At 48.0% G+C, this 57,671-nt stretch carries 44 protein-coding genes (2 of these 44 only partly in view); 19 read left to right on the top strand and 25 right to left on the bottom strand.

Going from position 1 to position 57,671, the window contains the following annotated elements; translation table 11 throughout:
• A protein-coding gene (locus A8709_RS29615; protein WP_065858025.1) for a DUF1003 domain-containing protein crosses the window boundary here: on the bottom strand, positions 1-269 show its 5' portion. Its footprint begins 244 nt before the window's first position; the window shows 269 of its 513 coding nt (coding positions 1-269); the start codon lies at positions 267-269; its stop codon lies beyond the left edge, outside the window.
• 61 nt (positions 270-330) lie between these two features.
• Positions 331-1,728, bottom strand: a complete 1,398-nt coding sequence (locus tag A8709_RS29620) for an MATE family efflux transporter (RefSeq protein WP_065858027.1) — start codon at positions 1,726-1,728, stop codon at positions 331-333.
• Between the two features lie 158 nt (positions 1,729-1,886).
• Between A8709_RS29620 and A8709_RS29625 the strand changes: the two genes are divergently transcribed.
• The 3 genes from A8709_RS29625 to A8709_RS29635 all read left to right on the top strand — a co-directional run bounded on the left by A8709_RS29625 (position 1,887) and on the right by A8709_RS29635 (position 4,883).
• A complete protein-coding gene (locus A8709_RS29625) occupies positions 1,887-2,777 on the top strand; it encodes a helix-turn-helix transcriptional regulator (protein WP_065858029.1) in 891 nt (296 codons plus the stop codon).
• Between the two features lie 181 nt (positions 2,778-2,958).
• On the top strand, positions 2,959-4,158 hold the full coding sequence (locus tag A8709_RS29630) for an MFS transporter (RefSeq protein WP_065858031.1): 1,200 nt from the start codon (positions 2,959-2,961) through the stop codon (positions 4,156-4,158).
• Positions 4,159-4,205: 47 nt separating this feature from the next.
• A complete protein-coding gene (locus A8709_RS29635) occupies positions 4,206-4,883 on the top strand; it encodes a TIGR00266 family protein (RefSeq protein ID WP_065858033.1) in 678 nt (225 codons plus the stop codon).
• A 355-nt stretch (positions 4,884-5,238) separates the two neighbouring features.
• On the opposite strand, the gene gcvPB is transcribed toward A8709_RS29635, so the two are convergent.
• The 12 genes from gcvPB to A8709_RS29695 all read right to left on the bottom strand — a co-directional run bounded on the left by gcvPB (position 5,239) and on the right by A8709_RS29695 (position 23,099).
• The gene (gene gcvPB / locus A8709_RS29640) at positions 5,239-6,798 is read right to left on the bottom strand and encodes an aminomethyl-transferring glycine dehydrogenase subunit GcvPB (protein ID WP_065858035.1); all 1,560 of its coding nucleotides are present in this window, start codon (positions 6,796-6,798) and stop codon (positions 5,239-5,241) included.
• A gap of 30 nt (positions 6,799-6,828) precedes the next feature.
• Positions 6,829-8,229, bottom strand: a complete 1,401-nt coding sequence (gcvPA, locus tag A8709_RS29645) for an aminomethyl-transferring glycine dehydrogenase subunit GcvPA (RefSeq protein ID WP_065858037.1) — start codon at positions 8,227-8,229, stop codon at positions 6,829-6,831.
• An 89-nt stretch (positions 8,230-8,318) separates the two neighbouring features.
• Positions 8,319-9,104 carry an SDR family NAD(P)-dependent oxidoreductase gene (locus A8709_RS29650; RefSeq protein ID WP_065858039.1) on the bottom strand — a complete coding sequence of 262 codons (786 nt, stop codon included), beginning with the start codon at positions 9,102-9,104 and terminating at the stop codon, positions 8,319-8,321.
• Positions 9,097-12,243, bottom strand: coding sequence for a beta-galactosidase, LacZ type (gene lacZ, locus A8709_RS29655; RefSeq protein ID WP_065858041.1), 3,147 nt, complete (start codon positions 12,241-12,243; stop codon positions 9,097-9,099). The genes A8709_RS29650 and lacZ overlap by 8 nt, the downstream gene beginning before the upstream one ends.
• Before the next feature lie 54 nt (positions 12,244-12,297).
• The gene (locus A8709_RS29660; protein WP_065858043.1) at positions 12,298-13,110 is read right to left on the bottom strand and encodes a carbohydrate ABC transporter permease; all 813 of its coding nucleotides are present in this window, start codon (positions 13,108-13,110) and stop codon (positions 12,298-12,300) included.
• The gene (locus tag A8709_RS29665; protein WP_065858745.1) at positions 13,107-14,060 is read right to left on the bottom strand and encodes a carbohydrate ABC transporter permease; all 954 of its coding nucleotides are present in this window, start codon (positions 14,058-14,060) and stop codon (positions 13,107-13,109) included. Before A8709_RS29665 ends, A8709_RS29660 begins: the two co-directional genes overlap by 4 nt.
• Before the next feature lie 73 nt (positions 14,061-14,133).
• Positions 14,134-15,411, bottom strand: coding sequence for an ABC transporter substrate-binding protein (locus A8709_RS29670; protein WP_065858045.1), 1,278 nt, complete (start codon positions 15,409-15,411; stop codon positions 14,134-14,136).
• 138 nt (positions 15,412-15,549) lie between these two features.
• Positions 15,550-16,755 (bottom strand): response regulator transcription factor, encoded by a 1,206-nt coding sequence (locus tag A8709_RS29675; protein ID WP_065858047.1) that lies wholly within the window; start codon positions 16,753-16,755, stop codon positions 15,550-15,552.
• Positions 16,733-18,481, bottom strand: a complete 1,749-nt coding sequence (locus A8709_RS29680) for a cache domain-containing sensor histidine kinase (protein ID WP_065858049.1) — start codon at positions 18,479-18,481, stop codon at positions 16,733-16,735. Before A8709_RS29680 ends, A8709_RS29675 begins: the two co-directional genes overlap by 23 nt.
• 128 nt (positions 18,482-18,609) lie before the next feature.
• Entirely contained in the window at positions 18,610-20,328 is a 1,719-nt protein-coding gene (locus tag A8709_RS29685) for an amylo-alpha-1,6-glucosidase (RefSeq protein ID WP_065858051.1), read from the bottom strand.
• 586 nt (positions 20,329-20,914) lie between these two features.
• Complete coding sequence (locus A8709_RS29690) at positions 20,915-22,201, bottom strand: ABC transporter permease (protein ID WP_065858053.1); 1,287 nt, start codon at positions 22,199-22,201, stop codon at positions 20,915-20,917.
• Entirely contained in the window at positions 22,194-23,099 is a 906-nt protein-coding gene (locus A8709_RS29695; RefSeq protein ID WP_065858055.1) for an ABC transporter ATP-binding protein, read from the bottom strand. Before A8709_RS29695 ends, A8709_RS29690 begins: the two co-directional genes overlap by 8 nt.
• 200 nt (positions 23,100-23,299) lie before the next feature.
• On the opposite strand from A8709_RS29695, the gene A8709_RS29700 reads away from it, so the two are divergent.
• Both A8709_RS29700 and A8709_RS29705 read left to right on the top strand, forming a co-directional pair.
• Positions 23,300-24,466 carry a sensor histidine kinase gene (locus A8709_RS29700; protein WP_065858057.1) on the top strand — a complete coding sequence of 389 codons (1,167 nt, stop codon included), beginning with the start codon at positions 23,300-23,302 and terminating at the stop codon, positions 24,464-24,466.
• Positions 24,456-25,127, top strand: coding sequence for a response regulator (locus tag A8709_RS29705; protein ID WP_065858059.1), 672 nt, complete (start codon positions 24,456-24,458; stop codon positions 25,125-25,127). Before A8709_RS29700 ends, A8709_RS29705 begins: the two co-directional genes overlap by 11 nt.
• Before the next feature lie 75 nt (positions 25,128-25,202).
• Here A8709_RS29705 and A8709_RS29710 read toward each other — a convergent pair whose 3' ends face one another.
• The 6 genes from A8709_RS29710 to coxB all read right to left on the bottom strand — a co-directional run bounded on the left by A8709_RS29710 (position 25,203) and on the right by coxB (position 30,579).
• The gene (locus A8709_RS29710; protein ID WP_065858060.1) at positions 25,203-25,658 is read right to left on the bottom strand and encodes a DUF420 domain-containing protein; all 456 of its coding nucleotides are present in this window, start codon (positions 25,656-25,658) and stop codon (positions 25,203-25,205) included.
• A 16-nt stretch (positions 25,659-25,674) separates the two neighbouring features.
• Entirely contained in the window at positions 25,675-26,532 is an 858-nt protein-coding gene (locus A8709_RS29715; protein WP_065858062.1) for a cytochrome c oxidase assembly protein, read from the bottom strand.
• Positions 26,533-26,730: 198 nt separating this feature from the next.
• Positions 26,731-27,048, bottom strand: a complete 318-nt coding sequence (locus A8709_RS29720) for a cytochrome C oxidase subunit IV family protein (RefSeq protein WP_065858064.1) — start codon at positions 27,046-27,048, stop codon at positions 26,731-26,733.
• Position 27,049: 1 nt separating this feature from the next.
• Positions 27,050-27,664 (bottom strand): cytochrome (ubi)quinol oxidase subunit III, encoded by a 615-nt coding sequence (locus A8709_RS29725; RefSeq protein ID WP_065858066.1) that lies wholly within the window; start codon positions 27,662-27,664, stop codon positions 27,050-27,052.
• Positions 27,661-29,496: a cytochrome c oxidase subunit I gene (gene ctaD / locus A8709_RS29730; protein ID WP_208607777.1), complete on the bottom strand. Its 1,836-nt coding sequence runs from the start codon at positions 29,494-29,496 to the stop codon at positions 27,661-27,663. Before ctaD ends, A8709_RS29725 begins: the two co-directional genes overlap by 4 nt.
• Before the next feature lie 66 nt (positions 29,497-29,562).
• Positions 29,563-30,579: a cytochrome c oxidase subunit II gene (coxB, locus tag A8709_RS29735; protein WP_065858070.1), complete on the bottom strand. Its 1,017-nt coding sequence runs from the start codon at positions 30,577-30,579 to the stop codon at positions 29,563-29,565.
• 278 nt (positions 30,580-30,857) lie between these two features.
• Between coxB and A8709_RS29740 the strand changes: the two genes are divergently transcribed.
• The 4 genes from A8709_RS29740 to A8709_RS29755 all read left to right on the top strand — a co-directional run bounded on the left by A8709_RS29740 (position 30,858) and on the right by A8709_RS29755 (position 35,844).
• A complete protein-coding gene (locus A8709_RS29740) occupies positions 30,858-31,547 on the top strand; it encodes a hypothetical protein (protein ID WP_065858071.1) in 690 nt (229 codons plus the stop codon).
• A gap of 195 nt (positions 31,548-31,742) precedes the next feature.
• Positions 31,743-33,836 (top strand): DEAD/DEAH box helicase, encoded by a 2,094-nt coding sequence (locus tag A8709_RS29745; RefSeq protein ID WP_065858073.1) that lies wholly within the window; start codon positions 31,743-31,745, stop codon positions 33,834-33,836.
• Between the two features lie 152 nt (positions 33,837-33,988).
• Positions 33,989-34,576, top strand: a complete 588-nt coding sequence (locus tag A8709_RS29750) for a guanylate kinase (protein WP_065858075.1) — start codon at positions 33,989-33,991, stop codon at positions 34,574-34,576.
• Positions 34,577-34,701: 125 nt separating this feature from the next.
• A complete protein-coding gene (locus tag A8709_RS29755) occupies positions 34,702-35,844 on the top strand; it encodes a virulence factor (RefSeq protein ID WP_065858077.1) in 1,143 nt (380 codons plus the stop codon).
• A 5-nt stretch (positions 35,845-35,849) separates the two neighbouring features.
• On the opposite strand, the gene A8709_RS29760 is transcribed toward A8709_RS29755, so the two are convergent.
• On the bottom strand, positions 35,850-37,100 hold the full coding sequence (locus A8709_RS29760; protein WP_065858079.1) for a M48 family metallopeptidase: 1,251 nt from the start codon (positions 37,098-37,100) through the stop codon (positions 35,850-35,852).
• Between the two features lie 197 nt (positions 37,101-37,297).
• Here A8709_RS29760 and A8709_RS29765 point away from each other — a divergent pair, with 197 nt between their 5' ends.
• Complete coding sequence (locus tag A8709_RS29765; RefSeq protein ID WP_065858080.1) at positions 37,298-38,158, top strand: C39 family peptidase; 861 nt, start codon at positions 37,298-37,300, stop codon at positions 38,156-38,158.
• A gap of 194 nt (positions 38,159-38,352) precedes the next feature.
• On the opposite strand, the gene infC is transcribed toward A8709_RS29765, so the two are convergent.
• Positions 38,353-38,838: a translation initiation factor IF-3 gene (gene infC, locus A8709_RS29770; RefSeq protein WP_065858082.1), complete on the bottom strand. Its 486-nt coding sequence runs from the start codon at positions 38,836-38,838 to the stop codon at positions 38,353-38,355.
• 112 nt (positions 38,839-38,950) lie between these two features.
• On the opposite strand from infC, the gene A8709_RS29775 reads away from it, so the two are divergent.
• Positions 38,951-39,259, top strand: coding sequence for a hypothetical protein (locus A8709_RS29775; protein ID WP_065858084.1), 309 nt, complete (start codon positions 38,951-38,953; stop codon positions 39,257-39,259).
• Between the two features lie 15 nt (positions 39,260-39,274).
• Here A8709_RS29775 and A8709_RS29780 read toward each other — a convergent pair whose 3' ends face one another.
• Positions 39,275-40,306, bottom strand: a complete 1,032-nt coding sequence (locus tag A8709_RS29780; protein WP_065858086.1) for an LLM class flavin-dependent oxidoreductase — start codon at positions 40,304-40,306, stop codon at positions 39,275-39,277.
• A 217-nt stretch (positions 40,307-40,523) separates the two neighbouring features.
• Entirely contained in the window at positions 40,524-41,189 is a 666-nt protein-coding gene (locus A8709_RS29785; RefSeq protein ID WP_065858088.1) for a TVP38/TMEM64 family protein, read from the bottom strand.
• Between the two features lie 254 nt (positions 41,190-41,443).
• Between A8709_RS29785 and A8709_RS29790 the strand changes: the two genes are divergently transcribed.
• The 6 genes from A8709_RS29790 to A8709_RS29815 all read left to right on the top strand — a co-directional run bounded on the left by A8709_RS29790 (position 41,444) and on the right by A8709_RS29815 (position 49,658).
• Positions 41,444-43,756: a helix-turn-helix domain-containing protein gene (locus A8709_RS29790; protein WP_065858090.1), complete on the top strand. Its 2,313-nt coding sequence runs from the start codon at positions 41,444-41,446 to the stop codon at positions 43,754-43,756.
• 147 nt (positions 43,757-43,903) lie between these two features.
• The gene (locus A8709_RS29795) at positions 43,904-45,562 is read left to right on the top strand and encodes an extracellular solute-binding protein (protein ID WP_065858092.1); all 1,659 of its coding nucleotides are present in this window, start codon (positions 43,904-43,906) and stop codon (positions 45,560-45,562) included.
• A 110-nt stretch (positions 45,563-45,672) separates the two neighbouring features.
• The gene (locus A8709_RS29800) at positions 45,673-46,641 is read left to right on the top strand and encodes an ABC transporter permease (RefSeq protein WP_065858747.1); all 969 of its coding nucleotides are present in this window, start codon (positions 45,673-45,675) and stop codon (positions 46,639-46,641) included.
• A gap of 18 nt (positions 46,642-46,659) precedes the next feature.
• On the top strand, positions 46,660-47,535 hold the full coding sequence (locus A8709_RS29805) for a carbohydrate ABC transporter permease (protein WP_065858094.1): 876 nt from the start codon (positions 46,660-46,662) through the stop codon (positions 47,533-47,535).
• A gap of 208 nt (positions 47,536-47,743) precedes the next feature.
• On the top strand, positions 47,744-49,120 hold the full coding sequence (locus tag A8709_RS29810; RefSeq protein ID WP_425262363.1) for an FAD-binding oxidoreductase: 1,377 nt from the start codon (positions 47,744-47,746) through the stop codon (positions 49,118-49,120).
• 1 nt (position 49,121) lies between these two features.
• On the top strand, positions 49,122-49,658 hold the full coding sequence (locus tag A8709_RS29815) for an MFS transporter (protein ID WP_065858098.1): 537 nt from the start codon (positions 49,122-49,124) through the stop codon (positions 49,656-49,658).
• 103 nt (positions 49,659-49,761) lie between these two features.
• Here A8709_RS29815 and A8709_RS29820 read toward each other — a convergent pair whose 3' ends face one another.
• Positions 49,762-55,374, bottom strand: a complete 5,613-nt coding sequence (locus A8709_RS29820; RefSeq protein WP_065858100.1) for an Ig-like domain-containing protein — start codon at positions 55,372-55,374, stop codon at positions 49,762-49,764.
• Between the two features lie 840 nt (positions 55,375-56,214).
• On the opposite strand from A8709_RS29820, the gene A8709_RS29825 reads away from it, so the two are divergent.
• Positions 56,215-57,249, top strand: coding sequence for a BMP family protein (locus A8709_RS29825; RefSeq protein ID WP_065858102.1), 1,035 nt, complete (start codon positions 56,215-56,217; stop codon positions 57,247-57,249).
• A gap of 93 nt (positions 57,250-57,342) precedes the next feature.
• A protein-coding gene (locus tag A8709_RS29830) for an ABC transporter ATP-binding protein (protein ID WP_065858104.1) crosses the window boundary here: on the top strand, positions 57,343-57,671 show its start. 1,174 nt of this gene lie beyond the right edge of the window; the window shows 329 of its 1,503 coding nt (coding positions 1-329); its start codon is at positions 57,343-57,345; its stop codon lies beyond the right edge, outside the window.

Consider the following 57,671-nt stretch of genomic DNA (forward strand, 5'->3'; position numbering starts at 1 on the left):
AAAATGAATGGAGGCTCGTCAAAATGGATTATTTTCGTAAACGACAAAGCATTGATAAGGATCCATGCTGCCAAAAACACCACAAACAAATTAATGAATTTCCAACTTCCCACGAAGCTGGCAACGCTGTCAGCCAAACGATCTGACCATTTGGTCGACCGCTTATAATCCTCATTTAAATGCTCGTGAATATTACTCTCGAACTCGTCTACTAATTTTTGAATTCTCGTTGCATAGCTTTTGACTGCGGTTGCTTTGTCATGATCCATGGGTCCACCCATCCTACTCTATCGATATGGCATCTATCTTCTTACACCATTGTAGTCGATCTTAGGCACTGTGGACACTCCATTCGCCGCTCTCTTGAGTTCCAACCACTTCGACACCCTTCGTGCGCCCCTCCGCCATTCGCAAATATTTCTTCTTCCGCCAACGTATCGCCACTAAGATCCCTCGTAAATACTCATCACATAGCATCGCCACATAAATACCTGCGAGCCCCCAGCCATAATGAAGCCCAAGTACATAAGAAAGTCCCGCAGCTACGCCCCACATGGAAATGAGCGAGATCACCATGTTGTACCGGGTATCACCAATCGCATTCAGCGCATTGCCGAAGCCCATATTGATCATCCGGCCTGGCTGTAGTATCGCCGTGAGCACTAAACAGGAGAGTGCGAGCTGAATGATGGCCGTGTCCGAGGTGAAAAGACCGAGAAAGCTATGGCCGATGAGCAGAAGAACAATGCTATTGCAACCGACTAAGCCGAGTCCAATCCAAGTGGCGCGATAGCCCGCTTTGTACGCAAGCTGGAATTGACCCGATCCGAATAGATGAGCAATCTGAATCTGTGCGGACAAAGCGATGGAATAACCCAGCATGAAACAGATCGATTCCAGTGTGTTCATATAAGTTCTAGCCGCCAGAGCTGTCGCGCCCATCGTTGCCAGAAAGCTATAAATCGCAAGCTGCGACAACACCCATGACGACATATTCACGCCGAGCGGCCAACCGATTTTGATAATCTCCCGAAAGAGGTTCCGGTTGAACACCCAGAGATCCCGCCATCTGATCCTGCGCTCGAAAGCTGTTACGAACATATATATCAAGAGACAGGTCGCAAGCAACCGACTGATCAATGTTGAAATCGCAACCCCTGTTAATCCTAACTGCGGGAAACCGAATGCGCCATTAATCCAGCCATAGTTCATCACCACATGGACGATATTCATCCCAATTGCAGTGATCATGGGTCCCTTCGTGTTCCCTGTATTCCGAATCGTCGTGCTCATTGTGGCCGTCAAGGCCGTCAATACCATCCCGCTGCCGACAATGGAAATGTACGTATGCGCTAAGGGAAGTAAGCGTTCTTCTAAATGGAATAACCTTGCCAGTGGAACGGCTTCAACATATAGGATCACACTGAGTACGGCGCCAATCAACCCGCTAATCGTGACAGCCATAATACCTACCGTACGTGCGGATTCCGGTTGTTTTGCACCAAGCTTCTGAGCAATCAGAATGCCCGCGCCGCTGGCTACCGTTGTGAATAAGATCATGACCGCTTGGAAAATTTGATTGGCTAAACCAACAACAGCCACGGCGTCATCCGAAACACGGCTTACCATCAACGTATCCACAGCACCCAGCAGCAGCTGCAACAGCAATTCTACGAAGATCGGCCATGCCAAAAACCATAAGGAATACTTATTTTTCTCTGCCACCATTGCACGCCACCATCCAGTATATTTCTCTATTTATTATGAAAATGAAACTTTGTAGTCAGTTCAAATTATAACTGTTATAGTTGATTTCATGTATCAACATTGCAACTGAAACTTACAGAATTCCAACTTATCATTTCAAAATAAAGAAGGTGTGACATATGGCTTTTCTTGAGATTACCGTACCGCCTTTGCCCCACTATATAGCGAGTGGATTAAACTCCATTCCCCAAGACGGGCAACACCCGAGTCGCAGCAATATCCAAGTCTTCGATCTCCTTATTACCAAATCCGGCTGCTTCTATATCGGTGAGGAAGATGCCCGATTTGAAGTGAACGTAGGGCAAGCCGTCATTCTGCGTCCTGATCGTTATCACTTCGCAACCAAAGCTTGTTCCGAGTTAACCTACACCTACTGGCTTCATTTCCATGTCGGTGGAGAATGGGAGTTAATCAAGCCTGTTTCTGGAGCGGCTGTCTCTTTGGAGGATCCTGCATCTGCTCATATGCCGACAGAGACTTTCGTTGTGGAACCCTTCAAGATGCGGATTCCTCAATTTACAACCTTGCTGCATCCCGAGAAAATGTATGAATTGTTCGATCAATTGCATCAACTTCAGGCTAATGCGCATATCAGCTCGGTTCGTTTTGCCCAGCAGCAGCTGTTTCAAGAAATGCTGCACCAGCTTGCTGCGTCCGCCGAAACGGATCATGCGTCTGCTTCCAGAGCATGCGCAGAGAAAGCTGCCTCCTATTTGCGGCAGCACTACCGGGAGGCAGTCACCGCGAAACAGCTCGGCGATGAATTGAATTTCCACCCTGTGTACATCGCACGGTGTATGCAGAAAGAGTATGGCTGCTCGCCCATTACGTACTTATTGCGGTTACGCATTGGACAAGCCAAGCTGCTCCTTTTACAAACCGAACTGCCGATCGCTCATATCGCCCAAGAGGTGGGCCTCGAGCAGGCGGCCTATTTCGCAGCGAGCTTCACGAAGTTTGAGGGGATGTCGCCGCGAACCTATCGGCAGCAATTCTCTCACAGGCTGTAATGCTGGTGCGTGCCCGATCAGCTTCAGATGCGGTATTCAAGCTTTTGGTGCCCTGTTCGCCGCTCTGGTGCCAAAATTGCCGTTCTTTGGCGATTTTCCTCGACTATCCGCCTACGTTCCTCGGCTTGGGGATTGTTTCATTTATGATATACTGTGAAAAAAAGGATAAGGAGTCCTTGTCATGGCAACCCCTTTACACTGGAAAAAGTCATTATGGATACTATGGGGTGCGAACTTCGCCATCACGTGCGGCATGAATTTGGTTCTACCCTTTTTACCTCTCTACATCGGAGAGCTAGGCGTTCACGATCTGGGAGCTGTTGTCCGTTGGACAGGCTGGATCGTCGCCGCCCAATTCATTACCTCTTTCCTCACGCAGCCCCTCTGGGGAGCAATAGCCGATCGACGCGGGCGCAAAATTATGCTGCTGCGTGCCGGTTTCGGTATGGCGATCGTGACCGCACTTATGGGCATCGTAACGTCGCCTTGGCAGCTCTTGTCGTTGCGGCTGTTGAACGGATTTTTCTCCGGCTTCATCTCGATGGCGGTATCTCTGCAAGCATCCTTAACCCCGCGAGAGCACTCGGGTAAGTCACTTGGAACCTTACAAACAGGAGCCATCGCGGGTTCACTCATCGGCCCTTTGATTGGCGGATTGCTGGCCAGCTTTCTAGGCTACAACCATGTGTTCTTCTTCACAGGAGCGCTTATGCTATGTGCCAGCATTATCGTCATGGTGTTTATTAAGGAAGAGCGCAAGCCTGCCTCTGACAAAAAGGTGAAACAGAAAACACAATGGCGCCTGTTCCGCCCCTTGTTGCCTGTCTTTGGCGCTTCGCTGATCACGCAAATCGGCATGATGAGTATCGAGCCGATCGTGACTGTGTATGCTAAAACCTTATACATGGGCAAGCACTTGGCCTTTTTTGCTGGTCTTATCGTCGCGATCACGGGGATCGCTAATTTGTTCGGTGCGCCGACACTCGGCAGGCTCGGTGATCGAATCGGACAGCGGATGACGCTGGTCATCGCTTTGACGATGGCGGCTGTCGCCTTCTTGCCGCAGGCTTTTGCCACCAACATCACGACGCTGTTAGTCGGTAGATTCCTGCTCGGCCTGTTCATCGGCGGCATGATTCCTTCCTTGAATGCACTCGTCATGAAGCTGGCTCCGTCGGAAATTCAAGGAACAGCATATGGATTCAATACGTCATCCTTATTCCTGGGCAATCTCATCGGCCCTCTGCTCGGCAGTCATCTGGCCGCCGCTTACGGCTTCACGTCCGTTTTCTATGTCACGATGAGCATTCTGCTCGTCTGTGCAGGATTCGTTTACTCGAATCGGAGTTTGGATGCAACCACACGACCGAAGGCAGCGTAGTTTATACAAGCATGTTTATTTTTTAAAATGAGATCTGGAGGCTTACGATGAAACACGAAATTTTATATAAAGGCGCATTCCCTATGCTGCGCGTTCAGCTGGAAGCTGGTGAGAACATTAAGGCTGAATCCGGTGCCATGGTATCCATGTCGCCCAACATTGAACTTAAAGGAACTGTCGATGGCGGGATCATGCGAGGGCTCGGCCGGATGTTAAGCGGGGAAAAATTCTTCTTCCAAGAATTGACCCCTACGCGCGGGTCAGGTGAGGTACTACTCGCGCCCGCAGTAATAGGTGATATTGAGGCTGTCGAGCTAGACGGATCGTACAAGCTCTATGTGCAAAAAGACGGCTTCCTTGCCGGTACCTCCGGCATTCAAGTCAACACCAAGATGCAAAACCTCATGAGCGGCTTCATGTCCGGCGAAGGCTTCTTCATCGTTGAAATCAGCGGCCGCGGCACGGTCTTCTTGTCCTCATACGGCGCGATTCACGCGATTAATTTAGGGCCAGGCGAGGAAGTCCTCGTCGATAATGGTCATCTGGTCGCTTGGCCGGACTACACGCAGTATACGATTGAAAAAGCCGCCAAAGGCTGGATTTCCAGCCTTACGAGTGGCGAGGGCGTCGTCTGTCGCTTCCGCGGCGAAGGCGTCGTGCTCATACAATCGCGGAATCCGAAGAGCTTCGGCGGTTGGATCAAGCAGTTGCTGCCGGGCAGGTAGGCTTGGCGAGGCATTAAAACATACTCGCTGCGCCTGCGGCAGCGAGGTTGGATTCGATAAGCACCCGCAGGGTGCTTATTTTGTTTAAAACCCGGGAGACCGCCTCTTAGGACCTCGGCGTGGGCTTACTCCTCGCCACACTGCTCTGGCGTGGCGAATTCGCGATCGATAAGCACCCGCAGGGTGCTTATTTTGTTTAAAACCCGGGAGAGCCGCCTCTTAGGACCTCGGCGTGCGCTTATTTCTCGCCACGCTGCGCTGGCGGGGGGCGGCGGCACCCCATCAACAAACAAGCAGGCAGGGACGCTATTGTCCCTGCCTGCTTGTTTGTATCGAGCCGCGTTAAACATGCGGCTTATTCCGGCTGCGTTTTTTTCAAATACGCACGCCAAGTGATGCACCATTGCTTCGGATCATCCAGCGACGATTCATCGTTCCGATGAACGGTGCTGTTATGCGGAGCAGAGCGGACAATGTCCGGCTGCGTGTAGGCTTCGTGCGAGATATGCTCGAGCGCCTGAATGTATTCGTCCAGATCCTCTTTGGAATATGACTCCGTCGGCTCCAAGGTAAACGGCTGCTTCACGATATATGGATGATGCGATGTCCAGTAGTGCAGGCCGAAATCACACATGCGGCGCGTGATATCCTCTGTGGTGACACCTGTTTCATCGGTAAGCTGCTTCCAGCTGTATCGAACTTGCTCAAGGCGGCGCCCCTTGATGTAAGGTGCGCTCGCACCGCGGATTTGCAGGATTTTATGATAGAGATAATTATTGTTCAGAACGGCAATTTGGGCAACATCCTTCAAGCCATCTGGGCCAAGGCTCATAATCCAAGCGTACGAACGCAATACCGTCTGTGCCACCCCATGGAAGCTGCGGACTTTGCCGATGCTGTCCCCTGACTGATTCGTCAATACATAACGGCTTCCGTCGTAATCTACGAGTGGACCAGGTAAGAAACGCTTCAACTCTTCGCTCACACCTAGCGCACCTGTAGCAGGCCCGCCGCACATATGAGGCGCTGCAAAAGTCTTGTGAAGGTTGAAGAAGCACATATCGAAGCCCGCTTCTTTCGCTCGCGTGATGCCCAGCAACCCATTGGCGTTAGCCTGATCGTAGAAACATACGCCGCCCGCTTCGTGAACAAGATCCGTAAACTCACGAATTCGGTGGTTATAAATGCCCGTATCCTCTGGATTCGCAACGACGAATCCTGCTGTGCGCTCGGAGATGACCCCCTTCAGCTTCTCGATGTCGGGAAAACCGTCTTCGTCTGGGTGCAAGGTGATGATTTTGTAGCCCTTAACCGCTGCCGTCGCCGCTTGGGAAGGGTGGGAGAAAATCGTCGTTATAATCTCATCTCGCTGATCTCCCTCACCACGCGAATCATGATATGCACGCACGATCGACGCCATCGCAAGCAAGGCCTGTGTACCGCTGCTTGGTTGGAAGGAGAAAGCATCCATCCCGCTGATCTCGCGCATCGCAAGGTCTAGCTTATAGAAGATTTCCAGCATGCCCTGAACGGAATCCGGATCTTGTAAGGGATGCAGCTCCATCATATGAGGCGTACGGATCAACATTTCATTGATGCGTGGAATGTATTTCATCGTACATGTCCCTTGACCAATTTCAACATTCAGATCCGAACCCAGCGTCTCTTGGGAAAGGCGTAAATAATGCCGAAGCACCTTGGCTTGACCGATTTCCGGTAATGCCGGAGCTAATCTCCGCTTCATGGATTGAGGAATACGTCCGACACCATCTCCCACCTCAGCTGCAATACCTGCCTCCGTTCCTGGTGGAATAACACCTCGCTCACCCTGGCGGTGAAGCTCAAATATAACGGGTTCATCCCACTTGGCTTGATGAAATTGACGAACTTTATGGTCTCTGCGAATTCGTTTCATGGTGTTTCCTCTCCTCTCTATGTCAGTCGATCACGGTTTGCGAATGATGGTTTGAATGGCGTCAGCTAGACGATCTAGATCACCCTGCGAATGAATTTCGGTCACACAATAAAGAGCGCATTGTCCCCATTCTGGAAATGCAACAGACAAATCTTTTCCCCCGAAAATACCAGTTTCAGATAGGCCTGCATTAATTTGAGCTACAGTCAGACCTGTCTCATTGAAATCAATAATGAACTCTTTGAAAAAAGCCGTCTCCCCAAACCGTAGTGAGAGACCCGGAATAGCGGAAAGCTTCTTAGCTGCATATTGCGACTTCTGCATGATGGTCTCTCCGACCTCTTGCATACCGGCCGGCCCCATCAAGGATAGGTAAACACCTGCCGTGATCCCCCATAATGCGGTTTGTGTCCCGACGGACTCTTTCCCTTTCTCGCGAAGGGCGAAGGATGTGCGTTCATACGCGACATCGCCGAAGCCATATTCGCCTTCCACTTCCGTCGGCACGATACCGAACAACCGTGAAGGATATTCCATTACGTAAGCCTCTTCATCACGCGTTGCGATAAATCCAGCTTGACCGCCGCCATAGTTCATATGCATACCCAGCGGCTGCAAATCGCCACAGACGATATCGGCGCCGTATTGGCTAGGCGGTTGAAGAACACCAAGCGAGATCGGATCCACACCAACGATAACGATAGCACCTACCGTGTGGGCAAGCTCCGAAATTGCCTGTCCTTGATCTTCAATAATGCCTAGATACCCAGGATTCTCGAAGTAGACTGCCGCAATGTCGCTGGATAGTTTACTGCGCAAATCTTGCAGGTCCATTTTGCCAGTAGACGCATCGATCTCAACAAAACGCAGCTCCATCACAGGTGTGCAGTAATTGTTAATGATCATGACTTTGTCGGGATCGACTGACTTGGGAAGCAGTGCGACACGACGTTCTGTCATGCGGCCGGCCATCCGAATCGCAGTTGATGCCGCTTGCGCCCAGTCGAACGTAGGGACATTCACGACGTCCATATCGACTAATTCAGCCATTAGGCTTTGATATTCGAAAAGGGTTTGGAAGCGTCCGTGATCCTCATATGGTTCACCAGCATAAGCCGTCACGAACTCCGAACGCTGATTGATTTCATCGCAGACAGCGGGAATAAAATGCTGCCAGCAGCCCGCTCCGAGGAAATTCAGATAGGCCGCACCATGCTTATTCTTAGCGAGCAGGCCATCAATATGACGACGCAACTCATATTCGGTCATAGCTGGCGGAAGGTTCATTTCGCGTTTCAGCTTCAAACTATCAGGAATGGCATCATGCAGCTGATCCATCGAGGTTAAGCCAATTTCCTTCAGCATCGCATCACGAACCTCAGGCACGGTATTCGGTATATAAGGATGGGCATAAGTTCTGTTAGTAGACAAAGGTAACGCCTCCATTCATCGTTGTTGGTAGATAGCTGCTCTATGTGCCACGGACTAGACATGCGAAAAGGTGATGTGGAAGGAGTGGGTCAGGCAATGCCCCCGCCGTCTACAACAAGCACGCTTCCCGTTACCCAAGAAGACATGTCACTGGCCAGAAACAGCACGGCATTCGCGATATCACGCGGTGTTCCAAGTCGCTCCAACGGGCGGCCGCTGGCAGAGGAGACCAGGAATTCGGCTTCGTTCCGTTGCAGCTGCCTTGCTTCGTCCCGAAGCAGCGGTGTATCCGTATCGCCTGGCGATACGCAGTTCACGCGGATGTTGGCGATACCATGATCGATCGCCATTGCGCGTGTTAAGTTCACGACGCCAGCTTTGGCTGCGCAGTAGGCTGCAGCGCGATCTCCGCCTTTTAACCCCCAGCCGGAACCGGAATTAATAATGCTGCCTCCTCCTTCGCGCTCCATGATGGGGATGATATATTTGGACAGCAGATATACGCCCTTCAAGGAAACATCGATCACGAGATCCCAATCGCGTTCATCCAGTTCAACAACTGTTTTACGACGAATGATCCCCGCATTGTTGAACAAAATATCTACTCTTCCGTGTGCGGCATCAATCTCATTGGCAACACGCTGACAGTCTGCGGAGGAAGAAACATCACAGCGGTAGAAGCTGGCTTGCCCGCCTTGCTGCTTAATTCCAGCCACCGCCTGCTCACCTTGCGCTTCGTTTATATCAAGAAGGATGGAAGTCGCTCCAAAGCTGGCCAACAACTCAGCTGTCGCAAGGCCAATCCCTGAGGCACCGCCAGTCACAACGGCTATTTTGCCAGATAAGTTCAATACGTCTTGTGTGTTGTTAAGCATGGTTGGTTCCCTCCTGTTGGTGATGGTTCATTTGCACTTCAGATCTCATTTGATGACTTAATCGTTCAGGTGAAGCATCCTCGGATAGGTAAGGTTTGAGCATGATTCGGAAGCGGAATGCTTCTGAAGTAACGGTGTTCTCCGGTGATTGAGCAGGTCCACAGCTGTTGCTGCCCAGCCCATTCTGCCTATAATCCAGGTTGAGCGTAACAAAATCGCGTGGCACAAGATCACTCGCATGCTTAGCTGCTTCTATGTCAGCATCTGTATAGCGACGTGCACTGAATTCAAGTGTCGGTGCACCTACGGCAAGCAGGCCGATTCCGGCTCCATCAGTTACGGATACCCATCGGACATCGGTACGATTGCCATTTTCCTGCGGATAAATATAAGGCGTTAATAATTCATCCACTGATTGGCTATACACGCCGAATCGTCCTGCTTCCTTACTATCGGAGTAGTTCTCCCCAGGACCACGCCCGTACCACCTTACAGCGTCCATGTCTCCTGGTATCTCCATTTGGAGGCCAATCTTAGGCAGCATCGCCGGCGTCTTACCTTCTGGAACACCGTGCACATCCATCACGATAAGGCCAGAACCCGTTATGGTGTAAGTTGTCTCACAGCGGAAGCCCCAATCGAATACGGGAGGAGCAATCCGAGACGTATACGTGATCCGAACTGTACCTTCACTCAGCTGTTCCCAGCGGCAACTGTCGATTCGCTCACTGAGTCTATTGAGATGTGCTTTATACCAATCAGGCAGCACATACATATCGTTATCAATCGGCGCACGCCAGAAGTTGAGACGCGGCCCTGTATTCACAAGCTCATGCCCATTCATCCGCAGGGAGCTGATTCCAGCCTGACGGGTATCAAAAGCGATGCGGAACGCATCATTCGCTAGGACAAGCTGACGCCCTTCCTCTGTGCATGCTAAGCTCTGAATAGGCGGACGAGCTGCGATAGCTGCAAAAGACGAATTATTAGCGCGAGCCTCCATGGTCATCTGCGCCCATGCTACCTCATGTCCTTGCTCGCCCCAGAGGCAATCTACTGCAAGGGTGAAGCCGACATTCAGCCATCGCTCAGCCTCTTGTGCCAATACCGCTAGCTGCATATCCTCTCCTAGAGGAACATGCACCTCTGCGCTTTCCCCTGGACGAATCTGCGGAAGTTCCAGCACGCCGCTTTGGACAGTTCGCCCATCTACTGTCACACTCCAATGCGCCTGAAGGTGCTCTAACGTTACAAAATCATAGCGATTCATAATGCGAATGCGCCCTTCTTCTATATAGGAGACCCGGACGGGTTCAATAATTTTCTTATATTCAATAAGGCCTGGTGAAGGTGTCCGATCCGGTTGAACAAGACCATCAATCACGAAATTACTATTGTTCGGTACATCGCCGTAGTCGCCGCCGTAAGCGTAATCGTCTTTACCGTCAGCGGTCTTCCTGCGGATACCGTGGTCGATCCATTCCCAGACGAATCCACCCTGCAGCCTTCTATAGGCATCGAAAGTATCGAAATATGGCTTGAGCCCGCCTGGGCCATTGCCCATCGCATGGGCGAATTCGCAGAGGATATGCGGTTTCGGATGATCAACCAATTGACCGAAGCCGACCATTTTCTCCACGGAGGAGTACATGGTGCTGACAATATCACACACTTCCGCTTCGCGATCTTCCTCGTAATGAATGAGGCGCGTTGGATCTGCCCCTTTACACCAAGCCGACATCGCCCGGAAGTTGCAGCCGAAGCCAGATTCATTGCCAAGTGACCAGAACAGCACAGAAGGATGATTCTTATCACGGTCCACCATGCGGCGTACACGGTCGACATAGGCTTCCTGCCAAGCAGGATCATCGCTCAGTCGGGAAATATTGCCCAAAGGCTCGAAGCCGTGCGTTTCTAGATCCGTTTCTTCCATGACGTATAAGCCATATTCATCACAAATATCGTAGAACCGCGGATCATTCGGATAATGAGCCGTTCTGACTGCATTGATGTTATGCTGCTTCATCATCTTCACATCTTGGATCATGGTAGACACCGTTACGGTGCGGCCTGAATCTGGATGGTGATCGTGACGGTTGACACCTTTCAGCAAGATCGCTTTGCCATTCACCAAAAACTGGCCATCCTTGACTTCAATCTTGCGGAATCCCACCCGTTGAGCAACTGTCTCAACCACGGTTACGTTCTGATCCACAATGCCTATCGTCAAATGATAGAGGGTCGGCGCTTCTGCACTCCAAAGCGAAGGCTTGGAGACCGGTATTGTAAATGCCACAATAGCCTCATCAGTACCAGCAAGTGTAATTTGTCTTTTAGCCGAAATAACAGAATGACCTTTATAATCCAAAAGCTGAAGCTGGACTTCACCGCCCCCTGCATCTCCTTGCAGTTCGATTTCAACGTGTAAGGTTGCATCGCGATAAGCCGCATCCAATTCCGTTACAATCCGGTAATCCACCATTCGTAGGGAGGATGGTTCCGAAATCAGGTACACATCGCGGAAAATCCCGCTCATATACCACATATCCTGGTCTTCCAAGTAGCTCCCGTCTGACCATTGGTAGACACGAACAGCCATGCGATTAATGCCCTCTTTCACGTACGGTGTCAGATCAAATTCTGACGTTAATCGGCTTCCCTGGCTGTAACCAACGAAGTTTCCATTCACCCACACATGAAAAGCGCTGTCTACGCCATCGAATTTCACGCACAATTTCCTGCCGTCCCAAAGCTTGGGAAGCTCAAACTCTCGCACATAGCTGCCTGTCGGATTATCGTTAGGCACATGCGGCGGATCAACCGGGAACGGATAATAGAGATCCGTATAATGCGGATGTCCATACCCTTTTAACTGCCAGTGGCTCGGCACCTGTATCTCATCCCAACCCGATAGGTCATAATCCGCTGTATAAAAATCATCCTGTGCCCATTCTGGCCCCTTCGCATAATGAAATTTCCAATTGCCATTTAAGGATTTGAACCAAGGCGAACTCCCTCGGTCGTAACTTAAAGCTCCGGCTATATCCCAATGAGGGATGAAATAGGCTCGACTCTTCGTACGGTTGCGCTCCAGCACCGCGAGATTATCCCAATCTCTGGCGACATTATTGTTAGACATGGCTGCTTCTCCCCTCGCATCTCTATCTATTTATTTCATGTACTAAGCTAACATTTACCCCTTAATTCCCGTACCTGCGATGCCCCCGACAATGTAGCGTTGTGCGAAGAAGAACACGGCTAGCGGCGGAATTGAGATTAGACAAGTAATGGCCATAATGGACTGCATATCGACACCGAACATTCCTTTGAATTGGGACAAGCCTAGTGTCAATGTATATTTGGACTGATCATTTAGGAAAATGAGCGGGCCCAGATAGTCGTTCCAACAGCTCATCATTTGAAATACGCCGACTAAAATCAACGAGGGTCCCATAAGCGGTACAATGATCCGCACCAGTATGGCGATTTGGTTAGCTCCATCAATCGTGGCCGCCTCATCGAGTTCACGAGGAAGCGTTAGAATAAACTGCCGCAGCAAGAAGATGAAATAGGCTGAACCGAACCACGACGGAACAATTAACGGTTTGAGCGTATTAATCCAGCCCAGGTAATTAAACTCCATATACTGTGGAATCATGGTCACTTCCCAAGGAATCATCATCGTGGCAAGTACAACTAGGAATAAGAAATCACGGCCTTTAAATTCGAATCTAGCAAATCCGTAGGCGACGAGCGTACAAGATATTAATTGACCAAGTGTAGATAAAAACGTCACGAGGACGGTATTTTTCAGGAATAAGGTAAATGGCTGTATCGTCCACGCGTCAGCGAAGTTGCTGAATTTCCATTGGGATGGGATCCATTTTGGAGGAAAAAGGTACAGCTCCGATTGCGATTTCAATGCCGTCGTTAGTGCCCAAAATAATGGAGCAACGAATAGCAGTGAACAGATGATCAAAAGCGAATACACGATAATCCGTTTCATTCGGAGCGCCCCTTTCTGACCGCTTTCACTTTCTTCTTCGGATTACGCTTCATTTCACCCTCATAGAACACCCATGCTTCCGATGACTTAAAGACTAAGAACGTCAGACTGAGTACGATCAGGAACATGAACCAGGCGTTGGCTGCCGAATAACCCATTTTGAAAAACTTAAAAGCATTCTCGTACATATACATCGCATAGAAATACGTCGATTTCAGTGGACCGCCTCCTGTGAGCAGGAGCGCAAGGGTCAACTGCTGGAACGCCGCGATAATGGAGGTAATGAGGTTGAATATGATCGTTGGGCTAAGCATCGGAATCGTAACACTGAAAAATTGCCTGATCTTACCCGCACCGTCGATGGAAGCGGATTCGTATAAGTCTTTCGGAATGCCTTTGAGGCCTGCGAGAAAAACGAGCATCATGGAACCTTGTCCCCATAGGCTGGCAACCACCATCGCAACCAGTGACCAATGCGTACTATTCAGCCAATCCGGCCCCTGCACGCCGACAAGCGATAGGAAGTAGTTCAGAATACCGTAATCTCCGCTGTATACCCACGCCCAGATCATGGCTAACGCAACACCAGAGAGCACAGAGGGCAAGTAGAATGCTGTTCGAAAAATAGCGCTGCCGCGCACTTTCTGATTAAGCAGTATCGCGAGTCCGAGCGCAACCGCAATATTCAGCGGAACAAATAGCGCCGCGAACTTAATTGTTACACCGAACGACTTCCAGAACAGCGGATCATCGGTGAACATATCTACATAATTGCCTAAACCGATAAACCGAACTTTACCTACAATCGGCCAGTCGAAAAATGAAATAATGAGTGAGAATAACAACGGCCCTAAAGTAAAGACTAGGAATCCGAAGATCCATGGAAAAATGAAGAGGTAGGGAATGACCCCACCCCATCTACGTTTCCTGCTAGGCTTGAGGCTGGCCATTTGTGTCGCTGCGTTAGCTTGCTGCGGGTAGGTTTGAGCCATCTCCTAACCTTCTTTCTGTCGTACTGTAGTGTTATTTCAAATAACGCTCGCTGTCTTTCATGGCTTGATCCAGTGCTTCCTGTGCATTACTTCCATGCACGACAGCTTCCACGGCCGATGATAACTGACGGTTCATCTCATTCCATTTCGCATTCAGCAAGAAAGCCGGCGAGTTATCGGAACGTTGCAGCATCGTGTAAAACGGCTTGAACAGTGGATCCTGGTCCTTTTTAAGCTCGTTTACTACACTGACTCTAACGGGTAAATCGGCTACACGCAGTTTGATCGCTTCGTTGGAAACATAATATTTGATGAACTCCCAAGCCAAATCCTTCTGCTTCGAATCTTTCGCAATCGATAGGGCAGATTCAGCAACGACACCTTTGACGGGCTTACCAGGAAAGGCTGGCATCTCTACCGTTCCAACATCAATCCCTGCTTCCTTGAAGGATTCCAACGGCCAAATCCCGCTCTCCCACATAGCGATTTTGCCAGCTTTAAAGATGTCCTCTCCGCTTTGCTGTCCCTTACCTCCGGCTAGTACAGCCGAACCGTTCTTAACCATATCCCCGAACATTTGAATGGCTCCAGCTGTTGCTTTGCTGTTCATGAAGCCGTTGATCGTTTTTCCATCATCCGAGATATAGGAACCACCGTTACTCCAAACAAATCCTTGCAAATCGTATGTGTCGTTCTCTGCTCGTACACCGAAGCCGTATTGTTTCTTCGCTTTATCTGTTAACTTATTCGAAATCGTTTGGAAATCATCCCATGTCCAGCCATCCTTTGGATAAGGAATCTTCGCATCGTCGAACATTTTTTTGTTGTAATAAACCACGCGTGTTGTGAATCCAGCAGGAATGCCGTAGAGCGTGTTGTCGATTGTTGCATAGTTGAACAACCCTTTATAGAAGTCATCCTTCTTCAGATCTTTATCCCCGTCAGCATAGCTGCCCAGTGGTTCAAGCGACTGATGATACGTTGGAAAATCCCACATATACATCACGTCTGGAGGGTTCGTAGCACCGAAGCCCGCTGCCAGCTTCTGGTCAAAACCGTCCGCATACGCTTCCACTTGAATACTCGTTCCCGGATGGTTCGCCTCAAACTTCTTCGCGATATCCTGCTCGATCTTGAGGGCATCTCCGGTATCCCATGTTGCAAAACGGAGCGTCTTCACTTTGGCTGCATTTGCAGCATCAGCCGTTTGTGTGGCTTTACCGCTCGTGCCTTCGTTATTACCAGCGCATGCCGTAAGCGCTGTCATCGTTATTGCAGTCGTAAGAATGAGTGTAAGCTTCTTGTTCATTCTGTCAGCCCCCTTATTGTGAGTGAGGTATATATAATAATTGAACCGCTTTCATCATAACTCTAATGAAAGCGGTTCAAAACCGTTAACTATTCGAATGTTTGCGTATTTTTGTTCGATTCACGGCACTGAGTGTCCTTATGTTCGGAGGGTGCCGTCTTTTTGTTGGGAGCGGTACTGGCTAGGTGTTTGACCTGTGCAGCGCTTGAACCATTTGCTGAAATATTTGCTGTCGCCAAGCCCTGTACGTTCCGCAATTTCCTGCATCGTCAGCGCCGTATCCTTTAATAGACCATACGCCAGTTTGAGCTTTCTTTTATACTGAAATGCAACATAACTGTCGCCCACCGCTTTCTTGAAGAGGATGGAGAAGTGGCTGCGACTGAGGCCAACCTGTCCAGCCACATCGCTGACAGACCACTCTGCCGCTGGATTGTCGTGCAGCAGCTTAACTGCTTTCCAAATCGGCTCGGGCCAATCTGTCGCCGTTACGCCATAGAGTTTCTCCATTTCTGCCGCTTTATGCAAGGCTGTTAATGCTTCTAGACGTTCCTCCGTGCTTGTCAACGGTCCTCTTCTAGACCACTGCAGCTTCGCACTATCGCTCTTTCTTTCCACCAGCATGCTCTCCGCAGCGGTTAGGCAGGATTGCGGCACAATATAATAGCAGCGTTCATTGCCATAAGGCAGGATGGCACCTGCGCAGAGTTGACGGTCTTCCTGAGCGGCATCCTGTAAGAGCTCCAACCATGAAGCCTGACAACCGGATGTCTTGATGAGAAAGATATAGACAGGCTCTCCCTGGAAAGACCACGCCTCGCGCGTACGTTTCTCCATCTCCCCCATGAATTTGTCATTGTGGCCGTTTAACCAAGCATAAAGCAGGGTACCTAGCCGCTCATCCTCGGCATCGCTAGTTGCTGGCTCGGGTGTAGCGTTTACCGGATGCGTGATCCCAAGCTCATGTTGAAACTTCGCAAGCATACCTTCCAGTTCTTCATCCTCAAATGCGGTTTTGAGCAGATATCCAGCTGCACCCAGCTTCATCCCCTGCTGTGCATACTCGAAATCCCGGTGGCAGCTCAGCAAGATGATTTTGGTATCCGGAGCGGCTTCCTTCACTCGCCGCGATAATTCAATGCCATCCATTTCAGGCATGACGATATCCGTAATGAGTACTTGCGGCCGATGCTCAAGGAAAGCTTCCCAGGCTTTACGGCCATTTGAAGCATCTGCTACCACTTCCATCCCATATTTGTCCCACGGCACGGTCGAACGGAGCCCTTTCCGGACAATCCCCTCGTCATCTGCGATAATTACCTTAATAAGCTTGATGGTTTCCATTTGGACGCTCCTCCTTTTTGGGCCATGCCACAATGATCGTCGTTCCTTCACCTTGAACGGATTGCACTTGTAACCCATACTGCATTCCAAAATGTAGCTTAAATTTCTGATCGGCATTCTGTACGCCTAATCCGCCTCTTCCTTTACGTTCTGTCTCGTTTGGCAAAAGCAATCGCTTCAGCTTATCCGCCGGAATACCAGCACCGTTATCCGATAACGTAAGCTGCAACAGGTTTCCTTTTTCCCGAACGGTTAACCGAATTTCCCCCTTACCATCCTCGAAACCATGGAAAAATATATTCTCAAACAGCGGCTGCAGCGTCATCCGAGGAATGAGATACTGCTTCAGCGACTCATCGCACGTCAGTTCATAATTGAATTCAGGACCGTAGCGAACCTCTTGTATTTTCAGAAAATGCTCAATCATCCGCAGCTCTCTGCCTATTGGAATCAACTCTTGCGAAATATCCAAATTTCCCTCCAGCACCATCGTTAAATGATAGAGCATTTGGCGGATATCCTCTGCTCCTTGCAGTCTCGCTTTCCATTGAATGGAATTGAGTGTGTTAAAAAGCAAATGCGGATTGATCTGATAATGGAAAGCCTTCAGCTCCGCTTCTTTCTTGAGCCGCTCACTCTGTTCAACTTCCCCTATCAGCGACTGAATGCCGCCAACCATATTATTAAAGCTCGTATCCAAGCTCCCAAGCTCATCCTTAGCTTCTACCTGTGTCCGCGTATGCAGCTTACCAAAGCTCACTTTCTGCATGGCATCCTTAAGACGTCGAATCCGCGCCGTGAACCGTGAGGAGAACAGATAGGCAAGCCCAAAAGCCAGCAGACAGGACGCAACAGCGACCACAAGGGTATTCATTCGGATCGTCTCTGAAGAGCGATAAAAAGAGCGTGCTGGCAGTCTCGCCTCCATGCGCCATTGATTAGCAGCAAGTGTTTTGTTCCAGACAATATCGCTGGATTGTGAAGTGAAGTCCGATTGCGTCTCATATATCATTCGCCCTTGCGGATCTACTATGCTTAAGTGCGCCTTCGTATCATTCTCGAACAGCTGGAACATATGAAGCAGATCTGCTGCATTCTCCTCCACAAGAATCTTACTACCCTGCAGGGCACCATAAGGATTATTAATAGGTACAGCCAAACCCAGCACGGGTATTCCGGAGCCTACCGTTTCCTGCATCCCATGATTCTGTGGGTAGAAGCCCAACCAATACTTCCCCTGATACGCATCCGACATGGCTTGCCAAGCTGGTATGCGGGCGAGCTTCGTGACATCGAGATTATTTTCACCGTAGTAGTATCCAGAGTTTGTGATAATATAAATGCCCGTTGTTTGATCGGTTTTAAGCGCTTTCAGGAGGACCTCAAAATCATCCTTATTCATAATCTCTTCGTATGTCGTCGGCACTTGGTTACCTAGATCTGCCCTTGCAGGATCCAGTAAATACGAATACACCGTCTCCGTCGTCTGATTCATCCGATTCAAATAAGAACTCGTCTGCTGCTCCAGCTGTGCCACTGCGTTCTCTCCGTATTTGCCAAACTGTGAATTAATCACCTTTGCGGATTGATAATAGGACAGCGCGCCTAAGGAAAGTAATGGAATGATCGTCACGATGAGAAAGCAGAACAACAGCTTCGTACGAATGCTCCGATACGAGCCGCGCAACAGGCGGGTATTGAGCTGCTTGAGCAAAAATCCCTTCATGATGCCTCCCCCTCCTGCATGCTTTGTCGAATCCTATTCTAAAGTGTAGCATGGCTGCCACACCAATTGAAACTTGAAAAGCACTTCCCCTCTGCCATTTTTGTCGCAGGGAGAAGTGCAGGTACTCGTTAGGTTGTTGTGTTCGTGTACTCATGACCTAATATCAAAAACACACTTGATGTCCATGTAAACGCACGATCACGTAAGCCTTGTCCAGTCAACGCATCAAAATTCTCGGCCATTCCGCTGCGATCCAGCATTGTACAGAAACGCTGCGCAACCAGTTCCGCCAGTTCGCGATCCCCTGCTGCGACTACCCCTTCTAGGAGCAGCATTGTTGAGGGTGCCCATATCGGGCCTCGCCAATAGCCATCAGGGAGATAGTAAGGGCTGTTCACACTTTCCGTAGCCCAGCCATTACGGGTCAAGAACCGATCTTCGTCTCGGAGCCCCGCAAGCAAAGCTGTGCGAACAGGCTCAGGCAGACGTTTCCCAAGTAAAATGGGAACAAATAAGAGCAGGCTATCTCCATCCGATTGCTCATGTGTGCCAGATCGGCAGGCCGTGAAACGGTCTTCCTTCCAGAAATGATGAATCATCTTTTCCAGTGTGCCCTCCGCCAGCCATCGCCATTCGGTCGCTTCCTCCGCATATCCGAGCAGTCCTGCAATTTCTGCTAGCAGTTCGGCCTGTAATATGAGGAAAGCAGCTAAATCCGGACTTTCCACCGGAATGCCATTATTGAATGCCGTGCTGTTATCCCAACCGGAATCATTGCCGTGATTGTATTGTGGAATACCATCTCCATCCCCATCCCGATAGCGAAACCACCATTTCGTCCATTTGGAAAGGGGGCCATAGACTTCACGCAGCTGTGCCTCTTTAATATAGTCCGTTCTGGCCATCATCCAAGAAAGCGTCCATCCGTGGATCGGCGGCTTATTGCAGTTCCAAAGCTCATATTTATCATTGATGAAATCTGGAATCAAGCCGCTTTCATCTTGCCGATCAAAGAATATCATGAATTGATCCCAGGCCAGCTTGGGGTCGTTGCGAACGAGTGCCATTGCGTTGAAGCAGTGGTCCCAGCTCCAAATATTCGTCATCCAGTTCTTGGACATATACATCGCGGGCCGCGTTAGGCAGCCTTCTGCTGGAACAAGACACGACCATGTGATATAAGCAGCGAGCGCTCTACTTGCCTGCCAGCGTTCTGGAAGTGTTAATGTACGATCCAGCCACTGTTCGAACTCATCCTTCACTTGCTTCACCACATCGTCGAAGGACTCCCAGATCTCACGGGGTTCCCATACCGTGCGAAATTCCTCTATGGCAAACTCGCATATTCCCGATTCGCCATCTGGCAGGAAGTCTGCGATCACATAGGTGCTTTTGATTTTGTCCCAGGGAACCTCCATTTGGATATCGCCGACCAACGCTGTCAGCATAAATCGGCATTCATGTGTGAAGCTGTTGACTTCCCAGCTTCGGGAAGCAGCTTGATAGGCATAATCGTAAGCCGCCGTTCGAAAGGTTAAGCGTATGCTACAGCCTTGTGTACGAATCCGAAAAGTATGTGAGTCGGAAATACAAATCTCAGCCATTAATCCTGATTCGGATACCAGCCTGATCTTCTCCGGACAAGCGATTGTCTGAAAAGCTACGGAGTGACCGTCGTTATCGCGCATATCAATATGAAAAGCCTCGCCAAATTTGTCATCACCACCGCGCACGGTGCGCAGATACAAGCCTTCTTGTCGACCCTGCGCTTGCGGCAAAATCGAGACCGCTAGAAACGATTCTCTTCGGCTAAAAGGCACGATGTTCAGGTCAAAGTTGAAGTTCATAGGGTAGTCTCCTTTATGAAAACAGTATGCGCTTTCATTGTATCGAAAGAAACGACTAGGAAGAACTGACGGCTGTTTGTGAAGATGAGCTAATTTGTCGTATGGCATCGCGCGCGACGTGCGAAAGGGGCATTTTGTTCGATGGGTTTCGTTATTTTGTTTGAAAATAGTGGTAGCGCTGCTCGGGGGACGGCAAACCTCCGCTGTAACGACCTTTTGGGGCGTTACAGCTCGGCTTCGAACACGTGCTAGACCTGTAAGGCCCTTTTAGGGCGTTACGCTGCGCTGTTGCCACTCGAAAGACGGCAAACCGCTGCTGTAACGGCCCTTTTGGGCGTTACAGTTCGGCTTCGAACACGTGCTAGACCTGTAAGGCCCTTTTAGGGCGTTACGCTGCGCTGTTGCCACTCGAAAGACGGCAAACCGCTGCTGTAACGGCCCTTTTGGGCGTTACAGCTCGGCTTCGAGTACGCCCGATAACCAAAAGAAAACGGCTGTCCCTGAGTAGATACATCTACCCAAAAACAGCCATGTAGTTAACTTTTCCATTTGCCTTGACCTTGATGACGGCTCGTCTCTTTTACCACTAAGTCCGATACGCCTTCATCGCCTTACGAAGCTCCTTCCATGAAGGCCGTTTGCCATACATGAGCACGCCAGTGCGATAAATCTTAGCGGCAAGCCATGCCATAGCGCCGATCGAAATCAGTTGAATCGCGATCGAAATCGCGATTTGCCAGAAGGGCGGACTGCTCATCCCGATCCGCAGGAACATAATGAGCGGCGAGAAGAAGGGCACGAATGACATCGTGACTACGAAAGGAGCATTCGGTTGATTTAACCCGAAGACCGCGATCATGAAGGCCGCTACAATGACGATCGTGATTGGCATAATCGCTTGCCCAACATCCTCTGTTCGGCTCACTAACGAGCCCACAGCTGCGAAGATCGTGGCATAGATGAAGAAGCCCAACAGATAGAAGATTAAGAAATACACAATCAGCGAGAGCTGCAGATCATGCCAACTGAGGTGCAGATCCTTGATCGCCGATGGGCTGCTCAACTTCAAATTGATAGCTCCGACAGCGATTAATGAAGCAATTTGCGTTAAGGCTAGCAAGCAGATTCCAATGATTTTGCCAAACATCTGCTTGAGCGGTGACACGCTTGTAATCAGGAGTTCCATCACGCGCGAGCTTTTCTCCGACGTAATTTCTGTGGCGACCATGTTGCCAAAGCCAATGACACCCATGTACAACAGGAATAACATCACATAGACAAGGGCATAGGACATCACCATTTGCGCTTCTGTTTTACCTGTTGCTGCTTTATCCGTCGTCGAAATCTGAACCGTTTCCAGTGAGACTGGCGTTTGAAGGTCGGCTTTAAGCGCGTCCGGTAAGCCTGCCCCCTGCAGAACGATGTCCGTTTTGATCAGCTGCAGCGTCGTTTGAAGCTTGCTTTTCAAGGAGAATTCCATGGTTCCCGTGGATTTGTACACCATTTTCGGAAAAACGCCTTGCTTACTACCTTCAGTGATCTCTAAGTACCCTTTAATCTTCTTATCAGCAATCTGCTGCTTGCCAAGCGCCTCATTCGCTTCAGCGCTGCCGCCTTCAGGAAGCGGAACAATGCGAATATCTGCGTTCGGCTGGTTATTGTAAAAGGCTGTCAGCTTAGCAGCTAACTCCGCTTGTTGCGTGCTGAATACACCGATTTTCGTTGGCTCATTCGATGATAATTTATTTATAAGTGTAGGAAGATGAATCATAACGGACATTAGGATGATTAGAATAAGACTCATAATCCGAAAAGATTTCATTCGGAAACGGGTCATATACGTAAATTTGATAACGGTAACAATCCTATTCATGGTTATTCCCCACCTTTTGGATAAAGATTTCGTTCAAGGTTGGCTCCATGATTTGAAACCGCTGAACAACCGATTGCTCCATCGCCAACTGAAGGATTTGCTGTGCCGTTTCTGGAGAAGTGATCCGAATTTCATACCCTTTTAATCCTTTGTTTACCGATGTCACGCCTGAAAGTCGATCTAATCCCTCGATATCCTCCTCCGTTTCAAGAATGACGCGTTCTTTCGGAAAGCTCGCTTTAATCTCCTTCAAACTGCCTTGCAGAATCGTATTCGACCGATGCAAAATACAAATATGCTCGCAAAGCTCCTCCACATGGTCCATCCGATGACTGGAAAATAGGATCGTTTTGCCCTCGTCACGTAAGCTTTTCACTGTTTTTTTCAATAGTTCTACGTTCACGGGATCGAGTCCGCTGAAAGCTTCGTCGAGAATCAAAATCTCCGGATTATGAATAACAGCCGCGATGAATTGAATTTTCTGTTGGTTTCCCTTGGACAATTCCTCGACCCTGCGGTTATAGTAATCAGGTACCTCAAACCTCTCCAGCCACTCCTTCAAGCTGCGATCTGCCTGATTTTTTTTCACTCCGCGAAGTTCAGCTAAGTATATGATTTGCTCACTTATTTTTACTTTGGGATACAAGCCGCGCTCTTCCGGTAAATACCCCATCAAGCTTCGTAATTCTTCCCTGTAGCCCTGCCCGTTCCACTGTATACTCCCTTGATCTGGATAAATAAGACCCAGTACCATGCGCATCGTCGTGGTTTTCCCTGCTCCATTGGCGCCTAGTAAGCCATAAATCTCTCCTTGCTTTACGCGCAGATGGATACGGTTCACGGCAGTTTTATCTCCATATTGCTTAGATACATCTTCTATTACTAAAGGGTATGTCATCGTCAAGCCTGCCTTCCATATCGAAGTTGCTTACGCATCTTATTTTACATGAAATTGGAAAATAAATGAATTGAAATTCATCATTCCCCATCGATACTCGCAAATCGCGCACTAGGAATTCTTTGATTTTACGGAGAGAAACACATACAATGTGTGTACACTTATAAATTCAAAGTCAATTTCACTGGAGGGTATACGACATGTTACGGGGCGAAAACAATACGATTGCTAAGCTGCTCATCGGGGCCGCTGTTCTCTTACTGCTACTTCGCGGTAACCCCTTCATGCACGGCAGTCCCCTCCAGATTGCTCTACTGCTGATCACCTATCTTTCCTTCATTTCCACTTTTTTCTTTCCTGTATCCTGGTGGTCACGAAGTAAAATTGTTCTGGTGTCCGCTATCTTATTAGTAGAAACAGCTCTAGGGCTTCTATGGCTTCATGAGACAAAGTTTATATATATGCTAGCTATCGTCTTCTTCTCGATTTCTATTCGCCTCTCTAAGACCAGATCGGCTGTCCCAGCCGTTCTTACGATGATGGTGATCGCATTCCTCTATACCCGATTCGGCCGCGAAGACGTCTTCACCTTTTTAACATTCGCTCTCCTCGCCATTGCACTCTATTTAAACATTCGGAGCCGCATGCAGCGCAATTCGATGTACGCCTTGAATAAACAGCATTTGCATGAGCTGCAGGATGCTTACGATGACTTACAAAAAGCATCCGTAAAAGATATGCACTATGCGGTTCTTGAAGAACGGACGCGCATTGCCAGAGACATCCACGATGCTGTAGGACACAGCCTAACCTCACTGATTGTCCAAATGCAGGCTATGCGCTATATGCTGGATCGAGATACAGCTCAGGCCGCGCAATCTTTAGAAGGCATGTTAGTGGTCGCACGGCAAGGCCTTCATGATATTCGCACTTCTGTTCACGCTTTGGCCGATGATCAATCACGTTCAGGCATTCTCCCTCTAAAAGCCTTACTTGCGCGTATGGAGGCCTCCTCTTCCATTCAATATGTGTTCCATTCCTCCGTATCGGACGAAGACTTAGATCCTCAGTTGAATGGGCTATGGTTTAGTGTGTTGCAGGAAGCTATCACGAATGTGATTCGGCATGCGAATGCGACAGAGATCGAAGTAAGCTTAGTTGCTGACGATGAGAAATGGGTCATGCGTATCTTAGATAATGGTCATTCTGAAGCTGAACAGCGGGTGAACGAAGGTTTTGGCTTGAAGGTTATGCGGGCAAGGTTGGAAGAAAAAGGCGGGAGCCTTCTCGTTACTAATCGCGAGCCAAACGGGTTCGAGTTGGTAGCGGAAATTCCAAAGGTTAGGATGGATGAACATGCTCACTGAAAATAAAATCAAAGTGCTCCTTGTGGATGATCAGACGCTGATCCGTCAAGGATTCGGGTATGTGATCGGGGTCCAAGATGATATGGAACTCGTAGGGGAAGCGGCTGATGGGCAGGAAGCCCTAGAAATGGCCATTCTATATAAGCCAAATGTCATTCTCATGGATGTTCAAATGCCCCGTATGACAGGCATTGAAGCCACTCAGGCAATTCTGAGTCGTTTGCCGCAAACGAAAATCGTTATTTTAACAACCTTTAATGATAAAGAATACATTTACCAAGGCATTCGCGCAGGTGCTGTCGGCTATTTATTAAAAGATGCTGAAGTGGAGGACATGCTGGGGACGATACGCGCAGTCTTTCGAGGTGAAGCTGTTTTCCGAACTGGTTTGGCGGCGGATGTGCTGTCGCGTGTAGCGGCTTCTGGCTTAACCGCTGCTGATTCTAATCAGGAATCGCTTCTAGCCGAACCGCTCACAGCAAGGGAAAAAGATATTTTACAGGAGATGGCCTATGGGCTTCGCAATGACCAGATTGCTCAGAAGCTGATGATTTCCGAGGGGACTGTCAAAACACATGTCCATCATATTCTTCAGAAATTTGAAGTTGAAGATCGCACACAAGTCGTGGTTCTAGCTCTCCGCAATGGTTTGGTGAAATAGACCCCACACATCACTCCGATAAAAAAATAGCACGCCATGATGCTTATTCCCGCATCATGGCGTGCTATTTATCTTTTACAATCCAAAAATCGCATCAATCACTGGCTTGGTCGTTCCACCTGGATACATCACGTAAAGCAACACGTATACAAGAACCCCAGTAGGAGCAGTCAGCAGCCATACAATAGCGGCAACTTTCCCGATTTTCTTATGTTTGAGAAACTTCTTCTTATACGCAAACCACAATGTGATGAGGCCAAGAACGCCTCCAACTGTGGCCAAAGTAATATGAAAGAACAAGAACAGATGATAGGGTAGCTTCAGGCTGTCTGGTCCACCGAATGCTGTATTTCCTTCAAACAACGTACGAGACATGTAGATGATGAAAAAGGCCAGTGCGAAAATCGCGCCAAGAACCATCAGCTTTTCATGTGTATCGCGGTTTCCTTTGACAATATGATACCATCCGAAACCAACAAAAATGGCACTAATCACGATAAACATCGTGGAAATCGTAGGCAAAATGTGCATCTTTCTAATCCTTTCTCTAAGCGCGATTCCAGCTCCCGCCTTGATTAGTCAAGCTTTCTTGAGAAGGAATTGGGTCCAATTCATCCTCATCTTTGCGCTCTCTTCGATACCAGCGGAAGAAGATATAAGCTAATGTAGAGGCGTATATGATCTCTTGCAATACTTTCATAATGACACCACCGAGCTGTTGATCATCCAAAGGAGATAAATGAGCAAAAGGTACGGTGACGCTGCCATACATATCATAAATAATCGAATCTGCGAAAATGATAAGGGCACACGCCGGTGTCAGCAAGACCCCATTCCCGAAAATATATGCCATTTTCTTCAGATCATTCAAGCCATTTAGCTCAGGCATTGGCGAGAACACGGGGAACCACATGAAGAAAGCTGTGATCAATAGCACGCTATGATAAACCAATAACCATACATCATTCACCATCAAGTAATCCATAATAAAAGGCATATGGTAAATGGAGAAAAGCATATTGAACATGAACAACGCAATTAGAGGTCTGGTGAAAAATGAAAATAAGCTACGAAACACGAGATTTTTCATGCATACACGTACCAACCATCCTGGTGTTCCTAACCAAATCAGGATAGGTACAATTAAATATAGAATCGTTTGTGACAGCATGTGCATACTGAACAAATAGTGATGACCAATATAGCTAATTGGACTTCCTTGCCCGACATAGAATAAGAAAAGCCCTGCGTAAAAGGAAAGCTGCTGTGTGATCGACAGTGGCTCTGATTTTGTGGAACTCCCATTCCCTTTCACGACAAATCGATTATAGCAATATCCGATCACAACAACGATCAACAGTAAAACAGGATTCCACAAATCGAAAAATCCACCAATCTGACTCATACCTGCATCTATTCTCCTTTCGAGAGGAACATAATTTCAATGAGAAAACCTCTATCGAGGCCATTTACAGATGTGCGACCGCGTTTAGAGGTAAGTTTTATCGCCAATAAGCAAGACGTTTTCGGAAACCGAAAACTTATACTTTCTTAAAAAAAGAGGAGGCACTTTGTCTAAACAAAGTTGCCTCTTCTTGCTTTCTTACCACCAGCACCAATATACAGCCATGAGCACGCCAGTTACAGCTACAAGTGCGCCGCCGCCGATAAAGATCAAAGGAAACAAATGACCTCTTTCTTTGGCATGCATCCAGAAAAGCAACTGAACAAGTGCTTGCACGATCCCTAAGGATACGATGAAAATTAAGATAAACGAACGATCCAAATCCCCGTAAAGTACGACAGCGAATGCCAACATGGTGAGAAGAATCGAAATAATGTAAGTCAAATAGTGATTTGTTGGTGAATCATGCTTTACTCGCTTGCTAGGTGCGGAAGTACCGTGAGAATTGCTACTCATCTTAGTGACCCACCTTCCCCATCAGATAGACAACTGTAAAGATAAATACCCAGACTAAGTCAATAAAGTGCCAGTACAGCGAAGCTACATAAAACTTAGGAGCTGTAACAACTGTAAGACCTTTCTTAAGTCCTTGTAAAATCAACAGTGTAATCCAAGTAACACCGAATGCTACGTGAGCACCGTGGAAACCAACAAGCGTGTAGAACGAAGTTGAGAATGCACTTGTCGTAAATTTGTGACCTTCATGCACGTACTCTCTAAACTCGTAAATCTCCATTCCTAAGAACGCAAGACCGAACAATACAGTTACTGCTAACCAAAATAACAATTGGCCTAGCTTTTGACGGTGCATCGCCATAATCGCGAATACGCTCGTTAAACTACTAGTTAAAAGGATGAAAGTTGACCAACCAACTGTTTTGAGTTTGAACAGTTCATCGGCTGTTGGGCCATCCGGAACAGAGTTCCGAAGGGCAATATACGTTGCGAATAAGCAACCGAACAATACAACCTCTGCGCCAAGGAAAAGCCAAAAGCCAAGAACTTTATTTTTCCCTTCGAGGGTAGCCGTTTCCGGATTAGCAGGCAGTGCGCCCGTGTGATGACTACTCATGCCTTTACCCCCTTATGATCGTCTTCAAGTTCTTCCGGTTCAATATGCCAACCGTGGTCGTCGAATACCGAACGGCAGAACATAGCAATGAATGTAACGATGATCCCTGCGGCTGCAACATAGTAGTTTCTGTACATGAAGCCGAAACCAGCGATGAACAAACCAACAGACATAACAAGTGGCAAGATCGATGCCGATGGCATGTGGATCGAACCGATTGGTTCAGCTGGTGTCATTTCTTTGTTACCAGCCATTTTTTCTTTCCAGAAAGCATCTAAGCCGCGAACAAGCGGAGTTTGTTTGAAGTTATACTCAGGTGCAGGTGAAGGAATTGTCCACTCCAAGGAACGGCCATCCCACGGATCTGCAAGAGCGGTTTTTGGTTTTCTTTGTGTAGCAATAATGTTGATAAGGAACACCAACGTACCGATACCCATAAGGAATGCACCAATCGTAGATACCAAGTTACCTGCTTCAAGGCCATAGCCTGGCTGATACGTAAAGACGCGTCGCGGCATCCCCATTAGTCCCAAGAAATGCTGCGGGAAGAATGTCAAATGGAAGCCGATAAAGAACAACCAGAAATGCACTTTACCTAAACCTTCACTTAACATACGACCGAACATTTTCGGCCACCAGTAGTAAAGACCTGAGAACAAGCCAAGTACTAGACCACCAACGATTACGTAGTGGAAATGCGCTACTACGAAATATGTGTCATGATACTGGAAGTCAGCTGCTGGAATCGCAAGCATAACCCCTGTTGTTCCCCCCATTACGAAGGTTGGAATGAACGCTGTAGCGAAAATATTCGCTGTTGTAAAGCGGATTTGACCACCCCAGAGTGTGAACAACCAGTTAAAGATTTTCACACCTGTTGGAACAGCAATTGCCATCGTTGCAATCGAGAAGATCGAGTTCGCAACTGGGCCAAGACCTGCTGTAAACATATGGTGAACCCAAACCATGAAGCCTAAGAAACCAATCAGAACTGTTGCAAATACCATGGAGCTGTATCCGAACAGACGTTTTTTCGAAAATGTAGAAACGATCTCAGAAATAATACCGAATGCAGGAAGAATCAAGATGTAAACTTCGGGATGCCCGAAAATCCAGAATAGATGCTCCCATAGTACGTTATTACCGCCTCTGGCAGCATCAAAGAATGCGCCGCCGAAGACACGGTCAAACATAAGTTCAACCAATGCAACCGTAATTGCAGGGAAAGCAAGAACAATCAAACCTGAAGTTACAAAAGCAGACCATGTAAACATAGGCATACGCATGTATGTAAGACCAGGAGCACGCATGTTGATAATCGTTACAAGGAAGTTAATCCCCCCGATTAGCGTACCAATACCTGCAATTTGCAAGCCGAGTACATAGAAGTCTGTACCTTGCAAATTGTTTTGAAGCGTTTGTCCCCAGCCAGAATCTGTGATCGAGGACAACGGTGCATACCCCGTCCAACCGGAATCCGGTGCTCCGCCCAAGAACCAGCTTGTGTTCATGAGCACGCCGCCGGCAAAGAACAACCAGAAGCCAAGGGAGTTAACGAAAGGGAACGCAACGTCCCTTGCACCAATTTGTAGAGGAACGATGGCATTCATGAAGGCGAAGATTACCGGCATGGCCGCAAAGAAAATCATCGTTGTTCCGTGCATCGTTGTTAATTGGTTAAATGAATCGCCGATGAAAATATGTTGATCTGGAAAAGCAAGCTGAATCCGGATCAAGATTGCTTCAAGTCCTCCGACGAGGAAGAAGAAGCCGCCCGCTAGTAAATACAGGATACCGATTTTCTTATGATCGACGGTAGTAAGCCAATCCATAAGGCCGGTATGTTTTTTTACTGGATGAGAGTGAGCCAACGTATGAACCTCCTTTACATCAAGAGTTTATTTCAAAGTTTGTAAGTACGTAACGATATCATTAATTTGTGAGTCATCTAATTTACCGCCAGCTGCTTGACCAAATGCCGGCATTTTGTTGCCCGGTTTTTGTTCCTGCGGATTATGAATCCACAATGCCATGTTCTCAGGCGTGTGTTCCAAAATTCCCGCAATCGTGTCACGATCAGCAAAACCTTTAAGGTTAGGTGCAACCCCAGGGCCAGCTGCGTTAACAGCATGACAAGACATACAATTTTCTTTGAAAAGCTCTTCACCCTTCTGAGCCGAAGCCGGCACAGTAGCAGGTGCTTTCATTTTGGCAACCCAAGCATTAAAGTCTGCATCGGTCATTGACTTAACCGTGAAGTTCATCAAGGCATGTGATGCTCCGCAAAGCTCTGTACATCTGCCTTGGAACGTTGCAATTTCATCCGCTTGTAAATAAAGCGTGTTATGTATACCAGGATTCGTATCGACCTTACCGCCTAGGGAAGGTACCCAGAACGCATGGGACACATCGGCAGAAACGACGTCAAACGCAATGATTTTGTCCTTTGGAACCACAAGCTGCTGCGCTGTTGCGATGCCAAGGTCTGGATATTCAAACTGCCACCAGAACTGATGTGCAGTGACTTTCACATGGATAGCATCTTTGTCCTTGTTGTAGTTCGTTGAATGCTTAAACGTGTAGGATACTGTTGGTACCGCAAGCACTAACAGTAAGAGAATTGGAATTACTGTCCAGATAATTTCCAAAACGTGACTTCCTTCGACTTGCTTCGGTATGCTATTATCACCTTTGCGCTTGCGAAAGCGAATTAATACATACACATAAATCGCAAATACGACAATTACGACAAAAATCATGATAAAGAGACTTAATTTCATTAAGTAAAGCTGCTCCGTCGCCACAGGACCTTTAGGCACTAAAGCAGATAAGGTTGGGTCTCCACACCCGGTTAGCATGAGCGCCATCACCGCTAATAGGGGTGCCAGACGCCAGAACTTTTTCAATTGACTCATTGTATCAACCCCACTTTTAAAACAATATTTTTACCACGAAGGCCATGCCCATGTCAATTCACTTTAATAACTATAAATTCGTGAAAACTTTTTGTCAATCGCTGTAGGAGAGTTCACAAATTGTTCTTAAACAGCGTCAGCATTGATATATTTCCCTCCATGGTTATTTCCATACACCCACCTCTTTATGCATTTCAGCGTTTATTTGTGAACACGAATAATTCGACAGAAACATCTCATCCTATAAACATTACAATGCACTGGGAGGTCTGTACGATATGTTCAGGAAGTTAGGTTTTCCGATTTGTGGAATGATATTCCTACTGCTCACATTATCTGCATGTGGCACTAGCGGTAAGGAATACAGAGGTACTGATAGTCACTCGAAAAATTTCGGAGCTCCTGTCGAAAAAGCAGATGAAAAAGACCGTGCTTATCAAGTTCAACAGCTCTCTGGACCTGTCACACACAACAACACTAAGCTGGAGTACAGTCAGTATCTATCAGATGAATTGCATAAGCTCGATGGTGTGAATACCGCGTTCGTCATGACCACGAATCAGAATGCTTATGTGGCCCTCATGATTGATAGCAGCGCAGCAGGGACGAAGGGCACGACCAAGGAAACGAATAATCAAGGTACCAACAAGGGTGTTTACAACGATAATAATCCCTATGACGATTCTATTCCTCGTACAGATTTGAACAAAGGCTACAATAGTTATGAAACTGCGGTTCATCATGATTTGCTCTCTCATCGCTTCAAACAAGCGATCGCAGAGAAGATTCGGTTACTGCAACCTAATCTAATGGATGTTTATATTTCTGCCAATCGAGATTTCCTTAATAAAATGAATAGCTATGCACAGGAAAGCTGGAAAGGCCACTCGCTGATGCCGTTATTAACAGATTTCAACCAGACAGTTACACGTGTGTTTGGCACCGCACAAGCTTTACCACAGGACTAATCAGCTAGGCCTTACCACCTAAGCAAAGCCTGCTATGAATATACCATTTGGAGCTCAATCATCTCGTATAACTTCTATTAATAAAGTAGTTTATTTCTGCTTGAGGGTCGGCTCCTGTTTTCATTTGTCGGGCATTCCTGTACAATGAGGGAATCGTCTTTACTAAGAAGGAAAAAGGGAGCTGGCCAATTACCCATGTCAAATGGATTTGCCTCATTAGGTATCAGAGAGAATTTAGTTCAAGTTTTGCAAAATCAAGGTGTCGTAGAACCTACGCCCATCCAACGGGAAGCTATTCCTGTGCTACTCAAAGGTTCGGATGTTATCGCACAAGCCCAAACAGGTACAGGTAAAACCCTTGCCTTTGTACTTCCTATATTAGAAACCATTGATGTAGAAAGCTCCGATGTCCAGGCACTTATTCTTACGCCAACTCGCGAGTTAGCGATTCAGATCAGTAATGAGCTGAAAACCCTTGTTCCAGTCACAGGTGCTAAAGTATTAGCTGCTTATGGCGGGCAAGATGTAGAAAAACAGCTTAGAAAGCTTCAAGGTAACATACATATAGTAGTAGGAACTCCGGGAAGACTGTTAGACCACCTTCGCCGCGGCTCCATCAATTTCTATAAATTGAAAATACTCGTATTAGATGAAGCCGATCAAATGCTGCACATGGGATTCCTGCATGAAGTGAAAGATATCATTGCCCAAACTTCCCCTTACCGCCAAACGTTGCTCTTCTCCGCTACTATGCCCGAACAGGTCATCAATCTGTCCAAGGCTTATATGAAGGAAGCAAAAGAAATTAAAATTCAAAGCAAACAAGTGACTTTGACTGAAATTCAGCAAGTACTTGTTCCTACGACTGATCGTGATAAACAAGATGCACTAATTGCTGCAATCAAGCAATATAAGCCTTATCTTGCGATGATTTTCTGCCGGACGAAAGCAAAAGCGATCGCGCTGAATGAAGTCCTTCAGGAAATAGGTTTGATGTCCGATGAGCTGCACGGTGACTTGTCTCAAGCCAAACGTGAGCAGGTGATGAAGCGTTTCAGAGAAGGCCGTATCGAGCTTCTAGTCGCTACTGATATCGCAGCACGTGGTTTAGATGTAGAAGGCGTCACGCACATTTTCAATTATGATGTACCACAAGATGCCGAGAGCTATATTCACCGGATTGGCAGAACAGGCCGTGCTGGTGAGTCTGGTGTTGCTGTGACTTTTGCAACGCAACGCGATATGCCGACGATCGAGCTGATTGAAAAAGGGATTAAAATGTCTTTGCGCAGTCCTGACGGGCAACAAAGACGTGTTGTTCGATCCAAAACAGCAGAAGATTACCTCGAACAAGATGGCAGAGGCTCAGCTCGGAAAGGTGCTTCTGGCGTTTCACGCGGCGGAAGACGTAATGAGCGTGGCGGCGCTCCCGAACAACGCAGCGGCGGCCGTGCCGGAAGACCTGGCGCACGCGAATTGCGCGGGGATCGTGCGAATGTACAATATGGCGACCGCAAACCAAGCTTTGGTGCCAAAGGGGACAAATTTGGTGCTCGCGGCGGGGCAACTGGGCCTGGTGCAGGCGCATCACGTTCAGGCGAACGCCCGGCGAAAGTGAATTCAGAACGTAACCCAAATACTTGGGGACGTGCTACAGTAACGCATGAACCGGCAGCAACGAATTCCGCTCCTGCTCGCGGAACGAACATGAGCGCAGCGAAATCTCGCGTCACGGGTTCGTACAATGGCGGCGGCGAAGGTACTGAGCGCAAACGTTCGGCTCCGCATGGCGATAAATCATACTCGCCATACAACAAGTATGCCGGCGCAGGCCGGGAAGACGCGGCAAACGCGTCCCGATCCATTCGCGGCGGCAAAGGCCGTGGCGAAGGCGGCGGCGGAGCTCGCGGTGGCGCAGCTCCTCGCGGCGAAGGCTTCGGTGCTCGCACAGGCGGCGCTCCTCGCGGTGAGGGCTTTGGCGCTCGCACAGGCGGCGCTCCTCGCGGTGAGGGCTTCGGCGCTCGCACAGGCAGCGCTCCTCGCGGTGAGGGCTTCGGCGCTCGCACAGGCGGTGCTCCTCGCGGTGAGGGCTTCGGCGCTCGCACAAGCAATGCTCCTCGCGGTCGAAATGACGAGCGCGGTGCGCGCAGCGCAGCGCCTCGCGGCGACAGCTTCGGAGCTCGCGGTGGTGCACCGCGTGGCGACAGACCAAGCGGCCCGCGCGGTGGCCAAGGCGGCGCTCGCGGCAGTGCGCCACGCGGAACTCGCGGTGGCGGCGGGAAACGCTAAGCGCGACTCGTTTTAACAGCTAGACTTTACCGATGAAGCCTTTACGTTGTACACTATAGCTATGGTTTATTAAGATCCTACATCTCAAAAATCGTTTCAACCCGTGCTCGCACGAGGATTTACCCCCCATCCAATCGAAGGAGGTATGTTCCATGTATGCATTAAAGGATAAGGAAATGATTTTTGTATTCACTGGCCCACACGGGGCAGGCCGTAAAACCGTTGCGGAAATGTCGGGCTCTACGCTCGGGATGAAGCAAGTGATTTCTTACACCACGCGACCTCCGAAACCAACAGAGGAAGATGGTCAAGATTATCACTTCATCTCTCCCGCCCAATTTGCCCAGGCACAAGCTGCCGGTGAATTTATTGAAGTAAGTACTGTTAATGACCATCTATACGGCATCAAAAGCGCAGATATCGAACGAATGTTTCAACAAAGCGGCAGCATCTATTTGATCTTGAACCGCTTTGGCGCCGAAACGCTCAAAAAGCTGTATGGCGATCAGGTTGTCCAAATCTTCATCTATGCCCAGCGGGACACACTGGAAGAACGGATGATCGAGAGCGGAGATTCTGAAGAAGTCGCCTCCAAATACTTGTCTGATTATGAAAATGAATTAGCGTATCGAGATCAATGTGACCATGTTTTCGAAAATGTGGACTTGGCTCATACGGTATTCGATCTTACGAAAACCTTAGATCTATACTTAAATCGTAATTTAGTCGACTTAGACTAGAACGTAGGGCACTAGCTGCCGATACAAGGCCTGGACGGCACCTCGTCCGGGCCTTTTCATTGAATTATGAACGCTGGCAGATGATGCCCATTAACTTAACTGTTCCAACGAAGGAGTTGAACACTTTGAAAATCATTTCAATCGAACCCACACCTAGCCCGAATTCGATGAAGCTCAATATGGATGAGTCTCTACCAGCTGGTGTGCGAGAAACATATACGAAAAAAACCGCTACTAGCGCTCCTGCAGAAGTACAAAAACTACTAGCTGTACCTGGCGTGATCAGTATCTTTCACGCAGCTGATTTCATTGCAGTCGACCGCAGCTCAAAAGGGGACTGGCAGTTCATCCTCGCGCAGGCGCGCGAGATTTATGGCGAAGCCCAGCCATCTGCCGGGGCTGGATTGCCAACCGAGCAGCCTGCGACGGAAGCCGCCTTCGGCGAGGCGCAGGTGCTCGTCCAAATGTTTCGCGGGATTCCGCTCCAGGTGAGGGTGCGCGCAGGCGCAGAAGAAGTGCGCCTCGGCATGCCGGAGCGCTTCACACAGGCCGCCGTCCGCGCAGGTACGGCTTCGCCGAACCTGATCAAAGAGCGGAAGCTCGAGGAGCTCGGCGTCCGCTACGGCGAGCTTGGGGACATCGCGGGCGAGGTCGTCCAGGAACTGGACGCCTCTTACGACGATGCCCGCGTCGACGAACTGGTCTCCCTCGCGATGCGGGAGACGACAGACGCCCCTGTGGAAGCTGCCACAGGGGATGAAGATCTTAGCGCAGCCGCGGAGCAGCTGCGCAGCAGCGACTGGAAGCTGCGCTATGCCGCGCTTCAGAAGGTCCAGCCATCGCTTGAGACGCTGCCGCTTCTCGTCCAGGCTTTGCAGGACGAGAACACGTCGCTTCGGCGACTGGCTACGGTGTACCTCGGGGACATCAAGGAGCCCGAGGTATTGCCCTTTCTGTATCGTGCCCTCGAGGACGATACGCCTTCGGTTCGTCGGACAGCGGGCGATACCCTGTCCGATTTGGGAGATCCCGCCGCCATCCCGGCGATGGCCAAGGCGCTCAAAGACCGCAACAAGCTCGTCCGTTGGCGCGCTGCGCGATTCCTTTACGAAGTCGGAGACGAAACCGTGCTTGAAGATTTGAAGCAAGCTGCGGACGATGCCGAATTCGAGGTCCGCATGCAAGTCAAAATCGCCCTCGAACGTATCGAGGGCGGCCATGCCGCAGAAGGCTCTGTCTGGCAACAGATGACGCGGAGAAATGACTAGTTTACCTACTTTTTCGTAAACTGTTCAAAATACAAGATTCGTTCTTCAATCGTTGGATGAGAACCTCGGAACCATTGCACCAGCTTCGGCTGTGTAACGGGACTGAGGTTTTCTTGCGCGATATGCTGGAAAGCCCGAATCGCCGCATCGCCATCTCCCGTCATTTTCATTGCGTAGACATCAGCACGGTGTTCAATCACGCGCGAGAAAGCGTTTTGTGCTGGCGACGATAAGAAGCTCATCAAAGAAATGAGGAGCAGCAAAATCGGCAATGCCGCTAGATCCCTTTCCCCTCGAAAGCCCCACAGTGATCCGAAGCGTTGCAAAATAATGCGGTACGCGTGAAAAGCTAGCCAGAAACCAACAAAACTAAGCGCTATACCATAAGCAATCCCAAGATAGATATGCTTTTCCACATAATGTCCCATCTCATGCGCCATCACAGTCAAAATCTCATCCGGCTGCAACTTGTTCAGAATCGTATCCCACAGTACAATACGTGCATTGCCACCGATGCCGTTGACATAGGCATTAATGGTATTCGTCCTCTCGGACATGTTAACTTCGTAAACCTGATCCGTAGGAATGTGTGATTTAGCGGCAAGATCCAGAATTTGCGCTTTAAGCTCTTGATTTTGCAATGGCTGAAATGTGTTGTACAACGGATCCAGCACCACTGGCTGAATGAAAGTAACAAATAAAATGAGTGGAATGGAAATCAACCACAGCCAGAGCCACCATTTTCGTGGACTCCATTTACTCACCCATCTAAAAATTCCGACCATGATGACAGTACCCACAATATCTATGAGAAAAGATTTAAGATGATCCCCTAAAAATAGTGCAGGCGTCTCATTGGAGATGCCGTAGGCTTGGTCGATTTTGAATAAAAACACATCAATCGGAAGAAATAGCACGTCCATCACGAGTGTAAAAAGGACGACAAACAAGAACATTTGCAGGAATGACGCCTTAAAAAGCTTCTCAGCTAGCTTCCGAAAACTTACCGCAACACCAAACAGCGCGACCGTAACACCCATTTGCAAGGGAGAACTTAGGAAGAAAGCTAAAGAATGAATCCGAGACAGTGACTCCGCTTTACTAATCTCAGCATGGGTCATGAATGTATTCGGATCGGCCACGGTTCCGATTAACGCTGTCGGTATTTGAAATAAATGACCTTTGGTGAAATATACAATTACAATCGTCGCATAACAAACAAAAGCAGCTAGACACCACAAATAGAATCGTTTCATCCCATGCCTCCACGGTCATCTTGATCTTCTTATCCTTATCATACACGCTATCAGACTTCCCTTGGTAATGCTTGTTTACCTAGTCTATGCGAGCAAGGGAGTTGTGTATGTGTCAATGGGCTCATTTTGGATCCTTTGGTTGCAATCTTTTGCCACCCATGATGTAATGAAACCATCGAAAAGAACGGATGTGCGACATGAAGAAGATAATCAGCCTTACTTTGCTGGCCTTCGTCAGCCTTTCCCTATTCCTGATCGTAAAAATAAGCTCCCCAGGCGCGGAACATATCCCTACCTCATCTATTTCCCAAACAACATCTACGCCTACATCAGATCTTACATTTACACCGAGTCCTTCTCCCTCGGTTAGCCCAACTACATCTGAGATCAATACTTCAACTCCAGAAACCAATTCAGCCAGTGCGGCAGCGAGCGCAACACCGGAGACAGATGGAACGCCCATCGCTCATCATTTTCAAATTAAAGCGATTCCCGCGCTCTCCCAACTACCCGAGCTGCCAAACGGCTGCGAAGCGGTAGCTGCGACGATGCTGCTCAACTGGGCTGGACTGCCGATAACCAAAGAAGATGTCGCTAACGCGCTGCCCAAAGGGGACATGCCCTACGAGAATGAAGATGGCGTATTCGTTGGCGCTAATCCCAAAAACGTCTTCGTCGGTGATCCCTTTGATGTCGGATATGGCATTTACCATACCCCCATTGCTAAGATTATGAATCAGTGGCTGCCTGGCCATATCCGTGATTTGACAGGAACCACCTTTGACGACTTACTTGCGGTCATCGCCCAAGGTAAGCCAGCGATGGTTTGGGCCACCGAGCATATGGATATCCCCTATTTGGATCAGGAGTGGGAAGACCCCGATGGTGAGCTTGTCAAATGGTATCAACCTGAACATGCCTTATTGCTAACGGGGTGGGACGATGATCATGCCTACATGAACGACCCTATGACAGGCGAACAAGAAACTTACCCGCTCGAAACGTTCAAAAAAGTCTGGGAACTCATGGGCTCCCAAGCCATCACCGTTACTTCTTAGTGGAACACTATCCCCTTCGCTCAGAACACAGTTCCATTAGAGCTAAACTGAGCCTTGGGGATAGTACACATACGCACATTAAAAAACACTATCCTCTCTGCTCAGTATGAATCTCTAAACTGAGTGTAGGGGATAGTGTCTATAGATGTATCCATGAGCTGGGTGAAGGGCTATGCCCCTTGTCCATGTTCCGATTAGGCAGGATCCAACTGAACAGCTGCCTGCTTACCGCTCAACTGGATGCCTGTATGCTTCGTTCCGTATGCGCTAAGCTCTTTGACTAGCGTCTCCAGCAACGTCTTCGCTTTGGCACCTTCTTTGCCGGAGATCTTCACGACCAACAGGACGGCGTCACCGCCTTTTAAGATACGCTCTGCCTGACCGCGCTTCGTTTCGAGATCATGGTCCTCGATGTTTGGCGTCAAACGGAGCTCCTTCACTTTCGGTCCCTGCTCTTGTTTACGTGCCTGCTGCTTTTCCTGCAAAGCTTCCTGCTTGGCTGCGCCTGCCCCAATCAACTTGCATGGCGGCGGGCTGCTCATGAGCGAGGTGCAGACGAGATCCACTTTTAACTTTTTCGCCAGAGCAAGGGCTTCTTTCGTCGACATCACACCCAGATCCTCACCCTGTAATCCAGTGACGCGGACCTCGGATGCTTTAATTTTCTCATTCTTAATCATTGTGAATCCACCTAATCTTTCGCTATAATGAACCCATCCACCCGTAAGGGGCGATAGAGTTTGGCTGGTTCAAGTGTTGCCAAGAGGTTGTATAAGGAGATGTCTGTAACCGATGAATAATAAACAATTAGAAGAGCAAATGATCGAAAATTACAAACGAGAAGAGCATATGATGATTTTGGTGTTTGCTCAGTGGTGCATCAATAACGATTTGAACCCTGCTGCACTTTACCATAGCGCCTACCCAGACCAGCCCAATAACGAAGCCCTAGAGAAGGCGCTTGAATTAACGGTACCCAAAGAGGAAGCCGGCGAGGTCGCGGACGACACCTTACTTGGCGTGCTCTCCCTTTTTGGCAATGAAGAGCTTGCTTTTATTGTCACGCAAGAAATCGATAAACGACTTAGGCAAAACCGCTAGCCCTATCCTCTATTTTCAAATGACATAGCTGTGTTGGTGGCTTAATTCAAAAGCTTCCGCCAACAACTCCACGGTCCGCATTCTCGTTTCTGCCAGATAGCCGCCGGCGACGATCATGACTTCGTCAACGCCGTAGCTTTCGGCCAACAGCAGGATTTGTTCCCGGACTAGGCTCGGGCTGCCCACGATCATCCGCGAGCGATTGTCTCTCACGCGGGTTTGATCCCAATCGGAATACGTATATTCCGCTGCTTCTTTCGGCGATTTCACTCCGGTGAACTCGCCTTTTTCCATTTGCAGAATACGCAAATCAATGGAAGTCGCGAGCTCCTCCGCCTCGGCTGTCGTCTCGGCGCACAAGACATAAATGCACACCGTCGCCTGCGGCACGACATTGAGCGCGGATGGCTGGAACGAGCTGCGGTAGCTTCGCACCGCATGCTGTCCTCCCGCTCCGTTGATGAAGTGCGCGAAGCAGAAGGCTGCGCCTGCCTGCGACGCATACACCCCGCTCTGCCCGGTGGAGCCGAGCAGCCACACCTGAGGCATCGAAGCCACCAATGGGGTGGCGCGGATGCCCTCGAACACGTGCCCCGGTTCCACCGAATCGGTGAGGAACCGCAACAAATCTGTGACTTGAGCAGGGAACCGCTCCAGTCCCTCGAACAGATCGGCGCCGACGCCACGCAGCGCTTTGGCTGTGTGCGGCGTGCCGCCTGGCGCACGCCCGATGCCAAGATCGATGCGCCCTGGATAAAGCGCCTCGAGCATGCGGAAATTTTCAGCAACCTTGTAGGCGCTGTAATGAGGAAGAAGCACGCCGCCAGAGCCTAGCCGAATTCGGTTTGTACGAGCTGCTAGCGTGGACAGGAATACCTCGGGCGAGGAACCAGCCAACCCCGCTGAATTATGATGCTCGGATACCCAGAATCGGGTATAGCCCAGACGGTCTGCGAGCTGTGCGAGCGCAATCGTTTGTTGTAATGCCTCACTATGGGTAAAGCCGGATGATACCGGTGACTGATCAAGAATACTTAGCTTCAGCATAGTCATCCCTTCTTTCTGAGTCTTCTGCAGGGTGATAATATTAGTATACAACGTCAAGACCCCAAAAGAAAAAAGGACAAACCAAAGTGGCGTTGTCCCGATTCCATTTCGTGCCCTGAGCGTTCCAATTACATACTAAAGTGTATGGTTACGGAGACATTTTATGACTCCATTTTGAGAAAAGCATCATTCTGTATCGCATTCACCCTATGTCTAGTTACGCCGCTTGGCGTACTTTACGTGACTGTCTCCGCTTGATGATCAACGGAACCACGGCAAAAACGACGTACATGCCGACCGCCCCTAGAAATCTCCACGACCAAATATCGTTCAGTGACGCGCCAAATACGTTATACACAATGGCTCCAGGAATAATACCGATTAAGGTTCCCCACGTATAATCCCAGAAACGGATTTTCGACAAGCCGGCCCCATAACTGATCCCATCGAATGGAAAGAAGGGCATCAGTCGCATATAAAGGACGACCATGAAGCCTTTTTCTTCTGCTTTTTGATCGAAGGATTGCAGTTTCGGACTTCTTAGGATGCGCTGAAAGCTGCTTCGGCCCCATTTTCGAGTGATGTAGAAAGAGAGTAAAGCCCCTGCACCAGCCCCAATGAAATCGTAGATGGTTCCCCAGAAAGCGCCAAACACATAACCTCCATATAAGGTTAACGGTGTGGCTGGGAACAATATCAACGGCCTTAATGTGTAGGCAAGAATATATAACAGTCCGCCAACAGGCCCCAAATCACGCAGCCAATCCGTGAGCCAGTCGAAATCTAAATGCTTCCATACACCCGTCCATTTCAGTATCAATAAGCCGATAATGGCAACTACAAACCAAACAATTAGCAACCAAAGCGACTTTGAACGCGCCATGGCTCGCCTCCTCCATACCAGCTATCCTATATTTTCCTAAGCCTATCTTTCCTTCCATCTTACACAAATATGTTGGTTGATATCAACTTAGCCCGAAAATCAGATATCAGGCAACGCCATCCCCGCCCTACAAAGGAAATCATTGATGATGCTAGAGAGATATGTTAAACTGCTCCCATCTTCTCTCCATAATTATCCCAGCATTTCTCATATAGTCATCCACCATATCCCGCACCCAATGGAGGCATTCACCTATGCTGCTACGACGCAAAAGCATTTTCCTGACGTTATGGCTCTCTTACATCCTCATCTTACTTATTCCTGTTTCCGGTACATTCGTCTTGTATACCAATATGGAGAAGAGCATGGTCGATAATGCCAACCGCTCTAATTTAGCTATGCTTGAGCAGGCACGTCAGGTCGTAGACAGTAATTTACAAGAAATTGAGCAACTGGGCATTCAGATCGCCACACAACCGAAGCTTCAAACGCTTTGGACGTTAAAAGAGAGTGAAAAATACATACAAACCGAGGAAGCTGTTCGCGCCTTAAAAACGATTCGTAACGGCTCCCGGTTCGTTGATGACTTCTATATTTATTTACGCAATGAAGACACCGTTATTTCTCCTAATTTGAAAACGGATGCCACTACCTTCTTTACAAAGCTATACCCGCTTCCTGGCAAAAGCTTAGCCCAAGTGCGCTCTGACCTTTTGACGGGGTACCACTATTTAACCTACCTGCCAACAACTGCCCCACTCGATGATCCTATGACCCGAAATGTCATTGCTAGCGCCATCTCTCTCCCGCTGGGTGAGAGCAACAATGTTGAAGGCACGTTAATTATGTTAATCAACGAGAAACAGATTCTTGATTTATTGAAAGGCATTCAATCGGTCAATAACAGCTCGATGTTCATTCTGGATGCCACTGGACAAGTGATTCTATCGAGCAATAATCAATTCAAGATGTCTCCTGAGTTACTTTCACAAACCATCAACGCTAACGGATACAAAACGTACGATCTCGATGGTACAACGCAGATGCTATCTTATACCACTGGCAAGAGCGGTTGGAAATATATCTCCCTAGTTCCGAAAAATGTTGTGTTAGAACGCGTAAATGAAATGAAAAAGTGGGCCTTTTATCTACTTGTTCTTGTGATCGCCGCTGGAAGTGCCGCTGCTTACTGGATGGCGTACCGCAGCTACAGTCCGATTCGCGATCTTGTATATTCCATTAATAAAGGGAAGAATGTGCCTCGCAACGGTCTTTCGAACGAATATGAGTTCATCCGAAACTCCATTGCAACATCCGTAGCCGAAGGCAAGGCGCTTGAACAGCAGCTGGCGGGGCATCTTCCCGTTGTTCGTGCTAACTTTTTGACTCGCCTATTAAAAGGGGAAGTCGATCAGTCGGAGTTGACCGAGGACTCTCTTGCTTTTATGGGAATTCGACTCCCGCATCCCTTTGTCAGTGTCATTATCCTCGAAGTCGACGAAAGCCGCGATTATCGTATTGCCGAAAGCGATCGGGATCGCGCCCTCGTTCGATTTATTTTATTCAATTTAAGCAGTGAATTTATCGCTGATTCCGGCTATGTCACAGAAACAGATAACAATCGCTTAGCGCTATTACTAAATGTTCCTGACACTTTAGAGGAAACACTGCTAAGCCGCGACCGCTTAATCGCAGAGCTCAAAGGTGTGATTGAGGAACGTTTCCGGATGAAAATCACCGTTGCCACGAGCTCCTTCCATTTGGGCAGGTTAGAAGCTTCTAAATGCTACAACGAAGCGCTGAACGCTCTCGATTATCGCATTATTCATGGAATTAATTCCGTTATTCATTACGATGAAATTCGCTTCTTGGAACGAACGTACTATCACTTCCCGATGGAAGTCGAAGCTCAAATGATTAATTATCTCAAAAGCGGTGAGTATGAAGGTGTTGAACGGCTGCTTAATGAGTTGTATCAACATAATATGGGCTCACGCGATACCACCCCAGAGCTAGGGAAATTGCTTTTCCTGAACCTATTGGGAACTGTGCTGAAAGTGACGAATGCCCTGAAAATTGATGAAAAGCAATGGCAAGAGGGCAGTACCGACCCTGTGAAGCTCATTAATAACAGTACGTCTGCCGAGGACATGCTAAAAAAGCTCAAAGAGCTGTGCTTATTTATTTGCAACAGTGTCCAAGAGGCCCGCTCCGAGCATAGTGAACGCCATCATGAACGGATGAAAACGTATATCGATGAGCATTACAACGATCATTCGCTAAGTTTAACTTCGATCGCTGATCATTTTGGCATGACGCCGCAATATATGTCCGGATTATTTAAAAAGCAGTATGGCATTAATCTAACCGATTATATGATTGAGGTTCGTATGAAGGAAGCCAAGCGGTTTCTGGCCTCACCTGGCATGACCATTTTACAAGTTGCCCAGCAGGTTGGCTATTCAACCGATATTGGATTCATTCGCGTTTTCAAAAAAATGGAAGGGATTACACCCGGAAAATACCGTGAAATGCAGCAAAGAGGGGACAATCTGAAGGATAGTTAGCCCCCCTGAAATACGGTTTACCCCCGATCTGAAGCGGTGTTTATCGTTCATTAGAACGTATTGTAGGCAGCGAGAGCCTGCTCTTTTATATTGAAATTGCGGACAACGACACCGCAAAAACAATATGTACAGGAGGGTCACACACGTATGAACAGAAATAAAAAGACGATTCAATTGTCTGTAATCTCGGTAGCCGCACTCTCAGTTCTATTAGCAGGTTGTAGCAGCGATACAACCAAAACAACACCAGCAGCTTCCGGGACACCAGCAGCTGCAACGGCTACAGCATCGGTACCCGAAGTAAAGTATCCAACATCCTTCACTTACTGGGTACCTATGAATGCAAATGCAGGCGCTGTCATGAAGAATTATAACGAAATGGCTGCGTATAAAGAGATCGAGAAAAAGACGGGTACCAAGGTTGATTTCCAACATCCACCTACAGGGCAAGAAAAAGATCAATTCAACATCATGCTAGCTTCGAACAGCTTACCTGATGTTGTTGAATACAACTTCGCTTCTGGCTTAGAGCAATCTGCTTCCCAAAGCCCAGATTCCCTCATTAAAGGGAAACAAATTCTTCGTTTGAATGAGCTTATCGAGAAAAATGCTCCGAATTTAACGAAAGTACTGAAAGATCATCCTGACTTCCGTAAATTGATAACAACGGATGAAGGCAATATTTATGTCATGCCTTTCCTGCTTGGCGATGAGCAATTAAGCGTCGTTAACGGGCCTGTTTTCCGTCAGGATTGGCTGGATAAGCTCGGTCTTAAAGTACCAACTACCGTCCCTGAGTGGGAGACTGTGCTGACTGCGTTCCGCGATAAAGATCCGAACGGCAACGGTAAGAAAGATGAAATTCCTTTCTTCATGAACTTAACCGGCGATTTCGATCAAAATAACCTGCTTGTTGGGGCTTGGGGAATTTCAACCGATTATTATAATGATAAAGGCAAAGTTAAATACGGCCCGATTCAACCTGAATACAAAGAATTTGTCGCTACACTCGCTCGTTGGTACAAAGATGGCTTAATCGATAAAGATTATGCGAGCATCAAAGACTCCAAGTTGAAAGATGCCAAAATTACCGGTAACCAAGTTGGTGCCTTCTCCGGTTATGCAGGCTCTGGGCTTGGGCGTTACTTAACGCTGATGCAACCAACGCAGCCTAGCTTCTCCCTTGTTGGTGCCCCATATCCAAAACTGAAAGAAGGCGCACCTGCTTCACTAGGACAATACACCATGCCTTTCACAGGCTATGGAGCTGCCGTTTCTGCTAAAGCCAAAAATCCAGAAGAAATTATCAAATGGCTTGACTACAAATACGGTCAAGAAGGTTCCATGCTGATGAATTTCGGTATTGAAGGCACAAGCTACAAAATGGAAAATGGTTACCCGAAATATACCGATCTCATTTTGAATAATCCAGATAAATTACCAATTGCGCAAGCAATGGCGAAATATTTCCAAGCTAGCTGGAACGGACCGTTCGTTCAAGATAAACGCTATATCGAGCAATACTATACTATTCCTGCACAACGTGATGCACAAAAAACATGGACGAATGCCGACCACACGAAACAAATGCCAGGCATCAGCTTAACAGCAGAAGAAAGCTCCAAAACCGCTTCCATCATGAATGATGTAAAAACATACCGCGATGAAATGTTCAATAAATTCGTTATGGGCGCTGAGCCGATTGAGAACTTCGATAAATATGTGCAAACGATGAAAAGCATGGGCGTTGAAGATGCCATTAAAGTGCGGCAAGCTGCTTTAGATCGCTTCAATTCACGCAAATAATCCAAGAGTTAGACGCTGAGAGCACACGGTGCGGAGTAGGTCCTCCCCGCCGTGTGGCGTCTTCTTGCACCCATTTTTACCGACTCCATACCTGAAGGAGGGGCCTAATGATGCCCGCAGCAGTCAATGAACAGACCGGCTCCGCGAAACCAGTAGTCGACAAGACCCGTTTCAGCTATAGGTTCATCCGCGATGCCAAAATCAATAAATATGTCTATCTCATGCTTTTACCCGTCGTCGTGTATTATATCTTGTTCTATTACGTTCCCATGTACGGACTACAAATCGCATTCAAAGACTATTCGCCAGGAATCGGGATTTTGCATAGTCCCTGGATTGGCTTCAAGCACTTCCATGATTTCTTTGCCAGCTATTATTTCTGGCGGATCTTACGTAATACGTTATTGCTGAGCACGTATGATTTGCTATTTACCTTTCCCGCTTCGATCATCCTAGCGCTTCTGCTCAATGAACTGCGAAGCAAGTTCTTAAAGCGCGCCGTGCAAACGATCACGTACATGCCCCATTTTATATCCATCGTTGTCATCTCGGGTATGTTGATGGATTTCCTGGCACGTGATGGGCTCATCAACAATATAATTAGCTCCTGGTTCGGCGTTACACCGATTGGATTCCTACAGGAATACAGCTGGTTTCGATCCATCTATGTGTCATCAAATATTTGGCAGAATGTTGGCTGGGGCTCCATTATTTATTTATCAGCAATGTCAGCTATAGACCCTTCGTTGTATGAAGCTGCTAAGGTTGATGGCGCTAACCGCTGGCAGCAAACATTCACCATTACCCTACCGGGTATCATGTCTACGATCGTTATTCTTCTCATTCTGCAAATCGGAAATTTCATGACCGTCGGAGCGGATAAAATCCTCTTACTCTATAATCCGACAACCTATCCAACTGCCGATGTTATTGGTACTTTCGTCTATCGTAAAGGGATTCTTGAATCCAACTTCAGCTACAGCTCCGCTGTTGGACTCTTCAACTCCCTCATTAACTTCACGCTGCTCGTCCTGGCCAATACATTTAGCCGACGCACCAGTGATAATAAGCTTTGGTAAAAGGAGGCTGCAACCATCATGAGTAGAAGCTGGGGAGAACGCATTTTCGATGTCTCGAATTCCTTGTTTTTGATTCTATTATCTCTTGTTACGATATATCCGTTTCTGTACGTGCTCATCGCCTCCTTAAGCGACCCGGTGTGGATCGTGCAAGTACGCGGCTTGCTTTGGTACCCCAAAGGTTTGAACGTTGAAGCTTACGCCTTAGTGTTTAAGAACCCTGCCATTATGACTGGCTATTTAAACACGATCGTTAACGTCGTACTCGGCACTACGATCAATATCCTTATGACCTCTTTCGGTGCTTATGCACTCTCTCGTCAAGACGTCATGTGGAAGAATCCCGTTATGTTTATGATTGTGTTCACGATGTTTTTCAGCGGCGGCTTGATTCCAACCTACCTGCTCATCAATGACTTAGGCATGGTAGATACCCGTTGGGCACTGTTAATTCCCACAGCTATGAGCGCCTACAATTTGATTATTATGCGTACCGCCTTTCAAGGGGTTCCAATCAGTTTAGAGGAATCCGCCAAACTCGATGGCGCCAATGATTTCACGATTCTGTTCCGCGTCATTTTACCACTTTCGATGCCTGTCGTTGCCGTCATGGTTCTCTTCTATGGTGTTGCACACTGGAATACCTGGTTCAGTGCACTGATCTATTTAAGATCACGCGACCTTTACCCGTTACAGCTCATTTTGCGAGAAATTTTGATCACGAATAGTACCGAATCGATGATGACCGGTGTCGGCGGGAACGATAAGATGCCAATCGGAGAAACGATCAAATACGCGACAATCATCGTGGCCACTGCGCCTATTGTATTCCTTTACCCTTTCCTGCAAAAGTATTTCGTGAAAGGCGTTATGATCGGTGCGATCAAAGGTTGATTGGTAACGAAGCACATATACCGAGGCTATCCCATCATTCTATGCGTAGGATGAGAGGGATGGCTTTTTTTGCGTTGACACCAAGAAAGGTTCGAAATTACACTTGAGGAATAATTTAGGCGATATTAGTGAAGGTGAGGGGAAGGGATATCATTTGAAGAAAATCATCGTTTTACTTCTGTTGCTGACGTTATGCCTCTCCCAGTATATGAGGACCTTAGCCGCTGATGAGGATCCCTTCTTGCGCTCGGATTATAGTAAGCTGCGGCCTGTGAAGATTGCGCGAGTCATTCCAAGTAAAGAAGTCGCGCAGCTTCAAGAGATTGTGCAGGATGCGCGCGCGAAAGGGCTCAAGATTGCGATTGCCGGCAGTCGGCATAGCCAAGGTGGACATACCTACTACAAGGACAGTATTGTACTGGATATGACACCCTTTAACAAGGTTCTCGCTTTTGACGAGAAGAGGAAGACGATTACGGTTCAGTCAGGAGCAACATGGGCGGATGTGCAGAGGGTTATTAACCCTTACGGGCTTGCTGTGAAGACCATGCAGTCACAAAACATTTTTACCATCGGAGGCTCCATCTCTGTCAATGCACACGGCCGCGACATTCGTAATGGTTCTCTCATTAGTACGGTTGAGTCCTTCCGACTATTGGGGGCAGATGGCACTATACGACATGTATCCCGCTCCGAAAATGCTGAGTTGTTCCCGCTGGTGCTGGGCGGTTATGGGTTGTTCGGTGTCATTTTGGATGTGACATTATCGCTAACAGATGACGAAGTGTACGAGATGTCGAGTGAATCAATGACGACTGCCGCATATACCGATTACTTCCTTAACCACATTAAGAAGAATCCCGACATCCACATGCATCTTGCTCGTATTTCTGTCGCGCCGGATTCCTTCTTAACGGAAATGTACGCTACGAATTACACGACACGACCGGATCTGCTAGTGGCCGATTACAACAAATTAAAACTGAAGGATAGCTATGTGCTTCCTTTAAAATTTCTATTTGGACTCAATCGTTCATTTGATTGGGCAAAGAATACGTTTTGGAACTTACAACGGCATTTCCTTATTGGCCGCAGCACCATTCTGACTCGCAACAATGCGATGCGCTCTGAATCTGACTTTATGGACTACAGTTCAGATACCAAAAATGATCTTCTGCAAGAGTATTTCGTCCCCGTGGCTCATTTCGAGGACTTTGTTAACAGCATGAAAGCTATCCTGCAAGAAGAACATTTAAACCTATTAAATATTACGGTTCGATATGTGAATCAGGATGAGGAAGCGACGCTCTCCTATGCAAAAAGTGATATGTTCGCCCTCGTTTGTCTGTTCAATACACCGCTTAATGAAGCCGCACAAGCTCGTATGACACAAGGCATCCGGCGAATCGTCGATCAGTTGAGGATAGTTAATGGTTCTTATTATTTACCCTATGCCCCTTTTCCCTCCATCGATCAGTTCCAATCGTTATATCCAAAGGCAGAAGCTTTTTTCCAAGCCAAAGATCGGTGGGATCCCCAGCATCTTTTTATGAACAACTTCTATGACGATTATAGGGGGCACTAGAATGAACGTGCGATTGCTTATACGATCTCAAAGCTTAGCTACCTTAGCAGCAGGCATGATCTATCCGTATTACTTATTATTTTTAAAAAATCTGGGCAGTACCTATTCGGCCTACGGTCTAGCTTTCGCTATCTTCACGATAAGCTCTGCCGCCTCATCCTTTTGGCTGAATAAGCTCGTAGACCGCTCCTCCGTGAACCTGATGGCAGGTGGCTCACTGGGTATGATGGCAGCGATGCTCGTCTTCCCATGGATTCCTTCCTACGGCTACGTCCTGCTTATTCAAGCATTCATGGGCATCTGTAACGCCATGCAAAAAATGAGCGAGCGCGGATTGCTCGCAGATGGGACTGAGCACGGAAGCCGTGGTGAGACACTGGGTAATTACCATTTCTGGACGTCTGTTTCGTCCGGATTCGCTGTGCTCATCGGCGGCTATATCATTGATTGGTTGACGATTGATGTACTCTTTTACGTGAGTGCGGCGATTTATGGTGGGAGTGCTTGGGTGACGCTTAGAATGCGAGAAACATCGTAAGGGAACAGACTCCTATCTCGATACAAAAAGAAAAGAACCTTCGCTGCCACAATATCGTGGTTTTGAAGGTTCTCTGCTTTTATTACGGTGACATCATGCTACTTCATGGCTGGCTTCCATACACCATGACATCGGTCATGCTCGTAACGGAACTTTGATTACTTCCAGCTACAGCAATGCGCAAATAACGAGCTGTGGTGTCGGGAATATCATAGATTTCGTAATCTCCTCCCACCTTGCCTGAGCTCGGCCCTGTGTAGACATTCGTCCATGTTACACCATCTGTTGAGGTCAGAAGATTAAAATAGAACTGGCGCTCGTTGCCACGCACCCAGGAGATCGCAGCATAGGTTACCTGTGTCACGGAACCCAAATCGAAGTCAATGGTTTGCTCGCCGCTGACGGACCAGAAGGTATTCGGATTGCCATCTGCCGCATTCGTACCAGGCCACCCATTATTCACCGGTCCACTGTCCGCTACATAGGTGATAGGAAGTACGGGAACATCTGTCAGTACGCCAAAGAACGGACCACGCGTCACATCAATGAAGTACTTGCTTGGGCGCTGCACACCTTGGTTATCAGTCACTTCCACGACGAACGTGCCAGGAATAGCAGTCGCTTGCGTGATTGTAACCGTATCGTTCGGATCGGCTGCAACAGCCGTAATGACAGGCGTCGTCTGCGTTTCGTGTGGAACCTCTACAGCATACTTCATCTTCAGAGATTTAAAGCCGCTCAAGGTCACACCATTCAGCTTCAGATCAGACAAAACGGCTGTAGGTGTTGCGTCGATGCTCCATGAAGCCAGTGGTGTGACGACAGGCACATCCGTTGGCGGTGCTTCAATTTCCGATAGCGGCGTGAACCGAACGGCTATGGTCATGGTTCCTTTGGCATCAGGGAAATGAATGGTAAGCTTCTTCTGTTTAGGATTTTGCAGCTCATTAGGCGGACTCAGCGTCGTCGCAAACGGCTTCGCATCCATTTTTTCAAAAACACCTGTACTAGGGGATAGAATTTGGGCGTACATCCGTTTTCCATTTTGCGTTAGCGTAGCTGATCTGCCATCTGCAGCAATATTAAAATCGGTTGCTTCGGTATGCATAAACCAATATAGATTAGAAGGCGCTTTGAATTTCACTTCATCCTGAAGAAGGAAGGAACTGCGATAGTTACTTAACATCATCCCCCGCTTCGCATATACCACATCATCCTTATAAGCCGAGGTCATATCGACAATGGCGTAACCGCCTTCTGGCTTGGAATCATAGGCTATGATGGGAGCATTCGCATCCAATGCCTGATCAGGGCCGGCATCCGGATTGATGACTAGCGTATTGGAGCCTTCCGCCCGTTTGCGATAATAATCCCAGCGATCTGGGTGTTGAGCAGGATTTAGATTGAAATAGGGTACGGAATACGTATCCTTTCCAAGATCAACGGCCCATCTGACACCTAGGGCATCCATCACGAAAGTTCCAACATCCAAGTCAGCATGTGACGAGTTCGTGATGTTGTAATCGGTTACGCCTCCTTTTATAGCGGCAAAGTTGCCATTAGGGTCATTCCACGAATCACGGAAGGTAGCGACATTATTCTTCGTGCGATAATTATACAAGGCATCCAACTTAACAGGATCGTTGCTTCCGAAAAATCCTGGTCGATACCAAATCATATCAAGCGGTTCAGCGACTTTGTTCTTATTGTACGTAAATTGGCGATACCATGCCGCATCTGGTGCATTCAACAAATTTGCAAAAAGTAAAAGCTGCGGCGTATCAATAATCGTAGTTAAGGAATCGGAATAGTTAAAAGGACCATTAAAACTGTGCAAATTCGCCATATACTTCGATGTTTCAGAGATACCAGGTTGATTTAGGAAGCCGTAATCAGTTCCTAGTGTTGTGCGCATCGCCGAAATCATATAGGCCAAATATTCGGTCGCATAATCCCAATAGCCCGTGCCTTCAGGCCAATCGCCTTGCGATGCAAATACGCCAAGTCCTGTTTGGACCGAAGAGAGCGCTTTTTCCAAAACCGTTTGGGCTATTGGTAATTGATAATCTGTGTTGCTCGCTCCCATATCCACGGCGTTCGCATCTGCTTCGTCGCCGATCGTCAAGGCTACGGCCGTCATACCGCCATTGACAACCAAGTTCCAATTGCTTGGCGATGTCGTCCACCAGGCATTGCTGCCACCTTCTAGATACTCTTTCTTGGCATTGAGCAATACTTGCTGAATCATTCGGGTGCGCAGGTTATCCCGCTCCTGCTGTGTCATCGCATCATAGAGCCAATCATACCCAATGGCTGCGGCATTGCCCATTTCCGAGATACTCAGGAAATTCTTCACCCCGCCGTGCCAATCCGGATAGGCAGCAGGATCGGCCATCAAGTTGAGCTGTGCAATCGCAGCAGCGGAATATCGGGTGTCTTTGGTAATTTGATACAGTAGCCCTAAGTTTTGAATTCGTTTGAGGATCGCTTGAGCCAACGGAAGCACTGTGGCACCTGTTGTTCCGGGATCCGTAATCGTATAAGTAAGGAGTGGATCATCCAGCATATCATCAGCTACTGCTTTTATTTTGGTATACCACTCTTGCATAGTCGGATCGGTTCCGATCAGCGTGCTAACCCGAGTGAAGTCATCCGCCGTCGCATACAGCCTAGGATGTGCTGCTCCTGTTGAAGGGAATCTAGCTTTGAGTGCTGTAATAATGTCCGAGCCAGGTAATCCTACATAAACAACGATGGTCGTCACATCCGTACCGCCAGGGGTATCTGCAACTTGAATTTGGAAACGATCATAGCCGACGTAGCCAGCACTTGGTGTATATGTCCAACTTCCGTTCCACTTTACATCTGCTACGCCATGTTGAGGTCCTTGACCGGTTTTCAGGGCATAGGTAATGTAATCGCCGTCTTTATCCGTTGCTTTGATGGTACCTGTCACCTTCGTATCACGTATCGTCCCATAGTTGATTTGAACCTTATCCATCACTGGAGCATCCTGCTGAGGAACGACCGTAATATCAATTTTAGAAAAAGCAAAGTGATTATGGCCATCCGTCAGAAGCATGGTAAACGTGTCGGTCCCGTTATAGTCTTTAACCGGGTAATACTCCCACACACCATCGTCCCGGATAGCGGCTGTCCCGTGCATCGGTTGTAGGAACAACGATGAAGTCAAGACATCGTCATTAGCATCCGTACCCAGTACAGGGCCAGTTACACCTTGATCTTCGTTCACACTTACCACTTGGTCAGGTGCCGTAATATCCGTATCCGTGGCAACATTGACCGTGTACGTTGCAAACATACCAATCTCTCCAGGGTTGTGTCCCTCGGTAATCGCACGTATTGTGGTTTGCCCTGGACTCACCCCATTCACCGTTGCTTGTAAAGTTGATTTGGCATTAGGGACAACCGTTGCAATTGCTGGGTTATCCGACACCCACGTGATCTCAGGATTGGAAACAAGGTTCGGTGATAGCGATACGTTAACCGTTGTGCTCTGTCCTGGCACAATGAGCCCCTTCACCTTATCCAATTGAATGTTCGTAATCGGAACCCAAGGGACAATCTGAATATCATCTGCCCACAGTGTACCTTGGCCCAGCTCAAAAGCGACTTCTACACGAGCTGATACTGTAAGGGCCGGCGCTGTGATGATGCCTTCGTAATATTTCCAACCGTTCACTTCGACCCCAGTCGCTTGGATGACATCGAAGTAGTTCGGCGATTGAAGGACGGAATTCCCCCCTCCATCCATGTAAAATGCACGTAAATACACATTGTTGCCGGTACCTTGCTGCTTCATCCAACCACTAATCTTATAGCTATTGCCAGGTGCAACCCCAGGAATCAGGTAATAAACATCCGCTTTACTGTCGATATTTGCAGGCGTACTAATTTTTAATGACCTTGCCCCCTCTTTGACGGTGGTTGTATCAAGGGACAAATTCGCTTTGGGTGAATTGTTGCCAAAATAGGAACTCCAACCAGATGGCCTAACACCCGTCCAGCCGGGTGTTTCTGCTACCGTGGTTTCGAAGCCGCCATTGCTATTAGCGATCACGTAAATCGCATACGATTTCGTCCAGCCACCCTCCACTGCCTGCGCTGTCACAATAGCTGTGCCTGGTGCCTTGGCCGTGACACGACCATCATTGCCAACGGATGCAATACCTGGCTGTGTGGACGACCACGTCACCCGAAAATCAGTAGCATTAGCAGGGGATGCATACACATTCAGGGAAACCGTTCCCCCTACAAGCAAACTTCGAGTCGAGGCGCCGTCAGCAACTAATCCCGTCAGCGGAACCCATGGGATGATCTTCAGATCATCGAACCACGCTTTCCCTGTTCCTGTTTCATAGTTGGCATAGATGCTGGCATTCAAAGACCCCGTTGGGGCTTGGTATAGGCCATCCACGATCTGCCAATCGGCCGTCGTCCCTTTCACTGCTGTTGCAGGTCCGTACACCGTTCCGAGTACAGAACCACCTGAGCCATTCCAGTTCAATCGAACTGTAGCGCCGGTGCCTGTTAGTGATTCTGTACGGATTTTGCCGCTCAAACGATACCAATTTCCAGCGGTCACTGGAATGCTCCGTTGTACGGCGGAGGCTTTACCATTCGCTGTTGCTTGAATCTTCAAGCTATGCGTACCTGTGCCATAGACAGCATCATCTACGGTTACCGTAGGGCTGCCATATGCTGCGGAAGCGGTCCAGCTCGTTGGCTGAACATCCGTGAAGCCATTGCCTGAACCGGCAGTCAGCGTCTCAAAGCTGCCATTCGTAACCATGCTGGCAGGCACGACGGTCAACGGATACACAGCCGAATAGGCATTATCCTGCGAGGTAGCTGTGATCTTCACCGTACCAGGTGACACTCCTGTAATAGCCCCTGTGCCATCCACAGTAGCTACAGCTGGATTAGAAGACGTCCAATTCTGGATCACGTCGGACGTATTGCTTGGTGTTCTTACGAGAGGTGCCGGCACCACGCTTCCGATCGAAATACTTCCCGATGGTTCGCAGAAGGCGAGCCCTTTTAATGCCGTATAAGCTTTGAATTGAAAATCATCCATCCATACGTTACCTGTTAATTTGTTGTACTCAATATTAATTCTGGCTGACACAGCCCCAGTTGGTGCGGTAGTTGAAAGTAAATATTGTTTAAAATCTGTTATATTACCGCGTATTGGTGTGGCCACCGGCACTAAGTAATCTGTCTTCAACGCTGCACCCGTTGAATCCGAATATACGATTCCAACATTGACCCCAAAAGCATTCGTATCCCCAGTAAGGGTTTGAGCTTTAAACCAACTGCTGAACTTGTACTCCTGGCCCGCGACTACAGGGATATTACTTTGATAAAACGTCAGCTTGCTCTGGTTGGGTGCCGGCGACATAATTTTCAGTGATTTGGTACCTTCCGGATGATAAATCGTATCCACAGTCACCGTTGGTGCGACCGTCGTGACAGAAGTATCAACCGAAAGCGTCCATTTGTCCGCCGTTCTCGTCGTCCAGCCTGGCTGCACAGAAGAAGTCAGTGTCTCGAACGACCCGTTCTGAATCAAATTGACTTCATCCGCATGTACAGCACTTGGGCTTACAACCCCCAACCCGGGAGGCAGCAATAGGCTTGTTACCATTGCCAAGACCAGTGCCAAACTCCCTCTAGCTCTTATCTTACCTCGCATCAATGAATCACCCTCTTCTTAAGATTAGCACCATGTTTAAGCGCTTACACTTATAGTAATAGGTTCTGCTGCTCATGCCTATATCTCAATCTACAGGGTGATAAACACGTCTTCATTTGGGGAATAAACCATTATTCAGGAAGGCTATCCGTGATTCTTATTTCAACCCTTTCATTCCCAATTAGCTAAACTGATGAATGGCAACTTCACGAGGCTGAGCGCCCTTCTGGGATTCGGATTCGATGAATCGAGCGGCTTTTCAAACACAGACTCGAGCAATAAGCACTCGCAGCTTGCTTATCGCTTCCGCAATCGCGAAATCCCACTGAATTAGACCACCGCAAGTGCTTATTCGGCACAGAGAGCGGCCTTTCGTGCGCATACTCACCCAATTAGCACACGCACCTTGTTTATTCCTCCTGAAGCCAAGAAACCTCGCTCGATTAGACCACCCCGAGTGCTTATTCGGCACAGTGAGCGGCTTTCCGTACGCCTACTCATCCGATCAAACCACCGCTTTTGCTTATTGGCCGCAACCTGCTTACAAATAATCTCGACAATTGCGGCGTGAAACGCACCCCGATAAACACGGATATTATTCGCCTTAATGAGACGAATCGTACAGCTTTAAGCCTGCATCAACTGGTAGATAACGCCACTAGATGGATTATCTCAGTAAATTCTAGTATAATACCTCTTAGTGTTCGTATTTTGTAGAATTATAGGTGATTTTGTCGAATTAGATAAAATACCCTTTGACTATATCCGAGTTTTTTAGTAGGATATAAAATAAGTCTTTGGTTAAATACATCATACATATAGATTAGGGGAGAGAACATTATGAAAAAAGCATTATTTTCTATTCTTGCCGTAACGGTCATACTAGCAGGCTGCGGCACTGCGAAAACAGACACAGCTTCAACAGCATCACCTGCAGCATCTGGTGCGCCATCTGCGAAATCAGATAAGAAAATTATCCTGATTACACCTGAGAAAATCGGGCTTAACCCCTTCTTCGCACAAGAAGATGAAGGCGTGAAGAAAGCCGGAAAAGAATTCGGTGTTACAGTTAAAACAGTAGAATCCACGGATGCGAGCGCGATCGAACAGAACTTGCGCGCAGCTGTTGCCGATAATTATGATTTGATTATTACAAGCTCCTTTGAGTCTGAGGATGCTCTTAAGAAAGTTGCTGCCGAAAATCCTAAGAAATCATTCGCTATCATTGATACTGTTGTCGACCTTCCGAATGTTCGCAGCGTTGTTTTCCGTGAACACGAAGCTTCCTACTTGCTAGGAGCGGCTGCTGGTCTTGCTACTAAGAAAAATATCGTAGGTATGGTTGCAGCAGTTGATATCCCACTGATCAAGAAATATACAGTTGGTTTCCAAGAAGGTTTGAAATCAACGAATCCGAATGCTAAATTCATCGTTAACTATGTAGGAAGCTTCACAGATCCTGCCAAAGCGAAAGAATTAGCCTTAACACAATTCGCACAAGGCGCTGACTTCATCGCAGGTGCATCCGCTGTAGGCGATCTAGGGGTATTCGAAGCAGCGAAGGAAAAAGGCTTCTTTACTTCCGGACAAGATATTGACCGTACAGTAACTGATCCTGATCATATCGTGCTTTCCCAATTGAAAGGAACGGATGCTGTTGCTTATCAAACGGTGAAAGATTTTGTTACCGGTTCGTTCAAATTCGGATCTGTTGACTACGGCTTGAAAGAAGATGGCGTCGGTCTTACTTTTGTAACGAAAGACAGCACAAGTAAACTAAGCTCCTTTATCGGACCTGATGTAGTAACGAAGGTAAAAGCTATCCGTGATGACATCGTTTCTGGTAAAGTGAAAGTTGAAAACCCAGTTAAATAAATCTGCACATTAATCGCATAAGAGTGACCTGGAAACTGTTTACGGAGACGTAAACAGTTTCCTCATGTCTAGGTAAAGGAGCGAAAACCCGTTATGCTGCTTCAAATGCAACAGATTACGAAAACATATGGCAATTTAACAGCGAACTCACAAGTTGATTTCTCGCTGCGTCAAGGTGAAATTCATGCATTAGTCGGGGAAAATGGCGCAGGCAAAACGACCCTCATGCGGATCTTGTACGGCATGGAGCAGCCCTCGGCAGGTCGTATTCTTTTGAACGGCAAAGAAGTGGTTTTTACCAATCCCACGGATGCCATTCGTAACCGTATCGGTATGGTACATCAACATTTCATGCTCTTTCCTTCTTTTACTGTGGCTGAAAATATTGTGATCGGCAACGAGCCCAAAGCTGGGCTTCGTTT

Origin of the sequence: Paenibacillus pectinilyticus, assembly GCF_001700435.1 — a bacterium.
GTDB classification, from domain to species: Bacteria; Bacillota; Bacilli; order Paenibacillales; family NBRC-103111; genus Paenibacillus_E; species Paenibacillus_E pectinilyticus.

Bases quoted from the DNA above. Each gene is read 5' to 3' on its own strand.
- A8709_RS29710 (WP_065858060.1), bottom strand. From the start codon at position 25,658: ATGCACATTTTGCCTACGATTTCCACGATGTTTATCGTGATTAGTGCC.
- A8709_RS29700 (WP_065858057.1), top strand. From the start codon at position 23,300: ATGTTACGGGGCGAAAACAATACGATTGCTAAGCTGCTCATCGGGGCC.
- gcvPB (WP_065858035.1), bottom strand. From the start codon at position 6,798: ATGAAACGAATTCGCAGAGACCATAAAGTTCGTCAATTTCATCAAGCC.
- A8709_RS29670 (WP_065858045.1), bottom strand. From the start codon at position 15,411: ATGAACAAGAAGCTTACACTCATTCTTACGACTGCAATAACGATGACA.
- A8709_RS29630 (WP_065858031.1), top strand. From the start codon at position 2,959: ATGGCAACCCCTTTACACTGGAAAAAGTCATTATGGATACTATGGGGT.
- A8709_RS29740 (WP_065858071.1), top strand. From the start codon at position 30,858: ATGTTCAGGAAGTTAGGTTTTCCGATTTGTGGAATGATATTCCTACTG.
- A8709_RS29685 (WP_065858051.1), bottom strand. From the start codon at position 20,328: ATGAACTTCAACTTTGACCTGAACATCGTGCCTTTTAGCCGAAGAGAA.
- A8709_RS29690 (WP_065858053.1), bottom strand. From the start codon at position 22,201: ATGAATAGGATTGTTACCGTTATCAAATTTACGTATATGACCCGTTTC.
- A8709_RS29795 (WP_065858092.1), top strand. From the start codon at position 43,904: ATGAACAGAAATAAAAAGACGATTCAATTGTCTGTAATCTCGGTAGCC.
- A8709_RS29810 (WP_425262363.1), top strand. From the start codon at position 47,744: ATGAGGACCTTAGCCGCTGATGAGGATCCCTTCTTGCGCTCGGATTAT.
- A8709_RS29720 (WP_065858064.1), bottom strand. From the start codon at position 27,048: ATGAGTAGCAATTCTCACGGTACTTCCGCACCTAGCAAGCGAGTAAAG.
- A8709_RS29635 (WP_065858033.1), top strand. From the start codon at position 4,206: ATGAAACACGAAATTTTATATAAAGGCGCATTCCCTATGCTGCGCGTT.
- A8709_RS29625 (WP_065858029.1), top strand. From the start codon at position 1,887: ATGGCTTTTCTTGAGATTACCGTACCGCCTTTGCCCCACTATATAGCG.
- A8709_RS29705 (WP_065858059.1), top strand. From the start codon at position 24,456: ATGCTCACTGAAAATAAAATCAAAGTGCTCCTTGTGGATGATCAGACG.
- A8709_RS29815 (WP_065858098.1), top strand. From the start codon at position 49,122: ATGAACGTGCGATTGCTTATACGATCTCAAAGCTTAGCTACCTTAGCA.
- A8709_RS29825 (WP_065858102.1), top strand. From the start codon at position 56,215: ATGAAAAAAGCATTATTTTCTATTCTTGCCGTAACGGTCATACTAGCA.
- ctaD (WP_208607777.1), bottom strand. From the start codon at position 29,496: ATGGATTGGCTTACTACCGTCGATCATAAGAAAATCGGTATCCTGTAT.
- A8709_RS29760 (WP_065858079.1), bottom strand. From the start codon at position 37,100: ATGAAACGATTCTATTTGTGGTGTCTAGCTGCTTTTGTTTGTTATGCG.
- A8709_RS29765 (WP_065858080.1), top strand. From the start codon at position 37,298: ATGAAGAAGATAATCAGCCTTACTTTGCTGGCCTTCGTCAGCCTTTCC.
- A8709_RS29725 (WP_065858066.1), bottom strand. From the start codon at position 27,664: ATGAGTAGTCATCACACGGGCGCACTGCCTGCTAATCCGGAAACGGCT.
- A8709_RS29775 (WP_065858084.1), top strand. From the start codon at position 38,951: ATGAATAATAAACAATTAGAAGAGCAAATGATCGAAAATTACAAACGA.
- infC (WP_065858082.1), bottom strand. From the start codon at position 38,838: ATGATTAAGAATGAGAAAATTAAAGCATCCGAGGTCCGCGTCACTGGA.
- A8709_RS29785 (WP_065858088.1), bottom strand. From the start codon at position 41,189: ATGGCGCGTTCAAAGTCGCTTTGGTTGCTAATTGTTTGGTTTGTAGTT.
- A8709_RS29745 (WP_065858073.1), top strand. From the start codon at position 31,743: ATGTCAAATGGATTTGCCTCATTAGGTATCAGAGAGAATTTAGTTCAA.
- A8709_RS29805 (WP_065858094.1), top strand. From the start codon at position 46,660: ATGAGTAGAAGCTGGGGAGAACGCATTTTCGATGTCTCGAATTCCTTG.
- A8709_RS29620 (WP_065858027.1), bottom strand. From the start codon at position 1,728: ATGGTGGCAGAGAAAAATAAGTATTCCTTATGGTTTTTGGCATGGCCG.
- A8709_RS29675 (WP_065858047.1), bottom strand. From the start codon at position 16,755: ATGGAAACCATCAAGCTTATTAAGGTAATTATCGCAGATGACGAGGGG.
- coxB (WP_065858070.1), bottom strand. From the start codon at position 30,579: ATGAGTCAATTGAAAAAGTTCTGGCGTCTGGCACCCCTATTAGCGGTG.
- A8709_RS29715 (WP_065858062.1), bottom strand. From the start codon at position 26,532: ATGAGTCAGATTGGTGGATTTTTCGATTTGTGGAATCCTGTTTTACTG.
- A8709_RS29820 (WP_065858100.1), bottom strand. From the start codon at position 55,374: ATGCGAGGTAAGATAAGAGCTAGAGGGAGTTTGGCACTGGTCTTGGCA.
- A8709_RS29800 (WP_065858747.1), top strand. From the start codon at position 45,673: ATGCCCGCAGCAGTCAATGAACAGACCGGCTCCGCGAAACCAGTAGTC.
- A8709_RS29790 (WP_065858090.1), top strand. From the start codon at position 41,444: ATGCTGCTACGACGCAAAAGCATTTTCCTGACGTTATGGCTCTCTTAC.
- A8709_RS29780 (WP_065858086.1), bottom strand. From the start codon at position 40,306: ATGCTGAAGCTAAGTATTCTTGATCAGTCACCGGTATCATCCGGCTTT.
- lacZ (WP_065858041.1), bottom strand. From the start codon at position 12,243: ATGTCTAACAATAATGTCGCCAGAGATTGGGATAATCTCGCGGTGCTG.
- A8709_RS29680 (WP_065858049.1), bottom strand. From the start codon at position 18,481: ATGAAGGGATTTTTGCTCAAGCAGCTCAATACCCGCCTGTTGCGCGGC.
- A8709_RS29695 (WP_065858055.1), bottom strand. From the start codon at position 23,099: ATGACATACCCTTTAGTAATAGAAGATGTATCTAAGCAATATGGAGAT.
- A8709_RS29660 (WP_065858043.1), bottom strand. From the start codon at position 13,110: ATGAAACGGATTATCGTGTATTCGCTTTTGATCATCTGTTCACTGCTA.
- A8709_RS29750 (WP_065858075.1), top strand. From the start codon at position 33,989: ATGTATGCATTAAAGGATAAGGAAATGATTTTTGTATTCACTGGCCCA.
- A8709_RS29650 (WP_065858039.1), bottom strand. From the start codon at position 9,104: ATGCTTAACAACACACAAGACGTATTGAACTTATCTGGCAAAATAGCC.
- A8709_RS29665 (WP_065858745.1), bottom strand. From the start codon at position 14,060: ATGGCCAGCCTCAAGCCTAGCAGGAAACGTAGATGGGGTGGGGTCATT.